The sequence below is a fragment of the Noviherbaspirillum aridicola genome (assembly GCF_019656455.1).
Classification (GTDB): Bacteria; Pseudomonadota; Gammaproteobacteria; order Burkholderiales; family Burkholderiaceae_D; genus Noviherbaspirillum; species Noviherbaspirillum aridicola.
The window spans coordinates 113585-171005 of record NZ_BPMK01000006.1 but is presented as its reverse complement, the minus strand read 5'-3'; the positions used below and the strand labels follow the sequence as shown (position 1 = coordinate 171005).

Sequence of the window (57421 nt, the reverse complement as noted above, 5' to 3'; positions counted from 1 at the left end):
CTTCGGCGACGGGGATCGCAGCATTCTTCGCATGCCTGCCGACGCGGCCTATCTGATCACGAACGACAGCGGAAGCGCCTCGCCGCGGCAGAACATCGCCGGACTGCTCATGCGCGATCTGCAGCTGCGGGGCAGCTGCGATGCCGACGGCATGTCCGAATTCCGCCACCTGGTCAGTCTCAACGGCGTGTCCGGCGTGCGCTTCGAGCGCGTGCTGTTCCGGGGCTTTCGCGGCGATGCGGTCTATCTCGGATCCGGCAACCGTGGCGCCAGCGAACGGCACAATACCGACGTCGTCATCGCCGACTGCCGCTTCGACGGCATCAACCGCGAGAACCGCAACGGTATCAGTGTCATCGATTGCGATGGCTTGTTGGTCGACGGCTGCAGGTTCGAGAACCTGACACGGCACAACATGCCGGGCGCGATCGATATCGAACCCAATCGCCATCCCTACCATGTCGTACGCCATATCCACCTGCGCGGCAACCGCTTCCGCCGGATCGGCGGCAGCGTCGGCGTGATCTCGGTCTACGTGCTGGCCGGCACGCCGGCGCCGCGGGACATACTGGTCGAGCACAACCTCAGCGAGGATTATCTCGGCACCGGCGGCTTTTTCCACTACAACGACAACCGGGCTCCGGCGCCGGAATCGGCGCACGCCAACGTCGTGGTGCGGGACAACGATGCGCGGCGCGGTGCGACGAGCTTCCTGCTCCTGAGCGGCAAGGGCATCGTCCTGGCCCGGAACCGTTTCCGCGACTTCGCCCACAGCGCGCGTATAGGATCGCCGGTGCCGGCGATGGCGGCGCGGGACATCGCACTGGAAGGCAATCTGCTGCAGCGCTGCGGCACGGCCGGTCAGAGCGCCGTGACGGTGCACAGCGTGGACGGACTGCGGTTCGCGTCGAACCGCTTCATCGACGCGGGCAGCGCGGCGGCCGCGACCTCGGCCGCCGTACTGTTCGGCCGGGGCCAATCGTCCGGCGTGAGCTTCGAGAACAACTGTTTCGAGACCGCCAGTCCGCGCCGCTTCATCGCGATCCGGAAGGATCCCGCCCATGTGCTGGACCCGGCGAGCAATCGCTTCGACGCCAATAGCCTCAACGGCCTGGCCAATTTCTTCCAGGCCGCGCAATGATGCGGCCGATTCGATGCAGCAGCCTCGTCCGCATCGAATCTTTGAACTTAACCCCGCCGCCCGCTTTGCCTACAGTGACACGGACCCGGCCGCGGAATCCACCGCCGAGCCGACGACCGTTCCACAAATGGAAGCCGCGCATGCCACTGCAATCCAACATCGCCCGCCTGAGCCACCGCATGCTTTCCCTGCCGCGCGCGAAGAAGATCCTGCTCATGATGGCGGCCGATCTGCTGGCACTGCCGCTGTGCTTCCTGGGTGCGATGCTGCTGCGTGTGCCGGACCTGCAGATCGTGTCCCAGTACGGCTGGCTTCCCTATCTTTTCACGCCGGTCGCGACCGTGCTGGTGCTGGCGGCCTGCGGCGTGTATGGCGCCGTCATCCGCTTCATCGACATCGGCATGCTGCTGCGGACCGGCGTCGTGCTCGCGCTGGTGATCGTCGCATCCTTTCTCGTCGCCTCGGCCTATGACTCGACCTCGCTGCCGCGGTCGGGGCTGGTGATCTACTGGTTCATCGCACTCTCGTGGATCACCGCGTCCCGGCTGTCGGTGCGCGCCTTCCTGCGCAGCGGCACCGGCATGACGGCGAGTCGTCCGGAACCCGTGGGCATCTACGGCGCGGGCGAAACCGGTGCGCGGCTGGCGCAGGCTTTGCGCGCCGAGGGCCGCTACGCGCCGGTCTGCTTCTTCGACGACAAGCGCGAGCTCAAGAGCAGGAATGTCGCCGGACTGAAGGTATTGCGCGCCGACCGCATCGGCGAGATCGCCGCGCAGACCGACATGCGGATGATCGTGCTCGCCTTGCCCGCCGTGTCGCCGGCGCGGCGGCGCGAGCTGGTGCACGCGATCCGTCGCGAAGGGCTGGCCGTCAAGACCGTCAACAGCCTGGTGGAACTGAGCGACGACGCGATCACGAGCCGATCCATACGCGATGTGAAGATCGAGGACCTGCTCGGCCGGGCGCCGGTGCCGCCGCAGCGGGAACTGTTCGCCGCCTGCGTGCGCGGCAAGGGCGTACTCGTGACCGGCGCGGGAGGATCGATCGGCAGCGAGCTGTGCCGGCAGGTGATGACGCTGGCGCCGCGCGCGCTTCACCTGCTGGATCACTCGGAGTTCGCGCTGTATTCGATCGAGCATGAATTGCGCGACCGCTGGCCGCACGTCCGGCTGCATGCGCACCTCGGATCGGTCTGCGATGCGGCGCTGGTTTCGCATATCCTGCGCACCGGCGCGGTGGATACCGTCTACCATGCCGCCGCCTACAAGCACGTGCCGGTGGTGGAGGCGAACATGGCCGAAGGCATCCGCAACAACGTGCTCGGCGCGCAGGTGATCGCGGACGCGGCACGCGCCCACGAGGTGCAGACCTGCGTGCTGATCTCCACCGACAAGGCGGTGCGGCCGACCAACATCATGGGCGCCACCAAGCGGGTGGCTGAACTGATCTTCCAGGCGGCGGCCGAGACCACGGATGCCGACGGCACCACCTACTGCATGGTGAGGCTGGGCAATGTGCTCGGCTCGTCCGGGTCGGTGATCCCGCTGTTCCGCCGCCAGATCGAGAGCGGCGGACCGCTCACCATCACGCATCCCGACGTGATCCGTTATTTCATGCTCATTCCCGAAGCGGCGCAACTGGTGATCCAGGCCGGGGCGATGGCGCGCGGCGGGGATCTCTTCGTGCTCGACATGGGCGAGCCGGTGCGGATTCTCGATCTCGCGCGAAGCATGATCGAGATGGCCGGAATGACCGAAAAGACCGCCGACAATCCGGGCGGCGACATGGAAATTTCCTTCATCGGCCTGCGGCCCGGGGAAAAGCTCTATGAAGAACTGCTGATCGGCGACAACACCCGGCCGAGCCGGCATCCCCGCATTCTCTGCGCCAATGAGTATTCGGTTCACCCGCTGCTGCTGGCCAAGCTCATCGAACGCCTGCTGGTAATCGCACGCAGCAACGACCCGTCACTGATCCGGTCCGCCATCAAGGCGATCGTGACCGAATACAGTCCCGAGCCGTGGGTCGGGCAGGGCGGCGCCCCGACTCGCCCTGCTGCCCAACCCGACTCCGCATACCGGCGCCTGCGCAGCCGCCGCCCGGCCGCAGCCATGCTGTTCGGCGTGGCCGTCCTGCAAACCCGCCGTGTCCCGCCAGGCCTGCGCCTGCCCGCCAACCTTGTCTCCGTCTCGCACTGAACGCCATGTACACACCACCGACTTCCATCAGCATCGCCGTCATCGGACTCGGCTATGTCGGGCTGCCGCTTGCCATCGAGTTCGGCAAGCGCTATCCGACCGTCGGCTACGACATCGACCCGCGCCGAGTCACGGAGCTGCGCGACCGCATCGACCGGACGCTCGAAGCGAGCCCCGAGGATCTGCGGGAGGCGGCGAGGCTCAGCTACACCACCGATCCGGAAGACCTGCGGCAGGCGAATGTCTACATCGTGACGGTCCCGACGCCGATCGACGATCACAAGCGCCCGGACCTTGCGCCATTGCTGGGCGCGGCGCGGACCGCCGGACGGGTCATCGGGCGGGGCGACGTGGTGGTGTTCGAATCGACCGTCTATCCCGGCGCCACCGAGGAGCTCTGCGTGCCGGTGCTGGAGCGGGAATCGGGGCTGCGCTGCAACGAGGATTTCGCGGTCGGCTACAGCCCGGAGCGCATCAATCCGGGTGACCGGGAGCGGCGCCTGACCACCATCGTGAAAGTGACGTCCGCCTCGACGCCGGAGGCGGCGGAGTTCGTCGACCGGCTGTACGCGGCGATCGTCCCCGCCGGTACCCACAAGGCCTCCTCCATCAGGGTGGCGGAGGCGGCCAAGGTCATCGAAAACACCCAGCGCGACCTCAATATCGCGCTGATGAACGAACTCGCGCTGATCTTCAATCGCATGGGCATCGATACCGAGGAAGTGCTGACCGCCGCCGGCACGAAGTGGAATTTCCTTCCGTTCCGCCCGGGCCTGGTGGGAGGCCATTGCATCGGCGTCGATCCCTACTACCTGACTTACAAGGCGGAAGCCGTGGGCTACCACCCGCAGGTGATTCTCGCCGGACGCCGCATCAACGATGGCATGGGCTGCTACGTGGCCGGGCAGCTGGTGCGGCAGATGCTGCGCCGGCGCATGCTGGTCGACGACGCCAATGTCCTGGTGATGGGGCTGAGCTTCAAGGAGAACTGTCCCGACCTGCGCAACAGCAAGGTGGTCGACATCGTCACCGAGCTCAAGACCTACAACATCAATGTCGATGTCTACGACCCCTGGGTCAACCCGGACAGCGCGCGGCACGAGTACGGCATCACCCCGGTCGCGATGCCGCACGCGGGGAAATACGACGCCATCGTTCTCGCGGTCGCGCACCGGCAGTTCCGCGAGCTGGGCGCGGCGGTGCGCAGCTACGGCAAGCGCCAGCATGTGCTGTACGACCTCAAGCACATCCTGCCGCGCGACGCCTCCGACCTCCGCCTGTAAGGAGCGCCCGGAATGAACCGGTACACGCAAGTACAGAACGAACTGCGGCGCCATCCGCGCCGCTGGCTGGTGAGCGGCTGCGCCGGCTTCATCGGTTCCAATCTGACCGAAGCGCTGCTGTCGCTCGACCAGCATGTCGTCGGCCTCGACAATTTCTCGACCGGCTATCTGCGCAACCTGGACGAGGTCCGGCGCGCGGTCGGGCAGCCGCAGTGGGGCAGGTTCTCGCTGATCGAAGCGGATATCCGCGATCTGCGCGCCTGCCGCGATGCCATGACCGGCGTCGACCATGTGCTCCACCAGGCGGCCCTGGGATCGGTTCCGCGCTCGATCGACGATCCACTGGCGAGCAATGATGTCAATGTGGGCGGCTTTCTCAACATGCTGGTGGCGGCCCGCGACGCGCGCGTGCGGTCCTTCGTCTACGCCGCGTCGAGCTCGACCTATGGCGACGATCCGGCGCTGCCGAGAGTCGAACACCGCATAGGGCGTCCGCTGTCGCCCTATGCGGTCAGCAAGTACGTCAACGAGTTGTACGCGGATGTGTTCGGCCGCTGTTTCGGTTTTGCATCGATCGGCCTGCGCTACTTCAATGTCTTCGGGCGGCGCCAGGATCCGGATGGCGCCTACGCGGCGGTGATCCCGCGCTGGATCGCCGCCATGCTGCGCAACGAGACGGTCTACATCAACGGCGACGGACAGACGAGCCGGGATTTCTGCCATGTGGACAACGCGGTGCAGGCCAATCTGCTGGCCGCGCTGGCGCCCGAGGAATGCCGCAACGAGGTCTACAACGTGGCAGTGAGCGACAACACGACGCTGGAAGAACTGTTCGCTCATCTGAAAGCCGCATTGCGGGAAGCGGACATCGCCTATGACCGCCCTCCGGTCCGGCGCGACTTCCGCAGCGGCGATGTCCGCCATTCCTGCGCGGATATCGGCAAGGCGCGGGCGCGTCTCGGCTATTTCCCGCGCATACGGGTGCGGGACGGTCTCAGCCTGGCAATGCCCTGGTATATCTCCCAACACGAGGTGCAATCATGATCGTCGTCACCGGCGGCGCCGGCTTCATCGGCTCCAATTTCATCCTGGACTGGCTCGCGCGCAGCAGGGAACCCGTGCTCAATCTCGACGCGCTCACCTATGCCGCCAATCCCGCGAACCTGCGCGCGATCGCGAACGATGCCAGGCATGTGTTCGTCCGCGCCGACATACGCGACCGGGACGCGGTCTCGGCGCTGCTCGCGGCTCACCGGCCGCGCGCCGTGCTCAATTTCGCGGCCGAGAGCCATGTCGACCGCTCGATACACGGGCCGGCCGAATTCGTTTCGGCCAACCTGGACGGCGTGTTCAGCCTGCTCGAGGCGGCGCGCGCTTATTGGGAGGGCTTGCCGGCCGCAGAGCGGGATGCGTTCAGGCTGCTGCAGGTCTCGACCGACGAGGTGTACGGTTCGCTGCGCGCCGACGACCCGCCGTTCACGGAGACCACGCCGTATGCGCCCAACAGTCCCTATTCCGCATCCAAGGCGGGCGCGGATCACCTGGTGCGCGCCTGGTGCCACACCTACGGTCTGCCCACGCTCACCACCAACTGCTCGAACAACTACGGCCCGCACCAGTTCCCGGAAAAGCTGGTGCCGCTCACCATCGTCAGCGCGCTCGCCGGCAGGCCGTTGCCGATCTACGGCGACGGCAGCAATGTGCGCGACTGGCTGTTCGTGGAAGACCACTGCGCGGCGTTGAGGCGGGTGCTGGAGGCGGGGAGGCCGGGGGAGACCTACAACATCGGCGGCGGCGGCGAGCGCAGCAATCTGCAGGTGGTCCGCATGCTGTGCCGCCTGCTGGACGAATTGTCCCCGCGCGCCGACGGCCGGAGCTATGCGGCCCAGATACGCTTCGTCGCCGACCGACCCGGGCACGATGCCCGCTATGCGATCAACGCCGACAAGCTCAGGCAAGAACTGGGATGGCAGCCCGCCCACGGCTTCGAGGAGGGCATGCGCAGGACGGTCGCCTGGTATCTCGCCAACCGGGAATGGGTGGAACAGGTGCAGACCGGCGCGTACCGCGCCTGGATGGAGACACACTACGCGCGCCGGGCGACGCAGGAGGAGATGGCATGATCAACAGGCAATGGCAGCCGGCCTTCCGGCGCAAGGGCATCATCCTGGCAGGCGGCTCGGGCACGCGGCTGTATCCGGCGACCACGTCGGTATCCAAGCAGCTGCTGAGCGTGTACGACAAGCCGATGATCTATTACCCGCTGAGCACGCTGATGCTGGCCGGGATACGGGACGTGCTGATCATCTCGACGCCCGCCGATACGCCGCGCTTCCAGGATCTGCTCGGCGACGGGGCGCAATGGGGAATGGATTTCCGCTATGCGGTGCAGGCGCGGCCGGAGGGCCTGGCCCAGGCCTTTCTCATCGGACGCCGCTTCATCGACGACTCGGCATCGGCGCTCATCCTCGGCGACAACATCTACTACGGGCACGATTTCGAAGAACAGCTGCACCAGGCATGCGGGCGGGAGAACGGTGCCACGGTCTTCGCCTACCACGTGCACGATCCGGAACGCTACGGGGTGGTGGAGTTCGACAACCGCCGGCGCGCGATCAGCATGGAAGAAAAGCCTGCCGCGCCGCGCTCGCACTACGCGGTCACCGGTCTCTATTTCTACGACCGCGACGTGTGCGACATCGCCGCCACGATCCGCCCCTCGGCCCGCGGCGAGCTGGAGATCACCGACGTGAACCGGATCTACCTCGAGCGCAACCGCCTGGAAGTGGAAGTGCTCGGCCGCGGCATGGCCTGGCTCGATACGGGCACGCACGAATCATTGCTCGACGCGGCGCAGTTCATCGCGACCGTGGAAAAACGCCAGGGGCTGAAGGTGGCCTGTCCCGAGGAGATCGCCTATCGCAAGGGCTACATCGGCGCCAGCCAGCTGGAAGCCCTGGCGCAGCCGCTGCGCAAGAACGGCTACGGGCAATACCTCATGCACATTCTTGAAGAGAGGGTCTTCTGACATGCACGTTAGCGCCACGCCTTTGCCCGATGTCTATCTCATCGAGCCCGATGTCCACGAGGACGAACGCGGCTATTTCTATGAAAGCTTCAACCAGCGCGAGTTCGCCCGCGCCGTGGGCCTGCCCTGCGACGATGCAGGTTTCGTGCAGGACAATCACACCCGTTCGCGGCGCGGCGTGCTGCGCGGCCTGCACTACCAGGTCCGGCAGCCGCAGGGCAAGCTGGTGCGGGCGGTCAGCGGCGAGATATTCGACGTCGCCGTCGACATCCGATCGAAATCGCCCACTTACGGAAAGTGGTTCGGGACCCGGCTGTCCGCCGCGAACCGGCGCCAGCTATGGCTGCCTCCGGGTTTCGCCCATGGCTTCCTGGTGCTCAGCGATGCGGCCGAGGTGCTGTACAAGTGCACGGAGTATTACGCGCCCGCGCATGAGGCAGGCATACGATGGGACGATCCGGGCATCGGCATCGCCTGGCCGCTGACGGGGCCGCCGGTGCTGTCGGCCAAGGACCGCAACGCTCCGCAACTGTCTGTGGCGGAGGCGTTCACATGAAGATCCTGCTGACCGGGGCCGGCGGGCAGATCGGCTACGAGCTTTTGCAGTGCCTGCAAGGGCGCGGCGAGCTGCTGGCGCCCGGACGCGACCGTCTCGACCTCGAGCGGCCGGACCAGCTGCGGGAGCTGATCCGCGCATGGCGGCCGGATGTGGTCGTCAACGCCGCCGCCTATACCGCGGTCGACCAGGCCGAGCGGGAGCCGGATGCCGCGCGGCGTGTCAACGCCGCCGCGCCGGCGGCGATCGGCGAAGCGGCGCGCCAGGTCGGCGCCGCCGTCGTGCACTTTTCGACCGATTACGTGTTCGACGGCCGCAAGCTGTCGCCGTACGAGGAGGACGACCCGACGGGACCGCTCAACGTCTATGGCCAGAGCAAGCGGGAGGGCGAGCAGGCGCTGCTGGCGAGCGGCGCCCGCTGCCTGCTGCTGCGTACCAGCTGGGTGTACGGCCTGCGGGGCCGCAACTTCCTGCTGACCGTCCTCCGGCTCGCCCGGGAGCGCGACAGCCTGCGCATCGTGGCCGACCAGTACGGCGCGCCGACCTGGAGCCGCAGCGTCGCCCAGTGCTGCGCCCGCGTGCTGGCGCAGGCGGAGCGGGCAAGCGACCGCGATGAATGGTGGGCGCTGAACGGCGGGATATTCCACATGAGCGCGCAGGGGCGGACTTCCTGGTACGGCTTCACCCGCAGCGCGCTGGAGCGCATGCGCCTGCCGCGTACACCGGCCGTGCACCCGATCGCGAGCCACGAGTATCCGACCCCGGCGAAAAGACCCGCCTATTCCGTGCTGTCGGGGGCCAGGCTGGAGCAGCACTTCGGCTTGCGGATGCCGCACTGGGAACAATCGCTTGCCGACTGCCTGGCGAGCGGCGCGCCCGACCCGGTGTAGCCGCATCCATGGTGTCATCCGACGAGCCGCGCGGCGGCAATGGCGGCCGCATTGCCTGGAACCTGTTCGGTTTCGCGCTGCCGCTGGCAATCGCCGCCGCCGCCATTCCGCAACTGCTGTCGCTGATCGGCAGCGAGCGCTTCGGCTACCTCGCGCTGGCATGGGGCGTGATCGGCTATGCGAGCGTGATCGACCTGGGCATCGGCCGCGCCGCGACACGCCTCGTGTCCTGTCTGCGCGGCGGCGGCCACCGTGACCGCATCCCGGATGTGGTCGCGAGTGCCGCCTGGCTGACCCGCGTGACCGGGGCCATCGGCATGCTCGCACTGGTCGCCGCCGCATGGCTGGGCGCGCACCGGCTCGTGCCCTCGGCCGTCGTGCCGGAGCGGGAGCTGCAGCTTGCCTTGCTGTTCCTGGCGCTTGCGCTGCCCATGCAGGCCATGAGCGCCACCTGGCGCGGCGTCAATGAAGCCTGGCTGAATTTCGCGCCGGTCAATCTGCTGCGCGTGCTGCTGGGCGCGGCGAATTTCGGCGGGCCCTGGCTGGTCGCGCTGTTCGTGCAGGACCTGCACTGGCTGGTCGCCACGCTGGTGGTTTCGCGCGCCGCCGCACTCGCTTGCTATCGCGGCTTCGCCCTGCGCTGCCTGCGCCGCGCCGGCCTGGGCACGGGCAGGTTTGCCGCCGGGCCGGCGCGGCAGTTGCTGCATTTCGGCGGATGGCACAGCCTCAGCAGCCTGCTGAATCCGCTGCTGGTGCAGGCGGATCGCTTCCTGATCGGCGCGCTCGTCTCGGCGGCGGCGGTCACGGCCTATGTCATACCGTATGAGCTAGCGGTCCAGTGCCTGGTGCTCAGCGGCGCCGTCACCAGCGTCGCTTTTCCACTCATCAGCCAGCTGCTGCAGAGCGATGCCGAGAGGGCGGCATGCCTGTTCCGCAGCTGGCAGCGGCGGCTCGGACTGGCGATGGCGGTGGCGATGGGCACGCTCGCCTGGTTCATGCCCGATCTGCTGCATGTCTGGCTGCAGGGCAGGGTGCCGGGCGAGTCTGTCGTCGTCGGCCGCATCCTGTGCGCGGGCGTCTTCTTCAACAGCGTCGGCGCCATGTATTTCGCGCTGCTGCACGCGCAGGGCAAGACCCGGCAAACCGCCTTGCTGCATCTGCTGGAAGTCCCGCCATATCTCGTGCTGCTCTGGCTGCTGATCGGGCAGTGGGGCGTGGTCGGCGCGGCGCTCGCATGGAGCATGCGGGTCAGCCTGGACGCGGCCGCGCTCGCCTGTCTCTGCCGCGACCGCGCGAGCCATCCGCACGCCGGCGGCACACGGGTCCCGGCGTTGCGATGACAGATCGACGCCATCCAGGGACGGCGGCGGAAAAGCCGGGCCAGGAATCGAAATTTCGTACTTATCCAGCCGGCGCTCGCCCAGTACAGTGGTTGCCAGGACGCGCGGCGCATGAAGAGGGTCGCGTGAATGACAACCGGCAGGGACAGTCATGCGCTTGCTGATCGTAATCGGACTCTTGCTGACGCCTTTCTCGACCTCGGCCGCGAGCGGGATGCCGGTCGTGTCCTTCGGCCTGCCATGCCTGCTTCTGGCGGCGGCGGCCGGTTTCCTGCGTCCCTCGACCGACGCTTTCCTGCTGACGCGTTCGACCGCGCCGGCGATGCTCGCCGCGGCCGCATCGGTGTTCAGCATCGCGATGCTCGCCTTCTTCGCGCCGGACCCCGGCCGGTCGCTGGCGCGCGTGGCGCCGCATGTCATCTGCTATCTGCTCGCATTCCAGCTGCTGGCCCGCTTCCGCCGGCACCCGGATGAGCTGGCCCGTTTCGCGCTCACCGTGATCGCCGTGTCGGGCGCCGTGCTGGCCGTCTATTACGCCATCCATCTTGCGCTGGCGGCCCGGGCCTACGGCGCCAACACTGTAATCGTCGAGCGCTATACCGGCGGCCTGGCTGCCTTGCCCTGGGGCAGCACCAATGTGATCGCCGCCGCGCTGATCTTCCCGCATATTGCCTGCGTCCTGCTGAAGCAAGGCTATCGCTGCCGCTGGACCACGCCGGTGCTCGGCCTGATCCTTCTGGCCGTGCTGCTCACCACCTCACGCGCCGGTACGCTGTTCCACGGTGCCATGCTGCTGGCCGGATGCGTTCTCGCGGGGAGATTCCGCGCTCTCGCGGCTTGGGCGGCCTGCATCCTGCTGCTGCTCGCCGGCTATGCCCATTTCGCGCGCGAGAACCTGGAACTGCTGATCAGCACGCGCCTGAGCGGGGAACGCGACCTGAGCAACGGCCGCTTCGACAGCTTCCTGATGAAGTGGGAATACATCTCCGACAATCCGATGTCCCCCGTCGGCTACTACGGCTCGATGGCGACCTTCGATCTCAGCTCGCACAACGTGTTCCTGACCGTCCTGGTGGAGCAGGGCGTGCTCGGACTCGCCTGCATGCTGCTGTTTCTCGGTGCCTGTCTGCACGCGCTGTTCTATCACCGCAGCGAGGCGAGGCGCGAGCGGCGGATGCGGCGCCTGGCGCTCGCCGGCAGCCTCGTGGCTTTCCTCAATCTGATGGTCGAGGACGCCAATTTCACACAGCCCTACATGGTGTACTTCTGGATGTTCTTCATCGCGACCATGGCCTTCGTCATGCACCTCGGCGCCGCGGCGCCGGGTGCGCGGCCGGCGTGTCGCAGCGGAGTCAAGGCATGGCAGACCTAGATATCGTCATCGTCAACTGGAACTCGCGCCACTACCTGCGCGGCTGCCTCGATGCGCTGCAGGCCGCGCACGACGAGGATGCCGGACTGATCCGCAGCGTTACCGTGGTGGACAACGGATCGAGCGACGACTCGCTCGACGGTGCCGCGCATGAGCGCCTGCCGCTGCGCATTCTCCGCAACCGCGACAACCTCGGTTTCGCCGCCGCCTGCAACCAGGGGGCGAGGGGCGGCAATGGCAACTTCCTGCTCTTTCTGAATCCCGATGCGGCGGCGACGGCGGCCGCATTGCGCCTGCCTCTGGATTTCATGGCGCGGCCTGGCAATCGCAAGGTGGGCATCTGCGGCGTTCAGCTGCTCGACGATGCCGGACATGTCGCCCGGAGCTGCGCCCGCTTTCCCACGCCGGCCAGCTTTGCGCATGCGGCCCTCGGGCTCGACCGGATTTTGCCCGCGCGCTTTCCGCGTGCGCGCATGGCGGAGTGGGATCACGGACAGACGCGCGCCGTCGACCAGGTCATCGGCGCGTATTTCCTGATCCGGCGCCCGCTGTTCGAGCGTCTCGGCGGCTTCGACGAACGCTATTTCGTCTACTTCGAAGAAGTGGACCTGTCCTATCGCGCGAGGCGGGCCGGCTACGTCTCGGTCTATCTCGCGGGCGCGCCGGCCTGGCACCGGGGCGGGGGCAGCTCCGACGGCATCCGCGCGCGCCGGCTGTACTACTCGCTGCGCAGCCGCCTGCTCTATGCGTTCAAGCACTTCAGCGCGGCCGGGGCCGCCTCGGTCGTGCTGCTGACGCTGTTCGTCGAACCGGCGAGCCGCGTCGGCGAAGCCTTTCTCCGCCGCTCGCCCCGCAGGGCGGCGGAAACCCTGAAGGGATATGCCGCGCTCTGGGCCTGGCTGCCCCGCTACCTGTTACTCGGGAGGACACGTTGAGAATCCTGCTATTGACCCGCTATTCGCGCATGGGCGCAAGCAGCCGCGTGCGCTCGCTGCAATATGCCGAAGCCTTGCGGCAGATGGGCGTGGAAGTACACGCCTGCTCGCTGCTGGACGACGACTATCTGCGCGCCCGCTACGCCGGGCAGCGGATATCGCTGATGCGGCTCGGCGACGCCTATCTGCGCCGTCTGCGCCTGCTGCTGCGGGCGTCGCGCTTCGATGTCGTCTGGATCGAAAAGGAATTGTTTCCGAACTGGCCCGCCTGGTTCGAGGCCTTGCTCGCGAAAGCCGGCGTGCCGTACCTGGTGGACTATGACGATGCGATTTTTCATGGCTACGCACTGTCGTCCAATCCCCTAAAGCGCCTGCTGCGCAACAAGATCGATCATGTGATGCGCCGCGCCTCGCTGGTCGTCGGCGGCAACCGCTACCTGCTCGACCATGCGACCAGGGCGGGCGCGGCCCGGGTGGCGCTCCTGCCGACGGTGATCGACATCCGGCGCTACACCGTGGCGCCGGACACGGCGCCCGCGGGCCGCCCCGTCATCGGCTGGATCGGTTCGCCGACTTCCGCGCAATACCTGGGAGCGCTGCTCCCGGTGCTCGCCCGCCTGCGCGAGCGGTTCGACTTCGAGTTCGCGGTGGTCGGCGCCGAACTGGATACCAGCCGGTATCCCTTCATGCGCTGCATCCGCTGGCAGGAGCAGACCGAGGTCGATGAAATCCGCCGCTTCGACGTCGGCGTCATGCCGCTGCCCGACGGTCCCTGGGAGCAGGGCAAGTGCGGCTACAAGCTGATCCAGTACATGGCCTGCGGCAAGCCGGCGGTGGCTTCGCCGGTCGGGGTCAACGCCGACATCGTGAAGGATGGCGTGACCGGCTACCTGGCCGCCACCGACGCGCAATGGCTGGACGCGCTGTCGCGCCTGCTCGGGGATGCGCCGCTGCGGCGGTGCATGGGCATGCGGGCGCGGGAGGCCGCGGAGCAGCGCTACTGCCTGCAGGTCACGGCGCCCCAGCTGCTGGCACTGCTGGAGAGCGTCGCGCAACGCGGCAAGGAGCGCGCATGCGCAGCCTGAACCCGACTCCGGCCCGGCCCGGCTTCTTCGTGCTCGCCAGCTTTCCGCTGTCGTTCGTCGGCTTTCGCCATCGGCTGCTGCGTGCCCTGAAGGACAACGGCGGCGAATTGCTGCTGGCCGCGCCCGGGCTGTCGCAGGACGCCACGGTGCGCAGCCGCCTCTCGCCGCTGGGTTGCCGGTTCGCCGATCTGCCGATGTGGCGCACCGGCACCAGCCCGCTGCAGGACATGGTGACCCTGCTGTCGCTGACCCGCCTGCTGCGCCGCGAGCGGCCGGTCCATTTTCTGGGTTATACCGCCAAGCCGGTGATCTACGGCCTGCTGGCCGCAAGGATGGCAGGGGTGCCGAAGCGGACCGCGCTGATCACCGGCCTCGGATATCTGTTCGGCGACGACGGGCAGCGTGGCGGAAGCTTCGCGCGCGCCTGCGGCATCCTGCTCTACCGCATCGCGCTTGCGCAGGCGACCTCGGTGATTTTCCAGAACCGCGACGACCGCGATCTGTTCGTCCGCCGCCGGCTTGTCGATCCCGCGAAGGCCGGCGTGGTCAACGGCTCCGGCGTGCCGCTCGATGAATTTCCGCCACAGCCGATGCCGCCGCTCGACGGCGGATGCCATTTCCTGCTGATCGCCCGCCTGCTGGAAGACAAGGGCATCCGGGAATACGCCGAGGCGGCGCGCCTGCTGCGCGGCCGGTATCCGGGCGCGGTGTTCCACCTGGTCGGCTGGCACGATGCCCATCCGCGTGCCGTGCCGCCCGAGACCCTGCAGCGTTGGATCGACGAAGGGCTGATCGTCTGGCACGGGCGGCTGGAGGATGTGCGTCCGTGTCTCGCCGCCTGCCATGTCTACGTGCTGCCGTCGTACCGCGAGGGCACGCCGCGCACCGTGCTGGAGGCGATGGCGACCGGCCGCCCGACGGTGACCACCGACGCGCCGGGCTGCAGGCAGACCGTGGTGCCGGGCGAAACCGGCCTGCTGGTGCCGGTGCGGGATGCCGCCGCGCTGGCCAATGCGCTCGAGTTCTTTCTCATGCGGCCGGAGCGGATCCCGCAGATGGGCGCGCGCGCCCGCCAGCACGTGGAGCGGCATTACGATGTCGACCTCGTCAACCGGCAGATGATGCGGCTGATGGGCGTGGCGGCCGACGAGGTGCCGGAGGCGTCGCCTTACCCGGCGGAAGGAGCGTGAGCGATGCGTCTCAAACGCCTGTTCGACGTCGTTGCCGCCAGCCTCGCATTGCTGATGCTGGCGCCGCTGCTCGCGCTGCTGGCGCTGCTGGTGCGTCTGGATCTCGGAGCGCCGGTGCTGTTCCGGCAACAGCGTCCCGGCCGTGACGGCAAGCCGTTCACGATGGTCAAGTTCCGTTCGATGACGGATGCGCGGGATGAACGGGGACGCCTGCTGCCAGACGGCGAGCGGCTCACCCGTTTCGGCGTCTTCCTGCGCAGGAGCAGCCTGGACGAATTGCCCGAACTGTTCAATGTCGTACGCGGCGAGATGAGCCTCGTCGGTCCGCGCCCGCTGCTGATGCGCTACACGCGCTACTTCACCGAACGCGAAAGACTGCGCCTGGCGGTGCGGCCGGGGATCACCGGCTGGGCGCAGATCAACGGCCGCAATGAGACCGCGTGGGATGTTCGCCTTGCCCTCGACGTCTGGTATGTCGAGCATCGCAGCATGCGGCTCGACCTCGCGATACTGCTGCGTACGCTGGCGCTCGTGCTGCGCCGCCAGGGTGTGGTGGCGGATGCCGGCTCGGTCATGCGCAATCTCGACGACGAGCGCCGCGGTGCGGAGACGCGCCCATGAAAGTGCGCCTGGCCATGCCGCGGGAGGCGGCGACGATCGCTGCGCTGATGCGCGACAGTTTCGACCGTGCGACGCTCGGCCTCACCGTCTACGGCTGCAGCGGCATCGCGCGCTACCTGGAGACCCGCATGCGCTTGCCCGCGGCGCTGAACGACTGCCGCCACCTGCTCGGATTCACCGCGGAGCGTGCGGCGGGCTTTGCCGAAATGCGCCTGCTGGCCGATGCGGTCTGTCTCAACTACATCGCCGTCGCGCGCGAGCGGCGCGGGGCAAGGGAGGGCGACCGGCTGTTCCTGCGGGCGCTCGAGCTGGCCAGCGAGGACCGGCATGCCGCAGTGGTGCTCGATGTCTTCGCCAGCAACAGCGTCTCGCTCGGCTGGTACCGCAAGCTCGGCTTCGAATCGGGGCGCGAGACCGACTGGTGGTCGCTGCCGATGGGCTTCTACCGGGCGAGCGACGGCGCGGCGGGGCGGTGCCAGGCGGACGGCCTGCCGGAGGCCGAGGCCTGCGAGCGCATCTACGGTTTTTCCCGCTTCGAGCTGTCGACTCCGCGCGCGAGCTACCGGATCGGGCGCCTCGCCGGCCGATGGTTCAGAACGGCCGACCCGCGGCTGGTCGATGACGAATGCGCGATCGCCTGCCTGGCTCTCCTGGATCCCTCCCGCAAGATCCTTGGCCTGTTTCCCCCCGACTTCGATGTCGGCAACCACCGCGACGCCCGCCGTCTCGACCGTTCCGTGCGCATGCGGTGCGGCGCGGACGAACTGCGTGCGCGCCTCGCAAAACGAATAGGAGTCTGACATGACGACCATGGCGAATCGCCACATCGTTCCCGATATTGACAAACTGGCGACGGACTGGGTGCTGCAATGGCTGTCGCTGGACGATCCGGACGGACGCGCGGAGTGGGAACGCATCTGGGCGGCGGGACATCACAAGCGCCCGCAGGACCATCCCGCCTACCTGCAGCTGGTCCGGCCCGAAGGCTATGAAACCGCGGCGGTGGTCTACAGGCACGGCAGCGCGGGCACGGTTCTCTACCCGTTCTTCCACGTGTTGATCAACCGCCTGCCGGGCTTCGGGGCGGTGCAGAGGCCGCTCCGGCATCTCTGCTCGCCTTACGGTTACGGGGGAGCATTGTATGAAGGCGATCCGCAGTCCGCCGACGCTGCGTCGAAGCGCTTCGAACGCCTCTTCGGCGCCGAGCTGCGCGAGCGCGGCTTCGTGTCGGAATTCGTGCGCGAAGACCTGTTCGAGGAGCGCCTCGCGGTGCGTGACGACGGCGAGCGCACGGTCCAGCAGGACAATGTCGTCATCCGCCTGCAGCGGGATCCGGAGGACATCTGGAACCACTACGGCCATACCATACGCACGGATGTGCGCCGCGCGTCCCGGGCCGGGCTGCGGCTCGAAGTCGATCATGACTTCGAGCGGCTCGACGATTTTCTCGGCGCCTACTACGAGACGATGCAGCGGCGCGGCGCCGATCCCTATTTCTACATGCCCAGGCAACACTTCATGGTCTTGCGCGAGTCGTTCGGCTCCCATGCCGCGACGGCGCTGCTGCATGTGCGCGACGGCCGCGAGACCCTCGCCAGCGCGCTCGTGCTCTATTCCGCCGATACCCTGTACGGCTTTCTCACCGCGTCCCGCCAGTCGGCGCGCGAAAAGCGCCCGAATCATTTCATGCACCATTCGGCGATCCTGTGGGGCAGGGAGAAGGGCATGCGCTGGTATGTGCTCGGCGGCGGCATCGCGCCGAACGACGGCCTGTTCCGGTTCAAGTCCGGCTTCGATCCTGGCCATACCCTGCCGTTCCGGCTGCGGCGGGTGCTGCATAACCCGCACGCGTGCCAGATGCTCAATGACGTGCGTGGCCGGCACGAGCAAGCCCAGGGACGCGAGTGGACCCCTCGTGCCGGCTTTTTTCCGCCTTATCTGGCCTGAAACGGGAGAGACGACATGCTGCATACCGGATTTTCACCGTGGCCATCTTTCAGCGCGCAGGATGGCGAACGCGTGCGCGAGGTGCTGCTGACCAACCGCGTCAATTACTGGACGGGCACCGAATGCCGCGAGTTCGAGCGCGAATTCGCCGCCTGGACGGGCGTGCGCCATGCTATCGCGCTCGCCAACGGCACGCTCGCGCTCGAGCTGGCGCTGCGGGCGCTGGATGTCGGACAGGGCGACGAGGTGATCGTGACGCCCCGCACCTTCCTTGCGTCGGCGAGCTGCATTGTCACCGCCGGCGCGCGGCCCGTGTTCGCCGACGTCGACAGGGATACGCAAAACATCACCGCCGAGACCATACGCGAGGTGCTCACCCCGCGCACGAAGGCGATCATCTGCGTCCACCTCGCCGGCATGCCGTGCGACATGGACCCGATCATGTCGCTCGCGCGCGAGCACGGCCTGGCGGTGGTGGAAGACTGCGCCCAGGCCCACGGCGCCCGCTACAAGGGCCGCATGGTCGGCAGCATCGGCGACATCGGCGCCTGGTCGTTCTGCCAGGACAAGATCATGACCACCGCCGGCGAAGGCGGCATGGTCACCACCAGCAACGATGCATGGTGGTCGCGCATGTGGTCGTACAAGGACCATGGCAAGTCTTGGCAGGCGGTGTACGAACGCGAGCATCCGGTCGGCTTCCGCTGGCTCCACGACTCCTTCGGAAGCAACTGGCGGATGCTCGAGCTGCAGGCGGCGATAGGACGCGATCAGCTGAGACGCATGCCGGACTGGACCGCATGCCGGCAGCGCAACGCCGCCAGGATCGCCCAGGCATGCCGCCGCCATCACGCGCTGCGGGTACCCGAGTGGCCCGAGTGGGCCGGGCATGCCTGCTACAAGCTCTATGTCTTCGTCCGTCCCGAGCTGCTTGCACCGGGATGGAGCAGGGACCGGATCGTCGACGCGATCTGCCGCCAGGGTGTCCCCTGCCTGCACGGCACCTGCTCGGAGGTCTATATGGAAAAGGCATTCGACGGCACCGGCCTGCGTCCCGCCCGCCGGCTGCCCGTCGCCCGTGAACTCGGCGAGACGAGCATCATGTTTCTCGTTCATCCCACCCTGACCCCTGCTGAGATAGACGCGACCTGCAGGGCGATGGACGAGGTGATGCAGGCCGCGTCGCTGCCGGCGGAGATCCTGCGCGCGCTGCCTGACGGCAGGGGCAACTACGCGTTCGGCGCATGCCCTTCACGATAGCGCATCCCGCCGCCGTGTTGCCGATTCACCGGCTGTCCGGCGGCGGCCTGCCGCTGTCGGCGCTCGTGGCCGGCAGTCTGGCGCCGGATTTCGTCTACTACGCGCCTTTCGGCGTCAACGGCAGATTCAGCCATACGGCGGAAGGGCTCCTGCTGTTCTGCCTTCCGGCGGGCGTGCTCGCCTGGTTCCTGTTCCATGCGCTGTTCAGGCGGCCGCTGGCCGCGCTCCTGCCTGACCGGCTGTTCCGGCGGCTTCCCGCCTCTGTCCTCGATGCCGGTGCATGGCGCCGCCAACCGGTCGCGCCGGTCCTGGCGGCCCTCGGCCTCGGCGCGCTCACTCATATCGTCTGGGATGCGGTCACGCATCGTCATACCGTCGCCGCGTTCGGCCTGGAACCGCTGCTGACCGTCATCCGGCCCGCCGGCGGCAGCGGACTGCCCCTGTACAAGCTGCTGCAGCATGCAAGCAGCGCGGCCGGGATCGCCTTGCTGCTGCATGCGGCGCTCGCCTGGATGCGGCGAGCGCCGACGGTTCGCGGGCCGGGCAAGTCGGTGCCAGCCGGCGTCAAGCTTCTGGTCGCCGGCACGGGCATTGCGTTCGCGCTCGCAAGCGCGGCGGACAATCTGGCCGCCGCCGGATCCGCCGGCATCGAGCATCGTGCCGTGCGCGCAGCCGTCGGCGCGACGACCGGTGCTGGACTGTCTCTGCTGCTGTATTGCATGGGGTGGCATGCCGTCCATGTCGCCCGCCGTTTCGGGTGGACGCGGAAAATGGCATGAAGCCGGCGCCCGGATAGGTCCGGGCGCCCGCCTGTGTTCCCGAAGGACGGGATCAGATCGGCCGGAAATCGTTGCCGACGACGTTGCTCAGCACGGTATTCTGCTGAACGTTGGACGCCACGTACAACTGATGGCTGGAGGTGACGGTGATTCCCTTGCGGGTGCGGCCGAGCGGCGCGGTGATCGTGGTGTTGACCAGCGCGACATAGCTGCTTGCGCAGCTGCCGGCGAACACCAGGCCCTGGCCGTTGACGCCGTCGGTCGGACCGCAGTCTTCGAAGCGGCAGCCGTCGAAGGACAGCTCGTCGACACCGCAGATCCGAAGGCTGGTGAGGCCGTAGGTCTTGTCGTTGCCCAGATACTTGAACAGGACGTTCTTGAAGCTGATGTCGCGGTTGCGGTAGACGTTGTTGGCGTCGCCGAGCGTGCCGTATGCGCGGCTGCCGACGAAGTTTGTGTTTTCGATGCGGATGCCCTTCGAGGCCCAGATATTGAGCGGCCTGAACACGTTCTCGAAGCTGCAGCCGGACACCAGCAGGTTCAGAGGCGCCGTGTTGACGTTCGGGTTCACCGTGTCGCCGTGGGCGGACTGGCACACCATCAGGCCAATCTGGTGCACCTGGCCATTGCCGACGCAGCGACAGTTGATGATGCGGATGTCATCGGCGGGATAGGCCAGCTTGTCCTGCGGCCGCAGGGCCAGCGAAAAGAACGCGGCGCCCGCGTTGTCCCACATGGTGCAGTTGCTGATGGTGATCCGCTTGATGCGCGAGAAGCTGTCGTTGATGCCGGGATTGGGTTCGATGTCGATCATGCCCGGCATGTCCGGACGGCCCCAGCGCAGGAACTTGCAGTTGTCGATCAGGATGTCGGTGCCGTCGATGATGGAGATGGCATTGCGATTGTTCTTGGTGAAGCCGTCGAACGCGCAGTTGCGTACCGTCACACGGTAGTTGTGGCGTTCGGTACTCCCGGTATTGGAAGAGCCGATATAGATGCCGTCGGCCACCGCCTTGATGAAGTGGCAGCCCTCGACGACCACGTCGGTGACACCATTGAGGTTGAGCAGGTGAACCCGCTCGTCGAAGGCCACGTTGCCGCTCTGGCCTTCGAACACCATGTCATTGATCCGGATGCCGGTCAGGTTCTTCGCCGGATCGGCAAAACCTTCGGAGCCGGGGTTCGCCGATACGCAGTAGAAGGCGCCGGCCTTCTGCTTGAGACGGGTCGGCACGCCTTCGCCCGCCAGACGATGATTGCTGCGCAGCTTGAGCATGCCGACGAGGTAGGTGCCAGCCGGGAACCAGACGTTGAGATTCGCATTCATCGCCCTTTGCACCGCGACCGAATCGTCCGTCGCGCCGTCGCCCCTGGCGCCGTAATCCTTGACGCTGACGTAACCGGTCGGCATGGTCGCTGCACGAGCGGCGGTGAGTGGCAGCATCGCCGCGGATCCCACCGCGATACCTTGTCGAAGAAATTTTCTGCGTTCCATTGAGTATTTTCCCTTTAAAGACTCGAGCGCTTAAGCGCCCACGAGACGGCTGTTTAAAACCGTTGATCCTAAGAAATGCCCCGGGGGAATAAGTTCGTAGTGAAACGCGTTTTTGACCGGCAAATTCCATCTTTTTTTCCTGCGGTAACCTCTCGTTGCAGTTGTTTCCCATAGCGCGAGTGTTGCCGACGACCGGGCATCGAAGGGCTCGATGCCACTTCAGGTTTCCGCAGCCGACCGATAGAAATTGCGTACTTATGCTGGAGCCGTGCTCGCCCTAATCTGAAGCGGCACACGCGAGGGGAGGGGCAGCATGACGACAGGGACGTTAAGCGCCGGCAGCGCCGGCTTAATCGATCATCAGGCGCAGGAGAGCACGAGGGTGCTCTGGGTGGACTATGCAAAGGGAATCTGCATCGTTGCCGTCGTCATGATGTACGCGACGCATCATGTACAGCAGATCCTGCGCAGCGAGGGATGGATGGAGTATGTGGTGCGATTCGCGCAACCGTTTCGCATGCCCGACTTCTTCATGATCGGCGGCCTGTTCGTCGCGCGCGTCATCGATAGGCCCTGGCGCCGCTATATCGACAGCAAGGTCCTGTACTTCATCTACTTTTACACGATATGGGTGAGCTTCAGGTTCAGCTATACGGACTTGCGGGAAGCCGTTAACGAAGGCACGGTGCTCACCGAGTACCTGCGCCTGTTCCTCGCCCCGCCTAGCGGTCCGCTGTGGTTCATCTACATACTTGCGCTGTTTTTCATCGCGGTGAGACTCGTGCGCGGCTGGCGCCCGGGACTGGTGCTGGCCCTCAGCGCAGGCCTGCACGTCGCCGACCTGCACACCGGAGTCACGCTGTTCGACAAGTTCTCGCAATACTTCATCTTCTTCTACGGCGGCCATCTGCTGGCACGCCACGTCTTCAGTCTCGCGGCCTGGTCGCAGCATCATCTCGCTTTCGCGCCGCCGCTGCTCGCCGCATGGTTCGTGCTGAACGGCTGGGCGGTATTCACCGGCGTCGCGGCCTTGCCCGGGGTGTCGCTGCTGCTGGGTTTCGGCGGCGCCATCGCCGTCATGCTGGCGGCGGTCCTGTGTTCGCGCGTGACCTGGCTCGACTGGCTGCGCTGGCTCGGGCGCCATTCGATCGTGATCTATCTCGGCTTCGTGATCCCGCTGGGCGTCCTGCGCATCTTCATTCACCGGTCCGCGGGGATCGTGGATCCGGGAACGGTCGCGCTGGCGACGACGATCGGCTCTATCGCGGGCGCGGTACTGCTCTATCAGGCCGTGCGGCGCACGCCACTGAGATTCCTGTTCGCGCGTCCCGCATGGACCCACCTGTCGCCTCCGGCACCAGCCCGGGAACGTGCCTGATTGCCGACAGACGATAGAACTTGCGCAAACGGGGTGCGTGACTGGTCGGCTTGCGTTAGGCTTCGGGCTTTCAATTCCGCCCGATCCGCCCAATGCGTCTGCTCCATGCCCTGATCGATCCGCGGTTCACCACGCTGCGCCTGCGCGCGGCCTGGGCCGCCTACCTCTCGATACTGATTTTTGGCGCCATTCCTGGCGCGAGGACGGAAATAGGGGAGTATGCGAGCGGCCTGGTCCTGCATTTTTTCGCCTACGGCTGCATCAGCTTTCTGCTCTTTACCGGTTTCGTCGGCCACCCGGGTGCGAGACTGGTGCGCTGCGTGCTGCTCATCGCGCTGATGGGGGCGGGCGATGAATTCATGCAGAGCTTCCTGCCGTACCGGCGAGGCGCGATCTCCGACTGGTATGTCGACGTCTCCGCCGGCATCGTCGTCTCGACCCTGCTGTGGGCCAGCGCATTCCGCGTCAAGGCGTTGCGCGTCACGCGGCTGGAATAGCCCGGATACGGTGGACGAAAAAAAACCCGGAACATGTCGTGTTCCGGGTTTTCTGCCGCAAGACGCCCGCGGCGAATCTGGTTGCGGGGGCAGGATTTGAACCTGCGACCTTCGGGTTATGAGCCCGACGAGCTGCCAGACTGCTCCACCCCGCGTCTGAGGGTGCGAAGTCTACAGACACCGCCGGGAGGATGCAAGGTCTGCATGAAAATAAATACTCATGCGAGGTCGTTGCTGCGGCCGGCCTGAGGCGCAAAAAAAAAGCGGCGCCGTGAAAAATCGGCGCCGCTGCAGCCAGTCCTTTGGGAGCGGGCGCCCGGCGCCCGTACGCTTCCTGCTTATTTGCTTGCTTCCGCCTTGTCCTCGGCCGCTTCGGCCTTGGCCTTGGCCTTGGCTTTCTTCGCATCGGCGTTGGCCTTGGCTACTTTCTTGTCTGCCTTCGCGTCCGCCTTGGCCGACTTTTCCTGTGCCTTGGCATCCGCTTTTTCCGCGTCGGACCGGGCCTTCGCGCCGGCGCCTTCGGACGCGCCAGTATTCAGCTGAGCGGAAGGCGCTGCAGGCGTCGCAGGTGTGGTGCCGGAAGGCGCGGTGGTCTGGGCATAGGCGGATGTGGCAATCAGAGCCGAGAAAAGCGTTGCGAGCAGTTTATTCATGAGTGTCCTTTCAGAGTCAAAAAGATGACAGCAAAGTGTCACTCGATCAGACAGCCCGGCGCGTGAAGATTCATTGAAGCTTTGTTAATGAATGTAAGGGCAGAAACAGTTGCAGAAATGATTTGAAGACATTTGCAACGAACGTCGTCGCCTGCGGGTCTACCGGGAATTGCGAATTGCTTCCACCTACCCATGACCAATGCCCACTGGTTCCTGTTGATCGGCGTGCTGATGCTGGCGCGCGGTCTTACCACGACCGCCCTGCAGCGTTCCCCCTTCACCTCGGCCATCATCTATCTGTGCGCCGGATTGCTGGTCGGCCCGACGGTGCTCAATTTCTTCTATTTCGATCCGCTCGAGCAATCGGGGCTGCTGGAAGTACTGACCGAAATCGCGGTCCTGATCTCGCTGTTCTCGGCGGGCGTCAAGATGCCTGTGCCCATTCGGCTCAAGCGCTGGCGTCAGCCGATGCTGCTGGCATGGGGCGCGATGACCGTCACGGTCGCACTGATTGCGGGATTCGCGTCCCTGGCGCTGGGTCTCCCACTCGGCGCCGCGATCCTGCTCGGCGCGATCCTGGCGCCCACCGATCCGGTGCTCGCTACCGACGTGCAGTCCCGTCACCCGGGCGACAAGGATGAGTTGCGCTTTACGCTGACCTGCGAGGCGGGAATGAATGACGGGACTGCCTTTCCCTTCGTCATGCTGGGGCTGGGACTGCTGGGCCTGCATGAACTCGGCGAAATCGGCGCCCGATGGTTGCTGGTCGACGTGGTCTGGGCAACCCTGGCGGCGATCGGGCTCGGCATCGTTTGCGGCGCCGCAACCGCCCGGCTGAGCTGGCGGCTTCGCGGGCCGGAGATGAAGCATGAAGTGCTGGACGACCTTGTCGGGCTGGGTCTCATCGCCGTCGCCTATGCGCTCTGCCTGCTCGTCCATGCTTGGGGTTTCCTCGGTGTCTTTTTCGCCGGCGTGGCCCTGCGCCATACCGAACTCCGCCTTGCCTCCCGCGCCGGCATCGAGCCCGAGAAGCTGACCACGGCTGGCGCGCACGCGCATACCGAGGGCCAACTCGCGGAGAATGAGCCGCCGCCTATCGTCAGTGCCGAGTCGCTGGTGTTCAAGGAACACCTGGAGCGGCTGTCCGAGCTGATGCTGGTACTGCTGCTGGGCGGCATGCTGGCCTTCGGCTACTGGAACTGGCGCTCGGTCGGCCTGGCGCTGTTCGTATTCATCGTTGCCCGGCCGCTGAGCGTGCTGACCTGTCTTGCCGGCAGCGGCGCAAGCTGGCGGATTCGCGGCATGGTCGGCTGGTTCGGCGTGCGCGGTATCGGCTCGATCTACTATCTGATGTACGCGATCCAGCATGGCTTGCCGCACGACCTGGCGCGCGAGCTGATACAACTCACCCTGGTCGTGATCACGCTGTCGATTCTGGTCCATGGGATCAGCGTCAAGCCATTGATGAGCCGCTTCTGGGCCGGGTCAAGGCAGGAGAGGGCGGTCGACAACCCGCCGGCCGGATAGCGTGGGCAGGGGCAGGGGCAGGGGCGCAGGCAGGGAACACACGGCCGCTGTCGCCTGTCAGCAGACCGACGGGATGAGCATGCGGTTGCCGCGGCATGGGAAAGCCGGGCGGGCAGGGCCCATAAGGTTTTGCTATTATATCGATTGAGACTATGAATTTCCCTTTTTCATAGCTCGCGTCTATTATCACGTCGTACCGCAGTCGTGTACCAACCCACTAAAACGAGAGGCATCTATGTCGCTGATTAATACCGAAGTCAAACCTTTCTCCGCCACCGCTTACCACAACGGCAAATTCGTGCCGGTCACCGAGGCGGACCTGAAAGGCAAGTGGTCCGTGGTCGTGTTCTACCCGGCCGATTTCACCTTCGTGTGCCCGACCGAACTGGGCGACCTGGCCGACAACTACGACACCTTCAAGTCGATGGGCGTCGAAATCTACAGCGTCTCGACCGATACCCATTTCACCCACAAGGCATGGCACGACGCTTCCGAGACCATCCAGAAGATCCGTTACCCGATGATCGCCGACCCGACCGGCGCGATCACCCGTAACTTCGATGTGATGATCGAGGAAGAGGGCCTGGCACTGCGCGGCACCTTCGTGATCAATCCGGAAGGCCAGATCAAGCTGTGCGAAATCCACGACAACGGCATCGGCCGCGACGCCAAGGAACTGCTGCGCAAGGTGCAGGCAGCCCAGTACGTCGCATCCCATCCGGGCGAAGTCTGCCCGGCCAAGTGGACCCCGGGCGCCGAGACCCTGGCTCCGTCGCTGGACCTGGTCGGCAAGATCTAAGTCCTTCACGCCGCGGATCGCCACGGCGATCCGCCGGCCGGGGCTTCGGCCCCGGCAGTACCACCTCCCGATCGACAGATGGAGCCGTCAGCCGAGGCTGATCCGGCGGTGGGATTGCACACCCTTTTTATCCGACAAACCTGTTTATAAGCGAGTGAATCGATGCTTGACGCGAACCTCAAGAACCAACTGAAAGCCTATCTCGAGAAGGTCAGCCATACCATCGAGATCATTGCCTACGTCGACGACAGCGACAAGTCGCGCGAAATGCTCGCGCTGCTCAACGACATCGCCAGCCTGACGAGCTACGTCAAGCTGAGCGAGATGCGCGACAGCGGCGAGCGTACGCCGTCGTTTTCGCTCAATCGCGTCGGCTCCAACATGGACGTCCGCTTTGCGGGCATCCCGATGGGTCACGAGTTCACCTCGCTGATCCTGGCGCTGCTGCAGGTTGGCGGTCATCCGCCCAAGGCCTCGCCGGAAGTGATCGAGCAGATCCGCGGCCTCGAGGGTGAATTCCGTTTCGAAACCTATATCTCGCTGTCCTGCCAGAACTGCCCGGACGTGGTCCAGGCGCTGAACCTGATGGCCGTGCTCAACCCGAACATCCATCATGTGATGATCGACGGCGCGCTGTTCCAGGACGAAGTCAGCCAGCGCCAGATCATGGCGGTGCCGACCGTGTTCCTGAACGGCCAGACCTTCGGACAGGGCCGCATGGGCCTCGAAGAAATCCTGGCCAAGCTCGACACCGGCGCGGCCGAGCGCGAAGCCGCGAAGATCGCCAGGAAGGAAGCCTTCGACGTGCTGGTGGTGGGCGGCGGCCCGGCTGGCGCGGCGGCTGCGATCTACGCGGCGCGCAAGGGTATCCGCACCGGTGTCGTGGCCGAGCGTTTCGGCGGCCAGGTGCTCGACACCATGGGCATCGAGAACTTCATTTCGGTGAAGGAAACCGAAGGCCCGAAGCTGGCGGTGGCGCTGGAGCAGCACGTCAAGGAGTATGACGTCGACGTGATGAACCTGCAGCGCGCGACGGCGTTGGTGCCGGGGCAGTCCGACATCGAAATCAGGCTCGAAAGCGGCGCCAGCGTGCGCGCCAAGACCGTGGTGCTGGCCACCGGTGCGCGCTGGAGGCAGATGAATGTGCCGGGCGAGAATGAATACCGCAACAAGGGCGTGGCGTATTGCCCGCACTGCGACGGTCCGCTGTTCAAGGGCAAGCGGGTGGCGGTGATCGGCGGCGGCAACTCCGGCGTCGAGGCGGCGATCGACCTCGCGGGCATCGTCTCGCACGTCACGCTGCTCGAATTCGACACCAAGCTGCGCGCCGACGCCGTCCTGCAACGCAAGCTGTTCAGCCTGCCCAATGTGAAGGTGATCACCCAGGCGCAGACGACCGAGGTGACCGGCGACGGCGCCAAGGTCAACGGCCTGCGCTATACGGATCGCTCGACGGGCGCTTCGCATCACATCGAGCTTGAAGGCATCTTCGTGCAGATCGGCCTGTTGCCGAACACCGACTGGCTCAAGGGTTCGGTGGCGCTCAGCCCGCGCGGCGAGATCGAAGTCGACGCCCACGGACGCACTTCGGTGCCCGGCGTGTTCGCCGCGGGCGATGCGACGACCGTGCCGTACAAGCAGATCGTCATCGCCATGGGCGAGGGTTCGAAGGCCGCGCTGTCCGCCTTTGACCACCTGATCCGCACCAGCGCGCCGAACGAAGAGAAAGTGGCGGCCTGACCACGCCCGTACGGATAAAAGACTCCCTCATTTGCGCCGGCCTTCGTGCCGGCGTTTTTTTATGCAGATCCAGGCCGTGGCCCGGGCAGACAGACCGCTACCCGTTGTTTCCCACCTGCATGGAAAGTACATAATTCACGTTATGTAAAACGAAGGAAACGATAAAGAATACTCCTTTCCGGCCGCCAATCCAAACCCCTCCCTGGGCCTCACTCGCGCTGCATCAAAGGATGTTCATTTCGACATCATCGGCGTTCCGTCGGCCGCTAGAATTTCCGGTCGTTTCATTTCGCCGCCCGGCCGACCGCGCCGCGGCACTCCCGTCAATCCTCGCACCGGAAGCATTCATGCAAAGACGCGACGTTTTGCGCGGCCTGGCAGCACTTGCCGCGACTGGTTTACCGATACAGCCACTATTCGCCGCCTCGCGCTCGCGGCAGACGAAGTTCGTCGGCGACGCCCGTCCTTTCGACTACGCCTGGCTCAAGGGCGAAGCGCGACAGCTCGCCGCCTCCGAATACCAGGCGGTGCCCGCCCGGCTGCCCGCCGAAGTCGAGAAGCTCGACTGGGACCAGTACCAGGCCATCCAGTACCGCGCCGACCATGCGCTGTGGGCGGAGGAAGACTCCCGCTTCGAAGCCCGCTTCTTTCATCTCGGGCTGTTTTTCAAGACGCCGGTCCAGATCCATGAAATCGTGGATGGCCGGGCACGGGAAATCGCCTACGACCCGGGCATGTTCAACTACGGCAAGAGCGGCCTGAACGCCGGCAAGTTGCCGAAGGATCTCGGTTTCGCCGGTTTCCGGCTCAACTTCCATACCGACCTCACGCGCGACATCGCCGCCTTTCTTGGCGCAAGCTATTTCCGCGCGGTCGGCTCGGACTGGCAGTATGGCCTGTCGGCCCGCGGGCTCGCCGTGGACTGCGGGATGGACCGCCCCGAGGAATTCCCCAATTTCACGAAGTTCTGGCTCGAGCGCCCGCGCCCGGATTCGAGCCGCATGGTGGTCTATGCCCTGCTCGATTCGCCCAGCGTGGCCGGCGCGTACCGCTTCGAGATCGAACCGGGCGCGACGCTGACGATGGATGTCGATGCCGCGCTCTATCCGCGCAAGAGCATCGAACGTCTCGGTGTGGCTCCGCTGACGAGCATGTTCCAGTTCGGGGAAAACGACCGCCAGATCGCCGCCGCAAACGACTGGCGGCCCGAGATCCACGATTCCGACGGCCTGTCGCTGTGGCGCGGCAACGGCGAGTGGGTATGGCGTCCGCTGACCAACCCGTCCCAGTTGCGGTTCAATGCCTACCAGGATGAGGCGCCGCGCGGCTTCGGGCTGCTCCAGCGCGACCGCGATTTCAGCCATTATCAGGACGACGGCGTGTTCTACGACAGGCGGCCCAGCCTGTGGATCGAACCGAAATCGAACTGGGGCAAAGGCTCGGTGCAACTGGTCGAGATTCCGACCATGGACGAAACCTTCGACAACATCGTTGCCTTCTGGAACCCGGAGAAAAAGCCGCAGGCCGGCGAGGAACTGCTGTACGCGTATCGCATGCACTGGGGCCGGCACATGCCGGCGCAGCCGCCGCTTGCCACCGTGTTTGCCACGCGCACCGGCGTCGGCGGCGTCGTGGGTCAGCCGCGCAAATACTTCTCGTGGCGCTTCGTGGTCGATTTTGTCGGCGACAATCTGCAACTGCTCGGCAAGAACGCCAAGGTGACGCCGGTGATCAGCGCTTCCCGCGGCGAGATCGAGCTGGCGTCGGCGCGGCCCCTCGATGCCGTACGCGGATACCGGCTTATGTTCGATCTTCGTCCGACCGACAGCCATACCACGCCGATCGACCTGCGCGCGTACATCGCATCGGGCGGCGCGCCGCTGTCCGAGACCTGGCTTTATCAGTGGACGCCCGTCTCGCCCGACCGCATGCCGCCGATCGCCGCCTGAACCGAATACTTGTGATAGTGAGAATCCCTATTGATTTGGTTTAACAAATCAATTTTACCTATCACACTTGCTCATCAATAATCTCTCTCGTGCAGCGCCCTCCCCGGCTGATTCCGGGGGCGGGCCTGCAGCAGCCTTTATCAACGTGAACGAGAGAGAGCCAGGGTATGAGCAAAATAACGACGGCAGCCGGTGCACCGGTGGCGGACAACCAGAACGTAATGACGGCGGGCGAGCGTGGCCCGATGCTGTTGCAGGATGTGTGGTTCCTTGAAAAGCTGGCCCACTTCGACCGGGAAGTGATCCCCGAGCGCCGCGTGCATGCGAAGGGTTCGGGCGCTTTCGGCACCCTCACCATCACCAACGACATCACCGGCTATTCGAAAGCGAAGCTGTTTTCGCAGGTAGGCAAGAAGACCGACCTCTTCCTGCGCTTTTCCACCGTGGCGGGCGAACGCGGCGCCGCCGATGCCGAGCGCGACGTGCGCGGTTTCTCGGTCAAGTTCTATACCGAGGAAGGCAACTGGGACATCGTCGGCAACAATACCCCGGTGTTCTTCCTGCGCGATCCGCTCAAGTTCCCCGATTTCATCCATACCCAGAAGCGGGATCCGAAGACCAACATGCGCAGCCCCGTGGCGGCGTGGGATTTCTGGTCGCGGCACCCGGAGTCGCTGCACCAGGTCACCATCCTCATGAGCGACCGCGGACTGCCGCAGAACTACCGCCAGATGCACGGCTTCGGCTCGCATACCTTCTCGTTCATCAATGCTGCCAATGAACGTTTCTGGGTCAAGTTCCATTTCAAGTCCATGCAGGGCATTGCGAACTGGACCAACCGCGAGGCGGCGGAGATCGTCGGACGCGACCGCGAGTCGGCGCAGAAGGATCTGTTCGACAGCATCGAGCGTGGCGACTTCCCGCGCTGGCGCATGTGCGTGCAGGTGATGCCCGAGCGCGATGCGGCAAGCTACCCGATCAACCCCTTCGACCTTACCAAGGTGTGGCCGCACAAGGATTATCCGCTGATCGAAATCGGCATCGTCGAGCTCAACCGCAATCCCGAAAACTACTTCGCCGAGGTCGAGCAGGCCGCCTTCACGCCGGCCAATGTCGTGCCCGGCATCGGTTTTTCGCCGGATCGCATGCTGCAGGGACGGCTGTTCTCCTATGGCGATGCGCACCGTTATCGCCTGGGCGTCAACCACCACCAGATTCCGGTCAACGCCCCGCGCTGCCCCTTCCACAACAGCTTCCATCGTGACGGTGCGATGCGGGTGGATGGCAACCAGGGCGGCAAGCTCAACTACGAGCCGAACCGGCTGGGCGAATACGCGCAAGACCGCAACGCAGCCGAACCGCCGCTGGCCGTCTATGGCGCGGCGGACCGCTACGATCACCGGGAGGATGGCGATTACTACAGCCAGGCGGGGGCGCTGTTCCGGCTGATGAACGATGCGCAGAAGCAGCAGCTGTTCGCCAACATCGCCGATTCCATCGGCCCGGTGCCGGACGACATCAAGCGCAGGCAGCTCGATCACTTCCACAAGGCCGATCCCGCGTATGCGGCGGGAGTGGCGCGTGCGATCGGCTTTGCTTACGAGGGTCCGTATGCAGGCGCCTGATCCCGGCTGGATCGCCACGCTCATCAGCCATTACGGTCACCCCTGGTAGTCCGTCCGGGCGATCTCCGATCCCCTGCCCATGCCCGCCGGTATCGCCCGGCGGGCATTTTCTTTAGCGGCGGCGCGCGTCGTCGCCGGCCAGCATCGCCACCGCTTCGATGGTGTGGCGTGGCGCTTCGCGGGCCGGCACCGACAGCAGCCGCTCGTCATCGCCGTCAATCCGTGCAGAGCAGAGGCGGATGATGGCCTGCCGGGGCAAGCGGTATTCGCGGGCCAGCTGCGCAAGCGGGATGCCTGCCGCGATGCGGGCCGCAATCTCGCTCCTGAGCGCCGCCGGCAGCGGGCGGCTGCGCGGGGCGCGCAGGCTGCCGGCGCCGGGTGTGCGCAGCCTGGTCCGGGCGGTCCGCTGTTCGCGCTCCATCGCGGCGATCGCAGCGACGGTCTCGCGAAACTGCCTGCCCGATTCTCCCGTCAGTTCACACTTGCCCAGGTCCGGACAGAACAGTCGTATCCCCGCCTGGGCGAGGCGGCCGACCATGTGCCGGACTTCGCCGCCGTTGCGGCCGAGCGCATCGAGGCGGCCGACGACGAGGCAGTCTCCCTCGCGCAGCAGCCTGAGCAGCCGGCAGAACTCCGGCCGTCGTGCGGGCGGTTCGGTCACCGGTACCTCTTCGAGGACCAGGTTGTCGGGATGGATGTGGAAGCCGGCGCGCGCGATCAGCGCAAGCTGCTCGTCGACCGCGCGACCGGCGGCTTCGGGGCAATAAAAGAAGGTGTGCGCAACGCTCATCGAAAGGTTCATGGCCGCGTCTCCCTGTTCCAGCCTGTATGACTCGGGTGCACTGGCTGCGGTTGCAGCGCGTCTGCCGGAACATTCAATTATCGATTCAATCACACGTTCATATGCAGGACGAAGAACGCGCTGTGCCCTTGTTGCGATCATTGACGCTGAACTTTTCCTGAGGGGAACATTTCCATGGAACGCTGGTCTAGGACGTACTCCCGCTTGTTATCGAAAGACTTGACCATGATGCTTGACGAGCAACACAGTGAAGAACTGCGCGCACTCCGTAATCTGGAGCGGACCGTGCGCGCGTACAGTGTCACCAGCAATATGGTGTCGCTGCGACAGCGCCAGGAAATGCTTGCCATTGCCCTTCGCGAAGTGACCGAGGCGCGCAAGGCTGCCATCCGCAGGTCGCGCGCGCTTCCCCTCAAAGACACCCCTCCCTCCTCGCTCTGATCGGCGCGCGCCCATGGCGCCGCCGGTTTCTTCCGCTCCATTCACTGTCCGCACACCAGGCAAGCGTCGGCTCCGGCGCCTGCAAATCCACCTCGAATTGCCGAGTGTCAAAATGGCAATGGCCGATGATGGCAACATAGGCGCCTGTTCCGGTTTCCTTCTGGTGATGCGTTTGATCTTCAACGGCAACTTCTTTTCTCATTTCCATCGATGCGTTCTCCTCGTCGCCCTGCTGCTCGGAGCGACGGCGGGCGCCGCGCACGCTTTCGACTTCGACGATGTCGCCGCCCGCGCGCGCAAGCTGGCGGCCGAGGGCTACAGCAAGCCTCAGAAAAATCTGCCCAAGGCACTGACCTCCCTGAGCTACGATCAGTACCGCGACATCCGCTTCGATCCGGCCAAGTCCCACTGGCGGGCGGAAGGCCTTCCGTTCGAACTGGCCTTCTTTCATCAGGGCGGATTCTTCGACACGCCTGTCAGGATCAATGAGCTGCAGGGTACGGCCGTCCGTGAAATCCGCTTCGATCCCTCGCTCTTCAATTACGGCAAGAACAATATCAATCCGAAAGAGCTGGGCGGCCTGGGCTTCGCGGGCTTCCGCGTGCACTACCCGATCAACACGCCTAAATACAAGGATGAGGTGATCGTCTTCCTGGGCGCGAGCTACTTCCGTGCTGTCGGCAAGGGCCAGCTCTACGGCCTGTCGGCGCGCGGTCTCGCGATCGATACCGCGCTGGCCTCGGGCGAGGAATTTCCGCAGTTCGTGGAATTCTGGATCCGGCGTCCGAAACCCCTGGACAAGGAACTCACGATCTTCGCCCTGCTCGATTCGCCGCGCGCGACCGGCGCCTATCGCTTCACCCTGCGGCCCGGGATCGATACCGTGGTCGACGTCAAGGCGCGCCTGTTCCTGCGCGAGAACGTCACCAAGCTCGGCATCGCGCCGCTGACGAGCATGTTCTATTTCGGCGAAAACCACCGGCCGAACATCGACGACTATCGTCCCGAAGTGCACGACTCGGACGGACTCTCGGTGCATTCGGGAACCGGCGAGTGGATATGGCGTCCGCTGGTCAACCCGCGGCGTCTGCTGATCACCTCGTTCTCGAGCACCAATCCCGGCGGATTCGGTCTCATGCAGCGCGACCGCAACTTTGGCAATTACGAAGATCTCGAAGCGAAGTATCAGCGGCGGCCGAGCGCCTGGATCGAGCCGAAAGGCAACTGGGGAGCGGGACGGGTCGAACTCGTGCAGATCCCGACGCCGGACGAGACGAACGACAACGTCGTCGCGTACTGGGTGCCCGATACGCCGCCCAAACCCGGGGCGCCGCTCGATCTCGAATACCGGATGCTCTGGCAGAAGGATTCCGACCGGCGTCCGCCGCTGGCCTGGGTGACGCAGACCCGGCGCGGCCACGGCTACCGGCTGAAGCCGGACGACAGCATTGCCCTGTTCGTCGATTACGACGGCCCCGCCCTGCGCAAGCTGCAGCCGGACGCCAAGGTCGAGGGGATGGTGAATGCCGACGGCAATGCCAAGCTGCTCGAAGTAACGACGTACCCGAACGAAGCCAGCGGTGGATGGCGTACCGCCATCCGTCTGCGCCGTATTGACGAGAAAAAGCCGGTGGAGCTGCGTGCCTACCTGCGTCACAACAACACTACATTGTCCGAAACGTGGAGCTACATACTGCCGCCCGAATGACGGGCACGCCCGAGCAGCCCGACGTCCGCGCCCGCTACCTCGACCTGCTCGAGGTCGATGCAGCGGAACGGGCACGGCTGGCAGACGCCGGGGCGGACGACGGCCGGCAAACGATGTCGGACTTGCAGCGCCTGCTGACCCCGGACGACGCCGGCGAGGCCGACAATCCGGCGCTGGCGTCGGTCGGCCGGCGGGTCCAGCTTGCCTGCGGCCTGCAGGAACCGGACTGCCCGCCGCTCGCACCCGCCATCCGCCGTTCCTCGATGGTCCCGCATCCCTGGACCCCGCTCAATCCCCTGGTACGCGGATATCAGTCCGCCGTGCGCCACCGCGGCCACTGGGTGGAGCGCAAGGAAGGTGAGCAGCGGCCGGCCTGGCCGGCGCAATTCACGCCGGGCGACGAGGATGTGCCGGATGGGCCGGATCCCCGCGGACGCTGGCAGTTCGCCGGCAACGTTCGCCGCCTCGTGCTCCTGACGCTGATGATCGCCCAGACGCTGGCCGGCACCTGGTTCATGAGCCGTGTCGTCCCCTATCAGGGCACCGCCTGGCTCGAAATGGTCCTGCTGCTGCTGTTTGCGATCCTGTTCTGCTGGGTTTCCGCCGGTTTCTGGACGGCCATGGCCGGCTTCTGGCTGATGTTGCGCGGCACCGACCGTTACCTGATCTCCCGCCAGAAGGCCAGCCGCGCGCCGATCGCCCCCGGGGCGAGAACGGCGATCGTCATGCCGATCTGCAATGAGGATGTCATCAGGGTCAGTGCCGGCCTGCGCGCGACCTACGAGTCTCTCGCGAAGACGGGCGAACTCGCGCATTTCGACTTCTTCATCCTGAGCGACAGCAACGACCCCGACACCTGCGCGGCGGAACTCGAGGCTTGGTCCAGGCTCTGCCGCGAACTCGACGGATTCGGGCGCATTTTCTACCGCCGCCGCCGGCGCCGGGTCAAGCGCAAGAGCGGCAACATCGACGATTTCTGCCGTCGATGGGGCGCGGCGTATCGCTACATGGTGGTGCTCGACGCCGACAGCGTCATGAGCGGCGACTGCCTCGCCACGCTCGTGCGGCTGATGGAAGGCAATCCGGGCGCGGGCATCATCCAGACGGCACCGGTCGCCGCCGGCCGCGACACGCTGTATGCGCGTATCCAGCAGTTCTCGACACGGGTCTACGGCCCGCTGTTTACTGCCGGCCTGCACTACTGGCAGCTCGGCGAGTCGCACTACTGGGGGCATAACGCCATTATCCGGCTGGCTCCGTTCATCAAGCATTGCGCGCTGGCGCCCCTCCCCGGTCGCGGCTCGCTAGCGGGCGAAATCCTGTCGCACGACTTCGTCGAAGCCGCGCTCATGCGGCGCGCCGGCTGGGGGGTATGGATCGCCTACGATCTCGAGGGCAGCTATGAGGAAATGCCGCCCAATCTGCTCGACGAACTCAAGCGCGACCGGCGCTGGTGTCACGGCAACCTGATGAATTTCCGGCTGTTCACCGCGCGCGGCATGCATCCGGTGCACCGCGCCGTATTCGCCACCGGCGTGATGGCCTATCTGTCCGCGCCGCTCTGGTTCCTGTTCCTCGCGCTGTCGACCGCTCTCCTCGCCATGCATACCCTGGTCGAGCCGCAATATTTCTTTGCGCCGCGCCAGCTGTTTCCTGTCTGGCCCCAGTGGCACCCCGACAAGGCGCTCGCCCTCTTTTCGGCGACCGCGACACTGCTCTTCCTGCCGAAGATCCTGAGCATCGTGACCGTCGGCCTGCAGGGCGCGCGCGGTTTCGGCGGCATCCTGCGGGTGACGGCAAGTGTCGTATTAGAGATCCTGTTCTCGATGCTGCTTGCGCCGGTGCGCATGCTGTTCCACACGCGTTATGTGCTGGCCGCCTTCCTCGGCTGGGCCATTCACTGGAAGTCCCCGCCGCGCGCGGATTCCGAAACCACGCCGGTCGAGGCACTGACCCGGCATGGCGGGCAGATGCTGCTTGGACTGGGGTGGCTGGTCGGGATCTATCTGCTGAATCCGACATTCCTGCCATGGCTGTTGCCGATCGCCGGCGGCATGCTGCTGTCGGGGCCGCTGTCGGTCTGGTCGAGCCGCGTGTCGCTCGGCCGTTTGACCCGGCGTCTCGGCCTGTTCCTGATACCGGAAGAGCGCACCCCCGCGCCCGAACTGCTGGCCTGCGCCAAGCATGTGGCCGCCACGCCGCCGCTCGGAGGTTTTGTCGATGCCATCGTGGATCCGAAGGTGAATGCCCTCGCATGTTGCGCTGCCCGGCACCGCCGGCGTCTGCCCGACAACACGGCGAAGGAGCGCGAGGCCCTGCACAGGACGGCATTGACGGGCGGGCCGGAAGCGCTCGGCAATGCCGAGCGCCTGATCGTGCTCGACGACCCGGTGCTGCTGTCGCGGCTGCACCTGGAAGTCTGGTCCTCGCCGCACGCGCATCCCGTCTGGCGAGAACGCGTCCTCGGTGCCTGACCCGGCAGGCGGGTTCAGTCCGTGCCCGCTCCGTGCGGCATCGGCGAGGTAGCGGCGGCCGCGAGATCGGGGGCCACCCCGGCATCGTCGATCTGCCGCAGCTCGATCAGCGTCATCAGAAACACGCCGCCGATCAGGCCGGCGAGGACAAGACCCAGCAGAACGATAATCACGGAGATCATGGCAAGCCCCTTTCAACGATGCCCGTGTTCATTAAAGCACCGGGCACATGCTGAAAATTGCGCGTGGTCAACAGAATGAGCCGGCTCGCCTGACGCCATTCGGGCCGCTATCGCGTCCATCAAAAAAAAAGCGCGAATTCCTTTTTGTGCGCGGCAACCAAACCGGGCGCTCCTTGTCCTAAGACTGCTTACCAGAAACGTTGCGCGCAGATCGATCTTTCGCGGTCAGATGCACGCGAACTGTCCATAGGATGAAGAATGCCTCGCATCTCAAAACTGTATGACTCCTTCAAGAACGGCTATGTGGTAGCGGTCCTGACCGTCCTGCTTGCATTTCTCGCCGTCGCCGCGCTTGTTTACAAGCCGCTGACCATGCCCAGCACCACCCCGGTCGTGCAGTCGCACGACATCTCGGAAGTCACCCGCCTGGCCTCCCTCGACCGGAAGAACCTCGACTACCTGCTGATCGCCGAGCCGCTGTCGGATTTCCCGCGCTACGTCCTGAAGTACAAGGGCGCCGACGAAATCCGCGTGGTCAAGGTGCCCAGCTCGACCCACGCCAACCTCGAGCGCGAAGTGCTGCTCAAGCACGGCATCCCCTACGCGATCGCGCAGCCCCAGTACCTCGCCAAGCATCCCGGCGTGCTGGACGACAAGGAAGCGCAGCGGAGCGCGCTCGCCGAACTGGCGTCCTTTCTCGCGCGTAACGCCATCGGCATCGCCCTGCTCGCCTTCCTCGTCATCGGCCTGCGCAAGGGCCTGCCTGGCCTGACCGGCGGCGCGTCCGTGATCAAGCCGGAAAACCTCAAGGGCAGCATGGACGACCTGGTCGGCATGGAAGACATCAAGTCGGAAGTCGCGCACCTGGAAGAAATGATCCGCAACCGCGACATCTACCGTTCGCACAATATCGACAAGCCGTTCAACGTCATGCTGACCGGCCCCGCCGGCACCGGCAAGACCAAGCTGGCCGGCTATCTCGCCAAGAAACTCGACATCCCGCTGATCCAGACCTCGGGCTCCAGCCTCGAGTCCGGCTTTGTCGGCGGCGGCTCCAAGGCGCTGACGGCGATCTACAAGAAGGCTTGCGCCCAGGGCCGCTGCATCATCTTCCTCGACGAGGCGCAGAGCCTGTTCATGCCGCGCGGCCGCGGCGACAAGAAGTGGGATGACGATACCGCCAACACCCTGCTCGGCCTGCTCGACGGCGTCAAGAGCGACGAGGGCTCGGGCGTGATCTGGGTCGTGGCGTCCAACTTCGACGACAACAACATGCAGATGGACGAGGCGATGCTGCGCCGCTTCTCGGTCAAGATCAACTTCCGCCTGCCCAACCGCGCCGAGCGCCGCGAACTGCTCAATGTCTTCCTCTCGCGCAAGGATCCGGCCTGCATCGACTGGAGCCGGCTCAACCTCGACTACGTGGCGGACATCACCGCCAACCTCAGCCCGGCGCTGCTCGAAACCGTGGTCGACCGTGCAAGCATGATCGCGATCCAGGAAAAATCGCTGATCACCACCGACGTGCTGTTCCGCGCGTTCGAGCGTGCCTCGATCGGCATGACCGACCGCGCCACCACCGCCGAGAAGGAAAAGGAACGCGAACGCGTGGCACGCCACGAACTCGGCCACTTCTTCATGCAGATCGATCCCCTGCTTCGCCAGGGCCTGAGCTGGGAAGAGGTCAAGGCCCGATCCAACCTGCTCAAGATCAGCACCGAATCCGTTTCCAAGATCGGCGCGCTCGGTTATGTGCTGTCCTCGGCCAACGACGTCTCGCTGCGGACGCTGGAAGAAATGGAACAGGACGTGATCCAGCTGTACGGCGGCGTGGCGGCAGAGGAATTGTTCTACGGTCCGCGCGGCATCTCGACCGGGAGCCAGAACGACATCCAGAAGGTCACCGGCATGCTCGATCTGATGGTCAACCGTCTGTCGATGTACTCGCGCTCCAAACTCGACTATTCGCAGCTCAAGGCCGAGGCTTCGCCCGAAGAGGCGCTGCGCGAGGTCGAAGCCAAGGCGGACGAACTGTATTCCCGCACGCTGGAGGCGATGAAGGAGTACACCGGCCTCATCTCCGCGCTGACCGGCATCCTGATGGAGCGCTATGTGCTGTCCAAGGATGAAGTATTCGAGCTGCTGGCGCAGATGGTCGAACTGCCGCGCAAGGCAGCCTGATCACGAGTTCCTGAGGAGGAAAAGCCCCGCGCGACATGCCCGGGGCTTTTTTATTTGGCGGGCCGCTGCTGCATGTCGTTGAGCAGGGATTCCAGCATTGCCAGATCGACCGGCTTGGTCAGGTGATGATCGAATCCGGATTCGCTCGCGCGCCGCTTGTCTTCCTCCTGCCCCCATCCGCTGAGCGCGATCAGCGTCGCTCCCGCGAAGCGAGGCTGCTCGCGGATGCGGCGCGCGACTTCATGGCCATCCATGCCGGGCATGCCGATGTCCATCAGGATGACGCCCGGGCTGTACTCGACGAGCATGTCGAGCGCCGCCTGGCCGTTGTTGGCCACCCGTACGGTGCGGCCGAGGTATTCAAGCAGCATGGCGAGGCTGTCGGCGGCGTCCTGGTTGTCATCCACGACCAGGATCTTGTCGGCAAGCAGGCCGGAATCGCCCCCGCCTCCCGAGGGAGAGCCGTGCTCCGAGGCCGGCGTGCAGGGACAGGTTTGTGGCAGAACATTCATGGCGACACCCGGGATGAGCGGTTGGAGATGTACGTCGTGAGAGCGGGTCTGCTGGCTATCGAGAGTGTATTGTGGACAAAAGTTCATCGGGCGTCGTCCAGCAAGCTCAATAAACCCTCGGTCCGTCACGGCCATGCATGACGCGCAGATGGGGGATAATCCAGCTTTTCATTCCGCACCGGTACGAAAACGCATGGATTCCGCCACCTCTTCCTCCCCCGACATCAGACTGACTTCGTTTTCCCACGGCGGCGGCTGCGGCTGCAAGATCGCGCCCGGCGTGCTGGCCGACATCCTGAAGCAATCCGGCGGCTTTCCGATGCCCGCCGAGCTGATGGTCGGGATCGAGACCGCTGACGACGCCGCCGTCTACAAGCTGAACGATGAACAGGCGCTGATCGCGACCACCGATTTCTTCATGCCCATCGTCGACGACCCCTATGACTTCGGACGCATTGCGGCCACCAATGCGCTGTCGGACGTATATGCGATGGGCGGCACCCCGATCATGGCCCTGGCGCTGGTCGGCATGCCTGTCAACAAGCTGCCGCTGGAAACCATAGGCCTCATCCTGCGCGGCGGCGAATCGGTCTGTGCCGAGGCCGGCATTCCGGTCGCCGGCGGACATACCATCGATTCCGTCGAGCCGATCTATGGCCTGGTCGCGCTCGGGCTCGTCCATCCGTCCCGCGTCAAGCGCAACTCGGGCGCGCAGGCGGGTGACCGGCTGGTGCTGGGCAAGGGACTGGGTGTCGGGGTGTATTCGGCCGCGCTGAAGAAAGGCGCGCTCGATGCGGAGGGCTACCGCACGATGATCGCGAGTACGACGCGGCTGAACAAGCCGGGGCGCGCCCTGTCCGCGCTGGACGCCGTCCACGCGATGACCGATGTCACCGGCTTCGGACTGCTCGGCCATGCGATGGAGCTGGCACGCGGCGCGGGCAAGACGCTGAGACTGGACATGGCGTCCATCCCCCTGCTGGCGGGCGTGACCGAACTGGCCGCGGCCGGTTTCATCACCGGCGCCTCGGCGCGCAACTGGGCGGGTTACGGTGAACAGGTGGAACTCGGCGCCGGCGTGTCGGACGTGCAGCGCGCCTTGCTGACCGACCCGCAGACGTCGGGAGGGCTGCTGGTCGCCTGCGCGCCGGAGGCGGTGCCCGAGGTGCTTGAAATCTTCCGCGCCGAGGGATTCGGGCAGGCCGCGGGCATCGGCGAAGTGCTCGAAGGTCCGGCCGCCGTGCGCGTCGCCTGATCGTTTCAGAAACTCTCCGGCGGCAGTAACCCGACTACGCGCAGGCTGGCGTTGTTCGGGTCGGTCTGGACGACGACCATCTCGCCGGAACGTACGGACTCCCCGGTCAGGGCTATGATGTTCTGGCTGTGGGTGACGAGCACCAGGTTGCCCCGGCCGGTGCGGCGAGCGATGGCCTCGCGCACCGCCGAGACTTTCTTCGCCCCCGCGCGCTCATCCTCGCGGAACATGGAATCGAGCATGGGATCGGGCACCACCCTGCCGAAGGCCAGCCGCGCCGTCTCCAGGCAGCGGCACCAGCGGCTGGAACGGACGTCGCCCACCGGAATCCCGCGCGAGCGGAAGGCTTCCCCCATGCGTCGCGCATCGTTCCTGCCGGCGTCGGAAAGATTGCGCTGGGTCGCGCAGTCGTCGACGCGAAAGCCCGGAGGATCGCCGATGCCGGGTTCGGTTACCGCGTGGCGGATCAGGATCACATGACCGCCTTCTGCAAGCCGGCGCCATAGCGCCTCGCTGTCGCCTGCGGCGGAGGCGATGGCCGTGGTCAGCCACAGCGCCAGCACCGCGATCACGCGTCCGCTCGCCCGTCCCATGCCTTATCCCGCGCCTGCCGCCGGCCGCCCGGATGTCAGCGGCTGCCCGTGTCGCTGCCTTCCGTCTTCCCCTGTCGTGCCCGGCCCTGATGCTGCCGCTTCTTCATCGGCCGCTCGGCGGACGAGGCGTCGCTGGTGCCGGAAGCGGCTCCGGTGCCGGACGAGGACTGCTGCCTGGACATGAGGTCGGCCGCGCGCCGCTCCACCTCGGCCACCCGTGCCGGGTCGGTGCTTTCGCGAATCTCGGTGCTCGGCGACATGCTCTGCGACTGGGCCTGAACCGCGGAGGCGGCGGCAAGCATGGAAACGAGGACAGCAATTGCAGTCTTGTTCATTCGTGGCTCCTGGAAGGGTTGCGGCGCCCGCACAGGCAGGCCCGCGCAATGCCGGCACCCGGGCGGGCGCGGCATTCACGATTTCTACGACTGCGGGAAGGTGTTTCGGTTTCGCCAACAAACGGAAAGTTTGCGCCGGCGGCACACTCAGAAGCCGATGCGCCGCCGTGCCGGGTCCGACTTCACGCGTACGTCCTCCGGGACCAGCCTGTCGCGGCCGGCGGCGACCGCGTGGCCCAGGCCGTCGAGCAATGCCTTGCGCATTTCGCGCGGCGAGACTTCCGCCAGCTTGTCGAGCACGTTCTCGCTCAGGTTCTCGTCGATCTGCTTGAGCTTGAGTTCGCGCAGCAGGGCCGCATACACCCGCTGGGCGATCACCGCCGCCTGCTCCGTCGTCGGCGCCGGCACGTCATAGACGGCCATGCGCGACAGCAGTGCGCTCGGAATGCCTTCCAGGCTGTTGGCGGTCAGCACCCAGAACACCTGGCTGGCGTCGAGATCGACATCGATGAACTCGTCATGAAACGCGCGCGAGGTTTCCGGCTCCAGCAACTGATACAGGGCCGCCATCGGATCGGATTGCGTCGAGCCGCTCGCCTTTTCCACTTCGTCCAGCAGCACCACGGGATTGGCGAACTTGCCGCGCACCAGTCGCTCCGCCACCTTGCCGCATTTCGCGCCCTTCCAGGTGGAGGAACTGCCGGTGATGACGAAGCCAGCCGACAGTGCGTTCATGCTGATGAATTCGAACTCGGTGCCGAGCACCGCCGCGAGCCGCTTGCCGAAATGCGTCTTGCCGACGCCCGGGTCGCCGAGCAGCAGCACCGGCATCAGGTTGAAGCTGGCGCCGCCGGCGATGGCGAGGCCGAGGTAGCGCTTGAGATCGTCGAGGACCTCGGAGAAGTTCGGGCAGTCTTCGTAAAGCGGATCGAGTGCGCCGGTATTGGATGGCGTCGTCACGAAGCGCTCTGCGCCCAGCTCGAGCATGTCGTCATAGAAGGCTTCAAGCTCGGGGGATTTCAGTGCACGCGCCCTTTCCTGGGCGCTTTCGACAGCTTGCATGCTATAGATGCGATGAGAACGGGCAATACTGATCGTCATTGCATACTCCTGAAACGCTGGCTTCCTTGCAGTGTGTGTATGTTCGAAAGAAATATCAAGTCGAATCCCGCCTGCGCGGCGATGAAGCACATACGCAACAAATGCAAACTTCGTTCCAGCACCCCGGGCAGCATCAGCACCCGTCGGGCGATGCTGCTGACACCGTTCTCAGGGTTCGATGAGCGGTTCGGCGAGGAGCTCGCCGACGGCGAGACCGATCGCGTCGGCGATATCGATGCCGTTGCTCGGATGCGGGATGGTGTTGCAGCTGACGATGCGTGCCGCGCCCGCTGCCAGCAGATCGTCGTAGGCGCCGCCCGCGAACACGGGATGGATGGCAATGCAGACGGGTGCGGCCATGCCTGCCTCGCGGATGCGGGCGACCGCGGCGATCATAGTTTGCGCGCTCGAGGCAATATCGTCCACCAGCACCGGCGTGCATCCCGCCTCGACGTCGCAGAGCGCGGTGACGCTCACCTCGCGGTCGCCGGTGCGCGTCTTCTCGAGCACCGCGTGGCGACAGCCGAGGCGTTCGGCGACGGCGCCCACCCATTGCTCGCTCTCGGCATCCGGGCCGACGATCAGCGGCCGCTCGACATGCTCTTCGATCCAGGCGGCGATGTCAGCCGCGGCGCCGACGGCCCGGGTGGGTATGCTGTAGATTTCGGCGAGCCGCCGGTAACGGTGCAGATGCGGATCGACCGTGATCATCCAGTCGCAGAAATCGGAAACGAACCGCGCGAAGTGGGCCGCGGTGACCCCCTCCCCCTCGCGAAAGCGCGCGTCCTGCCGCATGTAAGACAGGTAGGGCGCGACCAGGCCGACGCGCCTGGCCCCCAGTTCCCGCGCGGTACAGGCGGCGAAGTACAGCGGCATGATGCGTTCGTCCGGGCGATCGAGCGTGCAGACGAGGATCACGTCGCGCCCATGCACCGGCGACAGGATGCGCACGCAGGATTCGCCGTCGGGGAAACGGTGGACCTCCATGCGGCCGACTTCGCATCCGAGCGCACGGTCGAGGTGCAGCGCGAACTGCTCGTTGCCCGGCATGGCGAGAAGGATCGGGATCACATGCGCTCCTGTGTCGTGATTGGGCTCAATCGAGTTCGATGCTTTCCAGGTACTCCGGTACCGTGCTGTCCCAGCCCAGCTCTTCGTCTATCCGGCGGCGCAGCGTATCGGCCGCGTCCGGCTCGCCATGGGTGATGAACACCCGCTTCGGCTTTGCCGGCATGCCGCGCATCCAGTCGAGGATCTCGTCGCCGTCCGCATGCGCCGACAGGTTCTCGATCTGCGTGACCTGCGCGCGCACCGGGACATACTCGCCATGGATCTTGATCGCGTCCACGCCGGCGAGCATGGCCGCGCCGCGCGTGCCGCCTGCCTGAAAACCGGCAAACAGGATCGTGTTGCGCGGATCCGGGGCGAAGGCCTTGAGATGATGCAGCACGCGTCCGCCGGTCGCCATGCCGCTCGCGGCCACGATCACCATCGGCACCTGGCGCCGGTTCAGCTCCTTCGACTCCTCGACGCTGTTGACGATTTTCGCCGCATTGCACATCGCCCGGCATTGATCGGGCTTAAGCCGGTGGCTTGAGGAATGCCTGCGATAAAGTTCGGTGACGTCTGCCGCCATCGGGCTGTTGAGATAGACCGGCAGCAGCTCGGGAATCCTGCCCTGCTCCTTGAGCTGGTTGATGTAGTAGAGCATGGTCTGCGCGCGGCCGACCGCGAACGCCGGCACGACGACGACACCGCCGCGCGCCGCAGTCTCCTGTATGGTCGTGGCCATCAGGTCCAGCGGATCCGTCGGATCGTGGCGGCGGTTGCCATAGGTCGATTCGACGACCAGGTAATCGGCGCCGGGTGGCGGCTCGGGAGCGACCATCACCGGATCCGCGGCGCGCCCGAGGTCCCCGGAAAAGCAGATCGAGGTCGTTCCGTTGTCGATGCGGACCGAGCAGGCGCCGAGGATGTGGCCCGTCTGCCGCATGAACGCATGCAGGCGACCGGTGACCTCAAAGCGTTTGCCGATGGTGACCGGCCGGAAGTACTTCAGCGCCCGCAACGCGTCTTCTTCGGTGTAGAGCGGCAGCGCCGGGCTGTGCCTGGAGTACTGCCGGCGGTTCGCGAGATTCGCTTCTTCCTCGAGCAGCCGTCCGCTGTCGGGAAGCAGCAGCTTGCATAGGTCGAACGTCGCTTCGCTGCAGTAGATCTTTCCCCGGAATCCTTCCCGCACGAGCAGCGGCAGATAACCGCTGTGGTCGAGATGCGCATGCGTGAGCACCACTGCGTCGATGGCCGAGGGCGCGACGGGAAGCGGCGCCCGGTTGCGCAGCCGCAGCTGCTTGTAGCCCTGGAACAGGCCGCAATCCACCAGCACGTTGGCATGCTCGGACCTGACCAGGTATTTCGAGCCGGTGACCGTGCCGGTCGCTCCCAAAAACTGAAGCTGCATCCTGCGCTTCTCCTTCCTGATTCATCGTTCGGATTTTAAAGCCCACACTATCCGGTCAGCAGTGTGAACAAACCCTTGATTCAGGTCAACCGGGCTCGATTCAGCGTGAAGGGACAGACGTCCGGCGCGACCAACGCGACGGGGCGCGACACGCGCTACACAAAGCATGAGAACGCGCCGCGGGCGCTTGCATGCATCTTGCATCGCATGTCATCGACAAGTAACGGAGCGGCCTTTTCTCTCTGCGTGATGACGGCCCATAGGTTGACCCGGCTCATCATTCGTTCTTTTTGGAGCGCCCTATACTTAACTTGATTAACTCGAGAGCGACAGAAACGTAATCGGATTTCGGGTGTCCATTCCGGACACTCGACGACTATACGGGGAGCATCTGCAATGACGACTCAAAGCGAAGTCAATCGTACCGAACAGCAAGAAGACCTGTTGAAGAGCCTGGTAGCCTTTACGCAGGATCATCGGGCAGTCTACTGGTCGGGAACGCTCTCCAGCTTCCTCGAACGCGTGATGACCGCCAATCCGCAGGGCGCCGCGCGCACCTCGCACCAGTACATGTGGGACATGATCCGCTGGATGGGATGCGAGGATGAAAGCGGCAATTTCCGCTGCAAGCTATTCGACCAGGAGCTGTTCGGCGTCGATGAGGCGATCGGCCGCGTGGTCGACTATTTCAAGGCCGCCGCGGCAGGCTCCGAAGTCGGCCGTCGCCTGCTTCTTCTGCTCGGCCCGCCGTCGGGCGGCAAGTCCACCCTGGTCATCCTGCTCAAGCGCGGACTGGAAGAGTACAGCCGCACCGAGGAAGGCGCGATCTACGCGATCCAGGGCTGCCCGGTGCATGAATCGCCGCTGCACCTGGTGCCGCACTCCCTGCGCCCGCGCTTCCGCGAAACCTACGGCGTGGAGATCACCGGCGAGGTCTGCCCGCATTGCCGCAGCCGGCTCGAGCACGACTACAGCGGCGACTTCCTGCGCATGCCGGTGGAGCGCATCTTCATCTCCGAGGCCGGCCGCGTCGGCATCGGCACTTATGCGCCGCACGATCCGACCACCGCCGACCTGGCGGACCTGGTCGGCTCGGTCGACCTGTCCAAGGTGGCGCAGTACGGCGACGAGGGCGATCCCCGTGCCTGGTCGTGGTCGGGCGCGGTGTACGCCGCCAGCCGCGGCATGCTGGAGATGATCGAGATCCTGAAGGTCAAGCGCGAATTTCTCTACCTGCTGCTGACGCTGACCCAGGAACGCAACGTGAAGGTCTCGCGCTTCCCGCTGATCTATCTCGACGAGACCATACTCGCCCACACCAATCTCGCCGAGTTCCGCAAGTTCCTGCAAGAGAGCGAGAACGAGGCGCTGCTGGACCGGATGGTCATCATCCAGGTGCCTTATACGCTGAATTACAAGGATGAGGCGCGAATTTACAAGAAGCTCATTTCTTCGGCCGCGCCTGCCTTCCGCCAGGTGCATCTCGATCCGCATGTGCTGCATGCCGCCGCGGTGTTCGCCATCATGACGCGCCTGCACGAGGCCGACGACAAGGAGCTCGAGCTGGGAAAGAAGGTCCGCGTCTATGCGAACGAGGAGGTCGAGGGCTATGCCCACGCCGAGACCGAACGCATGCGTCAGCGCATGCCGGAGGAAGGCCTGGCCGGCATCTCGCCCCGCTTCGTGATCAATGCGCTGTCCAACGCGATCATCCAGAACAACGCCCGCAGTCTGACCACCATGGACGTGCTGCTCGCGCTGAAGGATGCGATCGACAACGATGCCCGCATCGACCCCAAGCGCAAGCGCAAGTGGATCGACTACCTCGTCCTGGCCCGCAAGGACTTCTACAACCGCTGGGTCAAGGAAGACGTGCACAAGGCGTTGTTCGTCTCCTTCGAGCAGGAGGCGCAGGACCTGCTGGACAAGTACCTGGACGAAGTGGAAGCCATGCTCGACAACCGCCAGATCAAGGATCCGATCACCAACGAAGAGCGCCGCCCGGACGAGCGCTTCCTGCGCGCCGTGGAAGAAAAGATCCATATCTCCGACTCCGGCAAGCAGTCGTTCCGGCAGGAGGTGGTTCGCAAGGCGATGGGCGCCTACAAGCGCGGCGAGAAGTTCACGCTCGACAGCCACGCGCAGCTGCACAACGCGGTTCAGCAATATCTGTTCGAGCAGCGCCGCGACGTGCTGCGCCTGGTCAGTTCCAGCACCCGTCCGGACGAGGAAGTCAGGCAGAAGATCTCGGTGGTCGAGAAGCGCCTGGTCGATGAGTACGGCTATGACAGCCACAGCGCGCGCGAGGCATTGAATTACGTGACCACGCTGATGGCGCAGGAATAGGTATGCCCCATGACACACATGATCACGATATCCGCCGAGACGCCGTGGTACGACCTGTTCTCACGCGGGTCGCGCGACTGGTTGCGGCACAACGAGAAGGTGCGCGAGGCGGTGCAGCAGAACCTGCCCAACCTGGTGGCCGGTCCGGATGTCATCACCGGGTCGCAGGACCGGACCGTGCAGGTGCCGGTCAAGCTCCTTGAGCACGCGCGCTTCAGACTGTCCGACGCTTCCTCGCAGAGCAACGCCGGCCAGGGCCAGGGCAAGCCGGGCGACGTGCTGCGCCAGGCCCAGCCCGACATGGGCGGCGACGAGGGCGAAGGCGGCAACAACGACGGCGAGCTCAAGATGCTGCTCGAGTTCAAGGTCGACGACATCATCGACTGGCTCTGGGAAGAGCTGCAGCTGCCGGACCTGCAGCCCAAGCGCAATACCGCCATCAATGACGACGAGTATGTGCGCGAGGGCTGGGACAAGCACGGCGCGCGGGCGCGCCTGGACCGGCGGCGGACCGTCAAGGAAGCCGTCAAGCGGCGGGCGACGCAGGAAAACCCGGTGCCCTTCACCAACGAGGACCTGCGCTTCAAGCAGCTCGTGCACCGCCGCAAGCCCGCCACGAACGCCGTCGTGATCTTCGCGCTCGATGTGTCGGCCAGCATGACCGACGCCGAACGCAAGCTCGCCAAGAGTTTCTTCTTTTTCGTGCTGCAGGGCATCCGCCGCCGCTACGGCAAGGTGGAAACCCGCTTCATCGCCCATACCACCCAGGCCTGGGAATTCAACGAGCACGAGTTCTTCAACGTGAGCGGTACCGGCGGCACCGGCGCTTCCACCGCCTTCAAGCTCGCGCTCGAGATGATCGAGGCGGAATACGATCCGTCGCAGTACAACGGCTACCTGTTCTATGCATCCGACGGCGAGAATTTCACCGAGGACCGCGCCGCCGCCACCGACTATCTCGGCCGCCTGAGCAAGCTGCTCAACTACATCGGCTACGTGGAGACCGTTCCCGGATCGCCGCGCACCAGCGAAACCGAGATGAAAATGCTGTGCGGCGAGATCGAGCGCGGCGGCGCGCCGGTCGGCAGCAGCATCCTGACCCGGCATGAAGACGTCTGGAAGGCGATCCGCAAGTTCTTCGTGCAGGAACAGACTGATTGAGGACAAGCGCCCATGTGCACCACTACCAATTCGCCGGAAACCATCGAGCGCCTGAAGCAGTACTCGGACCGCATCGAACAGCTGGCGCGCGATCTCGGACTGGACTACTACCCGGTCGATTTCGAGCTGGTCCCCAACAATTTCATGATGGAGATCGCTGTCTACGGCCTGCCGGTACGCATGCCGCACTGGTCGTTCGGGGTGCGCTACATCCACCAGCTGATCCGCCAGGGCATGGGCCACTCCCGCATTTTCGAAGTGATGTTCCCGGGCGATCCCTGCCGCGCCTACCTCGTCAACGGCAACACGCTGCCGGAGAACACGCTGGTCACGGCCCACGTGCTCGGTCATGCGGATTTCTCGAAGAACAACCATCTGTTCGCGCACTTCATGGAGATGGCGGGCGGCCACATCCTGGAGCAGGCGGCGGCGCGCGCACACCGTATCGAGACCGCGATACACGAGTACGGCCAGGAAAGAGTGGAAGCCGTGCTCGATGCGGCGCTCGCACTGGAGCCGCATATCGACATCAACCGTGAACTGCACCGTCCGCTGTATCCCGCCGTGAAGCCCAGGGCGGCGCCGGAACCCGAGCCGGACAGCTTCCAGAAGCGCTACCGCCAGCTGCCCGGCGAGAAGCCGCATGCGGACAGCCATACGACAACGCGCCGTCCCCAGGTTCCGCCGCAGCCTGAGTACGACCTGCTCTGGTTCATCGCCAACTATGCGCCGGAGCTGGAAGGCTGGGAGCGCGACATTTTCCTCGCGGTGCGCGAAGAATCGTATTACTTCTATCCCGTGTTCGCCTGCCAGATCATGAACGAGGGCTGGGCCTCCTACTGGCATGCCCGGCTGCTGCGGGAGGCGGATTTCCTGCCGCAGGATCTCTACCTGTCGGCCATCAAGGCGCATTCCGACGTGGTGCGGCCGTATGCGGCGGAGAAGCAGCTCGCGCTGGCGGTCAACCCCTATCACCTCGGCTTTTCGATGTGGGAAGACATCATCGAGAAGCACGGGCTGGAGGCGGCGCGGCGGATCGTCAAGGAGGAAGACGATTTCGGTTTCATCCGCAATTACCTGACCAGGGACCTGATCGAAAAGCTCGAGCTTTTCGTCTATGAGGCGCGCGACGACGGCGACATCCGCATTTCCGAAAACAACGTGCACGCGGTGCACGAGGCCATCCTGGCGCCCAAGTTCAACTACGGCGCGCCGCGCATCGCCGCCAACCACATGCATGTGGACGGCAGCCTGCAACTGCTGCACGACCACCAGAGCGACGGGCGCGGCCTCGATCTCGGCCGGGCCGAGCGGGTGCTCGAATACATCGGCCGGGTCTGGCGCCGGCCGGTCACGCTGCATACCGTCGGCGAGCGCGGCGAGGCGCGCGTGGTCACCAGCAAGCGGATCTGAGCGGGCGGTCGCCCTCGCCCGCTCCCGCCGCTGGCACGCCGTTCAGATCAGATCGCAGCGTATCGTGGCCGGCTCGTGCCGCAGCTTGTCGAGCAGCGCCGGCGACACTATCTCATCCACGTCGGTGATCACATAGCCGAGACTGCCGCGGGTCTGCAGCCGCTGAGCGACGATATTGATGCCTGCCTCGGCAAAGTCGGCGTTCATTCTCGCGATCACGCCCGGTTCGTTGCGATGGATGTGCAGCACGCGGCTGCGCGTCTCCTTCGCCAGGTGCGGAATCTCAGGGAAGTTGACCGCCCAGCGGGTGGTGCCGGCCTTGAGAAAGCGCGCCAGCTTCTCCGCCACTTCGCTGCCGATGTTCTCCTGCGCCTCTTCCGTGCTGCCGCCGATATGCGGCGTCAGGATCACGTTGTCGAGGCCGCGCAGCGGCGACATGAACTCTTCCTTGTCGCTCTTGGGCTCCGCCGGGAACACATCCAGCGCGGCGCCGGCCAGCCGCCGCTCGCGCAACGCGGCGTTGAGCGCGTCGATGTCGACCACGCCTCCGCGTGAGGCATTGATGAGGACCGCGGTCGGCTTCATCGAGGCGAGGCGCTCGGCGGTCATCATGTTTTCGGTACCCTTGCCTCCCGGCACGTGAAGCGTGACGATATCGGCCTGTTCCAGCAGCTGGTCGAGACCGCCGGCGGGCCTGGCGTTGCCGAGCGGGAGCTTGCTCTCGACGTCGTAATAGACCACCCGCATGCCCACGCTCTCGGCCAGGATGCCGACCTGGGAACCGATGTTGCCGTAGCCGATGATGCCGAGCACCTTGTTGCGCACCTCATAGGCGCCCTGCGCGCTCTTGTCCCATTGCCCGCGGTGGGTGCGCGCGTTCTTTTCGGGGATGCGCCGCAGCAGCAGGATGGCTTCGGCGATCACCAGTTCGGCCACCGAGCGCGTATTGGAGAACGGCGCATTGAAGACCGGGATACCGAGCGTCGCCGCCGCTGTCAAATCCACCTGATTGGTGCCTATGCAAAAGCAGCCGATGGCCTTCAGACCCGGCAGGGCCTTGAGGGTGTCCGCCGAAACATGCGTGGCGGAGCGGATGCCGACGGCAACGGCATCGGCCAGCGCGGTCCTGAGTTCGTCGGGCTTGAGCGCCTTCGGGATCTGCACGATGTCGTCGAAGCCCTGCCCGTGCAATAACTCGGCGGCACTTGCGTGGATTTTTTCCAGTAAAACGATTTTCGCCATATCTTCCTCGTAATTAAGATGCAGATATAATGTATGTTATTTCTCGCCTGCCTGCACGCGGCGGCGGTATTCAACGGTAAGGATCATGCATGCTCACTGAACAGCGGATATCGGAAAAGGCGAGCACGGAAACGGTGACCGGGCTCAAGTGGTGGAATGACAGGCTCCTCAGCTTTACGACCACGCGTGCGCCGGAATATTCCTTCGCCGCCGGGCAGTATGCGCGACTCGGCCTGCGGGACGAAACCGGGATCATATGGCGCGCCTACTCGATGGTTTCGGCGCCGGCCGAGAACAGCCTCGAGTTCTACGGCGTGATCGTGCCGGGCGGGCTCTTCACTTCCCGTCTCAAGCGGATACAACCGGGTGCCGAAGTGCTGGTCGAAAGGCAACCCTATGGATTCATGACGGTGGATCGCTTCGAGGATGGGGAGGATCTATGGCTGCTGTCGACCGGCACCGGGGTCGGCCCCTACATCTCGATCCTGCGCGAAGGCACGGCGTGGCGCAGGTTCCGCAACCTGGTGCTGGTGCACGGCGTGCGGCAGGCGGATGAGTTCGTCTACCACGATGAACTCGAACGAATGCGCCAGGCGCCGCCGGGTCCGGCGCGGCTGCAGGTCGTCAGGGCCGTGACGCGCGACCAGGCGCCGGGCGCACTGCAGGGAAGAATCACGACGCTGCTGGCCGACGGAGAACTCGAACGGGCAACCGGTCTGACAGTCGACGCCAGCCGTTCGCGCCTGATGATGTGCGGGAATCCCGAGATGATCGAGGACATGCGCGGCATCCTGCACGGGCGCGGCCTGCGCCCGCAGCGCCGGCTTGCCCCCGGCCAGTTCGTCACCGAAAACTACTGGTAGGCCCCTCCGGCCACGGACACCTCGCCGCGGATGTAGTGCTGCAGCTGTTCGATGATGTACTGCTGCTCGGACATGATGTCCTTGACGAGGTCACCGATGGAGATGAGGCCGACCAGGCGGCCGTCGGCGACCACGGGCAGGTGGCGCAACCGGTGCTCGGTCATCAGCGCCATGCACTCTTCATTGCTCTGGTCGTGCCTGACGACGATGACGGGCGCGCTCATGATGTCGGCCACCCGGGTATCGGCCGCCGAGCGGCCGCGCAGCTCCACCTTGCGCGCGTAGTCGCGTTCCGAAACGATACCGACCACCTGTTGCCCGTCCATGACCAGCAGAGCGCCGATGCCCTTCTCCGCCATCAGTTCAAGCGCGTCGCGCACCCGGGCGTCGGGCGGCACCGAATGCACGGTATTGTCTCGTTTGGTCTGCAGGATCTGGGACACGGGCTTCATGAGTACTTTCCTCCTTGGGCGATGAAAGCAGTAACAGGGTCAGCTTAACGGCAGCCGCCGTTCGTGCGGCGCGGAGCGCGGCGAAACGTGCCGGCGCTCTGCGCTGCGTCAAGCCGCCCTGCTTTCGTTATAGGAGCCGGCTATCGGCAATTCAAGAAGGAAAGGCATTCAGCCGCGGGCCGCTGCCGTTCCGGCGGCCTCGAAGGGCAGCCACAGCACGAACTCGGAGCCCGCGCCCGGCCGCGAGGCGAGCGTGAGCAGGCCGCCCTGCAGCTCGACCATCTGCCGCACCAGCGACAGGCCGAGGCCCGTGCCTTCGTACTTGCGCGCCAGCCCGCCATCGAGCTGGACGAAGGGCTGGCACAGCTTCCCGATGTCCTCCTCGCCGATGCCGATGCCGTTATCCTGCACCGCGATCGTGAGGTAACGGCGTTCCGGCGACAGGACGCCGGCAAGGATGCGCCGTTCACCAAGCTCCATGCCCTCGCGCAGGCACATGCGCAGCGTCACCGCCCCGCCGGGTGGCGTGAACTTGATGGCGTTCGACAGCAGGTTATAGACCAGCTGGCGGGTCTTGCGCCCGTCCAGCATCACCCAGCCGACCGGTTCCAGCTCCAGCCGCAGATGCAGGCGGCCGGCGGCCGCCTTCTCGCGCACGACGCTCACGCATCCCTGCAGCAGCTGGCGTATGTCCAGGGCTTCCGGCTCGAGGTCCATTTTTCCGGCTTCGATCTTCGACAGGTCGAGAATGTCATTGATGAGCGAGAGCAGATGGCGCCCGCTCTCATGAATGTCGCCGAGCGCATCCGCCTGCTCGGCGGCGACCGGCCCGAGCAGGCCGTTCTTCAGCGCGTCGGAGAACCCGATGATGGCATTGAGCGGCGTGCGCAGCTCGTGCGACATGTTGACCAGGAATTCCGATTTCATGCGGCTGGCGTGTTCGAGTTCCAGGTTCTGGCGCCCGATTTCGCGGTTGGTCGCCTCCAGTTGCGCCGCGTGCTGCGCCAGCGTCGCATTGAGCTCGTTGACCTCGCGTTCCCGCGCGCGCAGCTGACCGTTGACATGCACGGCCTGTTCATAGGTCGACACCAGCAGGTCGAGCATTTGCTGCTTGTCGGCGAGGATGGGACGGGGCACGCCGTCGAGAAACAGGTCGTCCGCCCCGCCCGCTTCATTCCGCCCGTCGCGGCGGCGCCGGGCCGATGCCAGGGTCTGGGCGATACGCTGCAGCAGGTAATCGTCTTCGTAGGGCTTGCGCACCAGGTTGTCGGCGCCGCACTCCAGACCGCGCACGATGTCCTGCGCATCGGACAGCGAGGTCACCAGGAGGACGGGCACCCCGCCCAGCGCCGGGTCCGTCTTGATGGCGCGGCACAGGCCGTAACCGTCCAGCTCGGGCATGATGATGTCGGACAGGACCAGGGCCGGCTGGCTTTCCCGGATCGCTTCCAGCGCCTTGCGGCCGTTCGACGCGATGCGGGTCTTGTAGCCCTTGCCTTCGAGGAGATAGCGCAGCTTGCCGGCCTGGGTCGGGCTGTCCTCGACGATCAGTATGTGCGGCGGATGGCTGGCCTGGGTATCCATGATGGGATGATCAGGAAAATGAGCGCGGGTTCGGATGCACGTGGTGCGCGCCGCTCATGGCCGTCCTGCGGCCTGTCTGCCGCCCTGCGGCGGCCCGCCCGTGCCGCGGTTCGCGTGAAAGAAGCCTTCGTCGACCAGGCGGGCCAGCACGGCCGGGTCGGCCGGGGCGCGCAGCACGCGAAACACGCCGCCACGGTTGACCGCATCGGCCAGCGCATGAAAATCCGCGTGCGCGCAAACGAGTATGCGCGCCGTTTCCGGGTACATGTCCCGCACGCGTTCGAGGAAGTCGCCGGCGCTGCGGTCCGGCAGTTCCGGCGCCGCCACGACCACCCCGACATCATGGCAGGCCAGCAGCCGCATCGCCTCTTCCGCGCTGGCGGCGCACAGAATCGCCCAGTGTTCGTTCTGCAGCGAGCGCTGCATCTGCCGCAGCATCCCGGCATCGCCGCCGGCCAGAAGCAGGGTCTGGCGCGCGGCGCCGGCGCCGGACAACGTGGCCAGGCCGCTGCCGCGCGCGATCATCTGGGCGATCTCCGCCGGCGCCACCGCCGGACTGAAGAGATAGCCCTGCATCTCGTCGCAGCGCTGCTTGCGCAGGTAGTTGAACTGTTCGAAGGTCTCCACGCCCTCGGCAATGGTGCGCAGGCCGAGATTGGCGGCCATCGAAAGTATGCTGCGCACGAGCGCGGCGCTGCCGGCGTGGGCACCCATGTCGACGATGAAGGAGCGGTCGATCTTGATGCGGTCCACCGGGTAGCGGCGCAGGTAGCCGAGCGAGGAGTAACCGGTGCCGAAATCGTCGAGCGACAGCGCCAGCCCCATGGCCTTGAGCTGATGCATGGCCTCGATCGTCTGGTCGACATTCTCGAGAATCAGGCTCTCGGTCAGTTCCAGTTCGAGCAGCGCCGGGTTCATGCCGCTTTCGCCGAGCGCGTCCCTGACCAGCTTCACCAGGTCGCTCAGGCGGAACTGGAGCGCCGAGACATTCACGCCGACCCGGACCGGCGGCAGGCCTTGCCGCTGCCATTCGCCCGCCTGCATGCAGGCCGATCGCAGGACCCAGGCGCCGACGGCCGGCATCAGGCCGCAGTCTTCGAGGACGGGCACGAATTCGCCCGGCGCGACGATGCCGCGCTGCGGATGACGCCACTGCAGCAGGGCTTCCACACCCACGACCGTGCCGGTGCGCAGGCTCAGTTGCGGCTGGTAGAACAGCAGGAACTCTTCGCGTTCGAGCGCCCGGTGCAGGTCGGCCTCCATCTGCAGGCGGGTTTCGAGGCCATGGTCCAGGCTGGCGCTGTAGATTCGCACGCCCGCCTCCGCGTTGTCGCGCCGGGCGGCGACCCGCGCACGCCGCAGCAGGTGCCCGAGGTCGGCCTCGTGCAGCGGATAGCAGGCGGCGCCGATCGAAGGATGCAGGAACACCTCGCCCTGGCCGATGTCGACCGGTGCCTGCAGTGCCTGCAAAAGGCGCTGTGCCTGGGACTCGATCGCCTGCGGATCGCGCATGCCCGGCACGGCCAGCACGAACTCGTCCTGCGCCAGGTGGGCAACGAAGCTTTCATTGGTACGCAGGCGGTCCAGGCGCGCCGCGACCGCGCGCAGTACCTCGTCGGTGGAGAGACGGCCGTAGATCTGGACCGCCTTGTCGAGACGCTGCAGGCGGATGTCGAACAGCGCCAGGCTTCCCGCGCGCGCCAGCAGCGGCAGGCGCTCGTCGAGCAGCGCGCGGTTCGGCAGGCCGGTCTGAGGATCGTAGAACGCCAGGTAGTACAGCCTGGATTCGGTGGCGAGGCGTCGCTGTTCCTCGTGCATGTGCTGCAGCGCGTGCGCGATGTCGTCCACCACCTCGTGCAGCAGGCCGATGACGGTGTCGTCGAAACACTCGGTATCGTCGGTGTACAGGACGAACACGCCGATGGCACGGTCGCCCTCGCACAGCGGCAGGCCGGCCATCGCCCGGAAACCCCGGCGCATCAGTTCTTCGCAGCCGACCGCCTGCGGCACCGTCATCAGGTCATTGAAGATGCAGGGGCTGCCGCTGCGCCGGACGAGATCGGCCAGGCCGCCCGCCGCCACCAGGCGGTCCTCGGGGCCGCTCGGGTCGCCGTAGCCGGTGAGCAGGCGGATCGTGTCATTGGCGGTATCGACCAGCCCGATCCAGGCGAACTTGAACATGCCGCAGTCCACGGCGATGCGGCAGGCGTCGCGGAACAGCTCGTCGGGCGAATCCCCGCGCACGATGGCGCGGTTGATGAGGCTGAGCATGCGCAGCACGCGGTTGGCGCGATCCAGGCTCGCGATCGGCCTATCCATGCCGGCGGTCCTTGCCTTGCCTGCTGTCCAGCGCCCGGCGCATGGCCTCGGTCAGCTTCCAGCGGTCGACCGGCTTGACGATCAGCTCTTCCGCGCCCGCCGCGCTGGCGCGGCTGCGCGAGGCCGGGTCATCCAGCGAGGACACGATCAGTACCGGTATCTGGGCGGTGCGGCTGTCGGCGCGCAGGGAGCGCGCGACGTCGAAACCATCCTGGCCGGGCATCATCAGGTCCAGCAACACCAGGTCCGGACGTTCGGTGGCGGCGATGCGGATCGCTTCCGCTCCGGTGGCGGCGCTGAGCGCGACGTAGCCGTCGGCCCGCACGAACACTTCCAGCAGCCGGCGATTGCGGTCCTCATCGTCGACGATGAGGACGGTAACGGGAGTATTGCTGCCCATGTGGCGGTTCTTCTGAAGACTGTGGCGGCTGACCATGCTGCGGTCGCCCTGGATGCTGTTCGACATGCGGCCGTCGACGACGGCGGCCGCAGGCTTGCTACGTTCCGACATGGGGATGCCTGTAGTAGTTCTCCTCGTGACCCAACTATTGCCGTTACGAAATTTCTCTACCTTGAGAATGCTCAAGCCGGTGTCGTGCCGGGACAAAAAAAATGCCCGGCATTGGCCGGGCATTCATCACGCCGAGGGGCGCGGGTCAGTTAAAGCTCTTGCCTTCCGCGGCCAGGCGGGCCAGCAGAGGCGCGGGCTTC

The 57421-nt window shown here is 65.5% G+C and carries 50 protein-coding genes and 1 tRNA gene (2 of these 51 cut by a window edge); 34 read left to right on the top strand and 17 right to left on the bottom strand.

Annotation, left to right across the window (positions count from 1 at the left end):
• The 18 genes from NCCP691_RS08280 to NCCP691_RS08195 all read left to right on the top strand — a co-directional run.
• Nucleotides 1-1141, top strand: partial view of a right-handed parallel beta-helix repeat-containing protein gene (locus NCCP691_RS08280; protein WP_220807786.1) — the 3' portion only. It extends 260 nt beyond the left edge of the window; 1141 of the gene's 1401 nt are visible here — the last part of the coding sequence; its start codon lies beyond the left edge, outside the window; it ends in the stop codon at nucleotides 1139-1141.
• A 140-nt stretch (nucleotides 1142-1281) separates the two neighbouring features.
• Nucleotides 1282-3339, top strand: coding sequence for a polysaccharide biosynthesis protein (locus NCCP691_RS08275; protein ID WP_238482361.1), 2058 nt, complete (start codon nucleotides 1282-1284; stop codon nucleotides 3337-3339).
• Nucleotides 3340-3344: 5 nt separating this feature from the next.
• Nucleotides 3345-4622 carry a Vi polysaccharide biosynthesis UDP-N-acetylglucosamine C-6 dehydrogenase TviB gene (gene tviB / locus NCCP691_RS08270; RefSeq protein WP_220807785.1) on the top strand — a complete coding sequence of 426 codons (1278 nt, stop codon included), beginning with the start codon at nucleotides 3345-3347 and terminating at the stop codon, nucleotides 4620-4622.
• 12 nt (nucleotides 4623-4634) lie between these two features.
• A complete protein-coding gene (locus NCCP691_RS08265) occupies nucleotides 4635-5666 on the top strand; it encodes an SDR family oxidoreductase (RefSeq protein ID WP_220807784.1) in 1032 nt (343 codons plus the stop codon).
• The gene (gene rfbB, locus NCCP691_RS08260) at nucleotides 5663-6745 is read left to right on the top strand and encodes a dTDP-glucose 4,6-dehydratase (RefSeq protein ID WP_220807783.1); all 1083 of its coding nucleotides are present in this window, start codon (nucleotides 5663-5665) and stop codon (nucleotides 6743-6745) included. The genes NCCP691_RS08265 and rfbB overlap by 4 nt, the downstream gene beginning before the upstream one ends.
• On the top strand, nucleotides 6742-7650 hold the full coding sequence (rfbA, locus tag NCCP691_RS08255; protein ID WP_220807782.1) for a glucose-1-phosphate thymidylyltransferase RfbA: 909 nt from the start codon (nucleotides 6742-6744) through the stop codon (nucleotides 7648-7650). Before rfbB ends, rfbA begins: the two co-directional genes overlap by 4 nt.
• A 1-nt stretch (nucleotide 7651) precedes the next feature.
• Entirely contained in the window at nucleotides 7652-8206 is a 555-nt protein-coding gene (gene rfbC, locus NCCP691_RS08250) for a dTDP-4-dehydrorhamnose 3,5-epimerase (protein WP_220807781.1), read from the top strand.
• Nucleotides 8203-9096 carry a dTDP-4-dehydrorhamnose reductase gene (gene rfbD, locus NCCP691_RS08245; RefSeq protein WP_220807780.1) on the top strand — a complete coding sequence of 298 codons (894 nt, stop codon included), beginning with the start codon at nucleotides 8203-8205 and terminating at the stop codon, nucleotides 9094-9096. The genes rfbC and rfbD overlap by 4 nt, the downstream gene beginning before the upstream one ends.
• An 8-nt stretch (nucleotides 9097-9104) precedes the next feature.
• A complete protein-coding gene (locus tag NCCP691_RS08240; RefSeq protein ID WP_220807779.1) occupies nucleotides 9105-10436 on the top strand; it encodes an oligosaccharide flippase family protein in 1332 nt (443 codons plus the stop codon).
• Between the two features lie 151 nt (nucleotides 10437-10587).
• Nucleotides 10588-11808 carry an O-antigen ligase family protein gene (locus NCCP691_RS08235; RefSeq protein ID WP_220807778.1) on the top strand — a complete coding sequence of 407 codons (1221 nt, stop codon included), beginning with the start codon at nucleotides 10588-10590 and terminating at the stop codon, nucleotides 11806-11808.
• A complete protein-coding gene (locus NCCP691_RS08230) occupies nucleotides 11796-12743 on the top strand; it encodes a glycosyltransferase family 2 protein (protein WP_238482360.1) in 948 nt (315 codons plus the stop codon). The genes NCCP691_RS08235 and NCCP691_RS08230 overlap by 13 nt, the downstream gene beginning before the upstream one ends.
• Nucleotides 12740-13828, top strand: coding sequence for a glycosyltransferase family 4 protein (locus NCCP691_RS08225; RefSeq protein ID WP_220807777.1), 1089 nt, complete (start codon nucleotides 12740-12742; stop codon nucleotides 13826-13828). Before NCCP691_RS08230 ends, NCCP691_RS08225 begins: the two co-directional genes overlap by 4 nt.
• Entirely contained in the window at nucleotides 13816-15018 is a 1203-nt protein-coding gene (locus NCCP691_RS08220) for a glycosyltransferase family 4 protein (protein ID WP_220807776.1), read from the top strand. The genes NCCP691_RS08225 and NCCP691_RS08220 overlap by 13 nt, the downstream gene beginning before the upstream one ends.
• Nucleotides 15019-15021: 3 nt before the next feature.
• Nucleotides 15022-15639 carry a sugar transferase gene (locus tag NCCP691_RS08215; protein ID WP_220807775.1) on the top strand — a complete coding sequence of 206 codons (618 nt, stop codon included), beginning with the start codon at nucleotides 15022-15024 and terminating at the stop codon, nucleotides 15637-15639.
• On the top strand, nucleotides 15636-16439 hold the full coding sequence (locus tag NCCP691_RS08210; RefSeq protein WP_220807774.1) for a GNAT family N-acetyltransferase: 804 nt from the start codon (nucleotides 15636-15638) through the stop codon (nucleotides 16437-16439). The genes NCCP691_RS08215 and NCCP691_RS08210 overlap by 4 nt, the downstream gene beginning before the upstream one ends.
• Before the next feature lies 1 nt (nucleotide 16440).
• On the top strand, nucleotides 16441-17586 hold the full coding sequence (locus NCCP691_RS08205; protein ID WP_220807773.1) for a GNAT family N-acetyltransferase: 1146 nt from the start codon (nucleotides 16441-16443) through the stop codon (nucleotides 17584-17586).
• A gap of 15 nt (nucleotides 17587-17601) precedes the next feature.
• Complete coding sequence (locus NCCP691_RS08200; protein ID WP_220807772.1) at nucleotides 17602-18846, top strand: DegT/DnrJ/EryC1/StrS family aminotransferase; 1245 nt, start codon at nucleotides 17602-17604, stop codon at nucleotides 18844-18846.
• Nucleotides 18831-19625 carry a DUF4184 family protein gene (locus NCCP691_RS08195; protein ID WP_220807771.1) on the top strand — a complete coding sequence of 265 codons (795 nt, stop codon included), beginning with the start codon at nucleotides 18831-18833 and terminating at the stop codon, nucleotides 19623-19625. Before NCCP691_RS08200 ends, NCCP691_RS08195 begins: the two co-directional genes overlap by 16 nt.
• Before the next feature lie 52 nt (nucleotides 19626-19677).
• Here NCCP691_RS08195 and NCCP691_RS08190 read toward each other — a convergent pair whose 3' ends face one another.
• Nucleotides 19678-21069, bottom strand: coding sequence for a glycosyl hydrolase family 28-related protein (locus NCCP691_RS08190; RefSeq protein WP_220807770.1), 1392 nt, complete (start codon nucleotides 21067-21069; stop codon nucleotides 19678-19680).
• 364 nt (nucleotides 21070-21433) lie between these two features.
• On the opposite strand from NCCP691_RS08190, the gene NCCP691_RS08185 reads away from it, so the two are divergent.
• The gene (locus NCCP691_RS08185) at nucleotides 21434-22498 is read left to right on the top strand and encodes an acyltransferase family protein (RefSeq protein ID WP_220807769.1); all 1065 of its coding nucleotides are present in this window, start codon (nucleotides 21434-21436) and stop codon (nucleotides 22496-22498) included.
• A gap of 92 nt (nucleotides 22499-22590) precedes the next feature.
• The gene (locus tag NCCP691_RS08180; RefSeq protein WP_220807768.1) at nucleotides 22591-22995 is read left to right on the top strand and encodes a VanZ family protein; all 405 of its coding nucleotides are present in this window, start codon (nucleotides 22591-22593) and stop codon (nucleotides 22993-22995) included.
• A gap of 78 nt (nucleotides 22996-23073) precedes the next feature.
• On the opposite strand, the gene NCCP691_RS08175 is transcribed toward NCCP691_RS08180, so the two are convergent.
• Together NCCP691_RS08175 and NCCP691_RS08170 are read right to left on the bottom strand one after the other, a co-directional pair.
• Nucleotides 23074-23150, bottom strand: a tRNA-Met gene (locus tag NCCP691_RS08175).
• Between the two features lie 183 nt (nucleotides 23151-23333).
• The gene (locus NCCP691_RS08170) at nucleotides 23334-23648 is read right to left on the bottom strand and encodes a hypothetical protein (protein WP_220807767.1); all 315 of its coding nucleotides are present in this window, start codon (nucleotides 23646-23648) and stop codon (nucleotides 23334-23336) included.
• Between the two features lie 192 nt (nucleotides 23649-23840).
• Here NCCP691_RS08170 and NCCP691_RS08165 point away from each other — a divergent pair, with 192 nt between their 5' ends.
• From NCCP691_RS08165 to NCCP691_RS08145, 5 genes are all read left to right on the top strand, one after another.
• Nucleotides 23841-25175: a cation:proton antiporter gene (locus NCCP691_RS08165; protein ID WP_220807766.1), complete on the top strand. Its 1335-nt coding sequence runs from the start codon at nucleotides 23841-23843 to the stop codon at nucleotides 25173-25175.
• 235 nt (nucleotides 25176-25410) lie between these two features.
• A complete protein-coding gene (gene ahpC / locus NCCP691_RS08160; protein WP_220807765.1) occupies nucleotides 25411-25974 on the top strand; it encodes an alkyl hydroperoxide reductase subunit C in 564 nt (187 codons plus the stop codon).
• A gap of 162 nt (nucleotides 25975-26136) precedes the next feature.
• Entirely contained in the window at nucleotides 26137-27714 is a 1578-nt protein-coding gene (gene ahpF, locus NCCP691_RS08155) for an alkyl hydroperoxide reductase subunit F (RefSeq protein WP_220807764.1), read from the top strand.
• Nucleotides 27715-28061: 347 nt separating this feature from the next.
• Nucleotides 28062-29663, top strand: a complete 1602-nt coding sequence (locus NCCP691_RS08150; protein WP_220807763.1) for an OpgD/OpgG family glucan biosynthesis protein — start codon at nucleotides 28062-28064, stop codon at nucleotides 29661-29663.
• 167 nt (nucleotides 29664-29830) lie between these two features.
• Entirely contained in the window at nucleotides 29831-31288 is a 1458-nt protein-coding gene (locus NCCP691_RS08145; RefSeq protein WP_220807762.1) for a catalase, read from the top strand.
• Between the two features lie 112 nt (nucleotides 31289-31400).
• Here the strand turns inward: NCCP691_RS08145 and NCCP691_RS08140 are convergent, their stop codons facing one another.
• Nucleotides 31401-32090, bottom strand: coding sequence for a recombinase family protein (locus NCCP691_RS08140; protein ID WP_220807761.1), 690 nt, complete (start codon nucleotides 32088-32090; stop codon nucleotides 31401-31403).
• 225 nt (nucleotides 32091-32315) lie between these two features.
• On the opposite strand from NCCP691_RS08140, the gene NCCP691_RS08135 reads away from it, so the two are divergent.
• From NCCP691_RS08135 to mdoH, 3 genes are all read left to right on the top strand, one after another.
• A complete protein-coding gene (locus tag NCCP691_RS08135) occupies nucleotides 32316-32531 on the top strand; it encodes a hypothetical protein (protein ID WP_220807760.1) in 216 nt (71 codons plus the stop codon).
• 166 nt (nucleotides 32532-32697) lie between these two features.
• Nucleotides 32698-34239, top strand: a complete 1542-nt coding sequence (locus tag NCCP691_RS08130) for a glucan biosynthesis protein G (protein WP_220807866.1) — start codon at nucleotides 32698-32700, stop codon at nucleotides 34237-34239.
• On the top strand, nucleotides 34236-36713 hold the full coding sequence (mdoH, locus tag NCCP691_RS08125; RefSeq protein WP_220807759.1) for a glucans biosynthesis glucosyltransferase MdoH: 2478 nt from the start codon (nucleotides 34236-34238) through the stop codon (nucleotides 36711-36713). The genes NCCP691_RS08130 and mdoH overlap by 4 nt, the downstream gene beginning before the upstream one ends.
• A gap of 14 nt (nucleotides 36714-36727) precedes the next feature.
• Here the strand turns inward: mdoH and NCCP691_RS08120 are convergent, their stop codons facing one another.
• Nucleotides 36728-36895 carry a hypothetical protein gene (locus NCCP691_RS08120; RefSeq protein ID WP_220807758.1) on the bottom strand — a complete coding sequence of 56 codons (168 nt, stop codon included), beginning with the start codon at nucleotides 36893-36895 and terminating at the stop codon, nucleotides 36728-36730.
• Between the two features lie 258 nt (nucleotides 36896-37153).
• Here NCCP691_RS08120 and NCCP691_RS08115 point away from each other — a divergent pair, with 258 nt between their 5' ends.
• Entirely contained in the window at nucleotides 37154-39076 is a 1923-nt protein-coding gene (locus NCCP691_RS08115) for an AAA family ATPase (RefSeq protein ID WP_220807757.1), read from the top strand.
• Between the two features lie 50 nt (nucleotides 39077-39126).
• Here NCCP691_RS08115 and NCCP691_RS08110 read toward each other — a convergent pair whose 3' ends face one another.
• Nucleotides 39127-39588 (bottom strand): response regulator, encoded by a 462-nt coding sequence (locus NCCP691_RS08110; RefSeq protein WP_238482359.1) that lies wholly within the window; start codon nucleotides 39586-39588, stop codon nucleotides 39127-39129.
• 193 nt (nucleotides 39589-39781) lie between these two features.
• Between NCCP691_RS08110 and selD the strand changes: the two genes are divergently transcribed.
• Entirely contained in the window at nucleotides 39782-40843 is a 1062-nt protein-coding gene (selD, locus tag NCCP691_RS08105; RefSeq protein ID WP_220807755.1) for a selenide, water dikinase SelD, read from the top strand.
• 5 nt (nucleotides 40844-40848) lie between these two features.
• Here the strand turns inward: selD and NCCP691_RS08100 are convergent, their stop codons facing one another.
• The 5 genes from NCCP691_RS08100 to NCCP691_RS08080 all read right to left on the bottom strand — a co-directional run bounded on the left by NCCP691_RS08100 (nucleotide 40849) and on the right by NCCP691_RS08080 (nucleotide 45330).
• A complete protein-coding gene (locus NCCP691_RS08100) occupies nucleotides 40849-41436 on the bottom strand; it encodes a histidine phosphatase family protein (protein ID WP_220807754.1) in 588 nt (195 codons plus the stop codon).
• Nucleotides 41437-41471: 35 nt separating this feature from the next.
• Entirely contained in the window at nucleotides 41472-41771 is a 300-nt protein-coding gene (locus NCCP691_RS08095; protein WP_220807753.1) for a hypothetical protein, read from the bottom strand.
• A 147-nt stretch (nucleotides 41772-41918) separates the two neighbouring features.
• Complete coding sequence (locus NCCP691_RS08090; RefSeq protein WP_238482358.1) at nucleotides 41919-42833, bottom strand: AAA family ATPase; 915 nt, start codon at nucleotides 42831-42833, stop codon at nucleotides 41919-41921.
• 207 nt (nucleotides 42834-43040) lie between these two features.
• The gene (locus NCCP691_RS08085; RefSeq protein ID WP_220807751.1) at nucleotides 43041-43943 is read right to left on the bottom strand and encodes a ribose-phosphate pyrophosphokinase; all 903 of its coding nucleotides are present in this window, start codon (nucleotides 43941-43943) and stop codon (nucleotides 43041-43043) included.
• Nucleotides 43944-43968: 25 nt separating this feature from the next.
• A complete protein-coding gene (locus tag NCCP691_RS08080; protein WP_220807750.1) occupies nucleotides 43969-45330 on the bottom strand; it encodes an MBL fold metallo-hydrolase RNA specificity domain-containing protein in 1362 nt (453 codons plus the stop codon).
• A gap of 396 nt (nucleotides 45331-45726) precedes the next feature.
• Between NCCP691_RS08080 and NCCP691_RS08075 the strand changes: the two genes are divergently transcribed.
• From NCCP691_RS08075 to NCCP691_RS08065, 3 genes are read left to right on the top strand one after another with little or no spacing between them, the layout of a single operon-like run.
• The gene (locus NCCP691_RS08075) at nucleotides 45727-47676 is read left to right on the top strand and encodes a serine protein kinase (RefSeq protein WP_220807749.1); all 1950 of its coding nucleotides are present in this window, start codon (nucleotides 45727-45729) and stop codon (nucleotides 47674-47676) included.
• 9 nt (nucleotides 47677-47685) lie between these two features.
• On the top strand, nucleotides 47686-48837 hold the full coding sequence (locus NCCP691_RS08070) for a DUF444 family protein (protein ID WP_238482357.1): 1152 nt from the start codon (nucleotides 47686-47688) through the stop codon (nucleotides 48835-48837).
• Between the two features lie 12 nt (nucleotides 48838-48849).
• Entirely contained in the window at nucleotides 48850-50250 is a 1401-nt protein-coding gene (locus NCCP691_RS08065) for a SpoVR family protein (protein ID WP_220807748.1), read from the top strand.
• Between the two features lie 42 nt (nucleotides 50251-50292).
• On the opposite strand, the gene serA is transcribed toward NCCP691_RS08065, so the two are convergent.
• A complete protein-coding gene (serA, locus tag NCCP691_RS08060; protein ID WP_274387230.1) occupies nucleotides 50293-51516 on the bottom strand; it encodes a phosphoglycerate dehydrogenase in 1224 nt (407 codons plus the stop codon).
• A 65-nt stretch (nucleotides 51517-51581) separates the two neighbouring features.
• Here serA and NCCP691_RS08055 point away from each other — a divergent pair, with 65 nt between their 5' ends.
• Nucleotides 51582-52355 (top strand): ferredoxin--NADP reductase, encoded by a 774-nt coding sequence (locus NCCP691_RS08055; RefSeq protein ID WP_220807746.1) that lies wholly within the window; start codon nucleotides 51582-51584, stop codon nucleotides 52353-52355.
• Here the strand turns inward: NCCP691_RS08055 and NCCP691_RS08050 are convergent.
• The 5 genes from NCCP691_RS08050 to NCCP691_RS08030 all read right to left on the bottom strand — a co-directional run.
• Nucleotides 52346-52807 carry a CBS domain-containing protein gene (locus tag NCCP691_RS08050; protein ID WP_220807745.1) on the bottom strand — a complete coding sequence of 154 codons (462 nt, stop codon included), beginning with the start codon at nucleotides 52805-52807 and terminating at the stop codon, nucleotides 52346-52348. The two genes, NCCP691_RS08055 and NCCP691_RS08050, sit on opposite strands and share 10 nt — an antisense overlap.
• A 168-nt stretch (nucleotides 52808-52975) precedes the next feature.
• On the bottom strand, nucleotides 52976-54391 hold the full coding sequence (locus tag NCCP691_RS08045; RefSeq protein WP_220807744.1) for a hybrid sensor histidine kinase/response regulator: 1416 nt from the start codon (nucleotides 54389-54391) through the stop codon (nucleotides 52976-52978).
• 54 nt (nucleotides 54392-54445) lie between these two features.
• Nucleotides 54446-56710: an EAL domain-containing protein gene (locus NCCP691_RS08040; RefSeq protein ID WP_220807743.1), complete on the bottom strand. Its 2265-nt coding sequence runs from the start codon at nucleotides 56708-56710 to the stop codon at nucleotides 54446-54448.
• Complete coding sequence (locus tag NCCP691_RS08035) at nucleotides 56703-57221, bottom strand: response regulator (protein WP_220807742.1); 519 nt, start codon at nucleotides 57219-57221, stop codon at nucleotides 56703-56705. Before NCCP691_RS08035 ends, NCCP691_RS08040 begins: the two co-directional genes overlap by 8 nt.
• 145 nt (nucleotides 57222-57366) lie before the next feature.
• On the bottom strand, nucleotides 57367-57421 hold the end of the coding sequence (locus NCCP691_RS08030; RefSeq protein ID WP_220807741.1) for a 3-hydroxyacyl-CoA dehydrogenase NAD-binding domain-containing protein. Its footprint extends 2024 nt past the window's final position; only the last 55 of its 2079 coding nucleotides appear in the window; its start codon lies off the right edge, out of view; it ends in the stop codon at nucleotides 57367-57369.

Coding starts and splice junctions, on each gene's coding strand:
- NCCP691_RS08275 (WP_238482361.1), top strand. CDS start 1,282: ATGCCACTGCAATCCAACATCGCCCGCCTGAGCCACCGCATGCTTTCC.
- tviB (WP_220807785.1), top strand. CDS start 3,345: ATGTACACACCACCGACTTCCATCAGCATCGCCGTCATCGGACTCGGC.
- NCCP691_RS08265 (WP_220807784.1), top strand. CDS start 4,635: ATGAACCGGTACACGCAAGTACAGAACGAACTGCGGCGCCATCCGCGC.
- rfbB (WP_220807783.1), top strand. CDS start 5,663: ATGATCGTCGTCACCGGCGGCGCCGGCTTCATCGGCTCCAATTTCATC.
- rfbA (WP_220807782.1), top strand. CDS start 6,742: ATGATCAACAGGCAATGGCAGCCGGCCTTCCGGCGCAAGGGCATCATC.
- rfbC (WP_220807781.1), top strand. CDS start 7,652: ATGCACGTTAGCGCCACGCCTTTGCCCGATGTCTATCTCATCGAGCCC.
- rfbD (WP_220807780.1), top strand. CDS start 8,203: ATGAAGATCCTGCTGACCGGGGCCGGCGGGCAGATCGGCTACGAGCTT.
- NCCP691_RS08240 (WP_220807779.1), top strand. CDS start 9,105: ATGGTGTCATCCGACGAGCCGCGCGGCGGCAATGGCGGCCGCATTGCC.
- NCCP691_RS08235 (WP_220807778.1), top strand. CDS start 10,588: ATGCGCTTGCTGATCGTAATCGGACTCTTGCTGACGCCTTTCTCGACC.
- NCCP691_RS08230 (WP_238482360.1), top strand. CDS start 11,796: ATGGCAGACCTAGATATCGTCATCGTCAACTGGAACTCGCGCCACTAC.
- NCCP691_RS08220 (WP_220807776.1), top strand. CDS start 13,816: ATGCGCAGCCTGAACCCGACTCCGGCCCGGCCCGGCTTCTTCGTGCTC.
- NCCP691_RS08215 (WP_220807775.1), top strand. CDS start 15,022: ATGCGTCTCAAACGCCTGTTCGACGTCGTTGCCGCCAGCCTCGCATTG.
- NCCP691_RS08210 (WP_220807774.1), top strand. CDS start 15,636: ATGAAAGTGCGCCTGGCCATGCCGCGGGAGGCGGCGACGATCGCTGCG.
- NCCP691_RS08205 (WP_220807773.1), top strand. CDS start 16,441: ATGACGACCATGGCGAATCGCCACATCGTTCCCGATATTGACAAACTG.
- NCCP691_RS08200 (WP_220807772.1), top strand. CDS start 17,602: ATGCTGCATACCGGATTTTCACCGTGGCCATCTTTCAGCGCGCAGGAT.
- NCCP691_RS08195 (WP_220807771.1), top strand. CDS start 18,831: ATGCCCTTCACGATAGCGCATCCCGCCGCCGTGTTGCCGATTCACCGG.
- NCCP691_RS08190 (WP_220807770.1), bottom strand. CDS start 21,069: ATGCTGCCACTCACCGCCGCTCGTGCAGCGACCATGCCGACCGGTTAC.
- NCCP691_RS08185 (WP_220807769.1), top strand. CDS start 21,434: ATGACGACAGGGACGTTAAGCGCCGGCAGCGCCGGCTTAATCGATCAT.
- NCCP691_RS08180 (WP_220807768.1), top strand. CDS start 22,591: ATGCGTCTGCTCCATGCCCTGATCGATCCGCGGTTCACCACGCTGCGC.
- NCCP691_RS08170 (WP_220807767.1), bottom strand. CDS start 23,648: ATGAATAAACTGCTCGCAACGCTTTTCTCGGCTCTGATTGCCACATCC.
- NCCP691_RS08165 (WP_220807766.1), top strand. CDS start 23,841: ATGACCAATGCCCACTGGTTCCTGTTGATCGGCGTGCTGATGCTGGCG.
- ahpC (WP_220807765.1), top strand. CDS start 25,411: ATGTCGCTGATTAATACCGAAGTCAAACCTTTCTCCGCCACCGCTTAC.
- ahpF (WP_220807764.1), top strand. CDS start 26,137: ATGCTTGACGCGAACCTCAAGAACCAACTGAAAGCCTATCTCGAGAAG.
- NCCP691_RS08150 (WP_220807763.1), top strand. CDS start 28,062: ATGCAAAGACGCGACGTTTTGCGCGGCCTGGCAGCACTTGCCGCGACT.
- NCCP691_RS08145 (WP_220807762.1), top strand. CDS start 29,831: ATGAGCAAAATAACGACGGCAGCCGGTGCACCGGTGGCGGACAACCAG.
- NCCP691_RS08140 (WP_220807761.1), bottom strand. CDS start 32,090: ATGAACCTTTCGATGAGCGTTGCGCACACCTTCTTTTATTGCCCCGAA.
- NCCP691_RS08135 (WP_220807760.1), top strand. CDS start 32,316: ATGATGCTTGACGAGCAACACAGTGAAGAACTGCGCGCACTCCGTAAT.
- NCCP691_RS08130 (WP_220807866.1), top strand. CDS start 32,698: ATGCGTTTGATCTTCAACGGCAACTTCTTTTCTCATTTCCATCGATGC.
- mdoH (WP_220807759.1), top strand. CDS start 34,236: ATGACGGGCACGCCCGAGCAGCCCGACGTCCGCGCCCGCTACCTCGAC.
- NCCP691_RS08120 (WP_220807758.1), bottom strand. CDS start 36,895: ATGATCTCCGTGATTATCGTTCTGCTGGGTCTTGTCCTCGCCGGCCTG.
- NCCP691_RS08115 (WP_220807757.1), top strand. CDS start 37,154: ATGCCTCGCATCTCAAAACTGTATGACTCCTTCAAGAACGGCTATGTG.
- NCCP691_RS08110 (WP_238482359.1), bottom strand. CDS start 39,588: ATGAATGTTCTGCCACAAACCTGTCCCTGCACGCCGGCCTCGGAGCAC.
- selD (WP_220807755.1), top strand. CDS start 39,782: ATGGATTCCGCCACCTCTTCCTCCCCCGACATCAGACTGACTTCGTTT.
- NCCP691_RS08100 (WP_220807754.1), bottom strand. CDS start 41,436: ATGGGACGGGCGAGCGGACGCGTGATCGCGGTGCTGGCGCTGTGGCTG.
- NCCP691_RS08095 (WP_220807753.1), bottom strand. CDS start 41,771: ATGAACAAGACTGCAATTGCTGTCCTCGTTTCCATGCTTGCCGCCGCC.
- NCCP691_RS08090 (WP_238482358.1), bottom strand. CDS start 42,833: ATGCAAGCTGTCGAAAGCGCCCAGGAAAGGGCGCGTGCACTGAAATCC.
- NCCP691_RS08080 (WP_220807750.1), bottom strand. CDS start 45,330: ATGCAGCTTCAGTTTTTGGGAGCGACCGGCACGGTCACCGGCTCGAAA.
- NCCP691_RS08075 (WP_220807749.1), top strand. CDS start 45,727: ATGACGACTCAAAGCGAAGTCAATCGTACCGAACAGCAAGAAGACCTG.
- NCCP691_RS08070 (WP_238482357.1), top strand. CDS start 47,686: ATGACACACATGATCACGATATCCGCCGAGACGCCGTGGTACGACCTG.
- NCCP691_RS08065 (WP_220807748.1), top strand. CDS start 48,850: ATGTGCACCACTACCAATTCGCCGGAAACCATCGAGCGCCTGAAGCAG.
- NCCP691_RS08055 (WP_220807746.1), top strand. CDS start 51,582: ATGCTCACTGAACAGCGGATATCGGAAAAGGCGAGCACGGAAACGGTG.
- NCCP691_RS08050 (WP_220807745.1), bottom strand. CDS start 52,807: ATGAAGCCCGTGTCCCAGATCCTGCAGACCAAACGAGACAATACCGTG.
- NCCP691_RS08045 (WP_220807744.1), bottom strand. CDS start 54,391: ATGGATACCCAGGCCAGCCATCCGCCGCACATACTGATCGTCGAGGAC.
- NCCP691_RS08040 (WP_220807743.1), bottom strand. CDS start 56,710: ATGGATAGGCCGATCGCGAGCCTGGATCGCGCCAACCGCGTGCTGCGC.
- NCCP691_RS08035 (WP_220807742.1), bottom strand. CDS start 57,221: ATGTCGGAACGTAGCAAGCCTGCGGCCGCCGTCGTCGACGGCCGCATG.